The organism is Vibrio sp., from assembly GCF_984391705.1.
The window spans coordinates 1-57,671 of record NZ_CFHWOM010000012.1 but is presented as its reverse complement, the minus strand read 5'-3'; the positions used below and the strand labels follow the sequence as shown (position 1 = coordinate 57,671).

Below are 57,671 nucleotides of genomic sequence, written 5' to 3'. Positions count from 1 at the left end.
CTTTGTCGCCAGCGCATGCCATTTCTTCGCCGTTTCGCAATACTCGTACGTAGGCAATATCTTCGATCTGAATGAATTCGTCGACTAAATCATTCAGTGTTGCAAGATCTGTGGACAGTACCGAGTCTTTTGCCGCATGGCTAAACATCGTAGCCGCGCCATTTGCCCGCTGAATAAGCTGCTTCTCGTTTGAGTCAGACATGAAGCTCATTGCACTGAAGGTGAGGATCATCAGCACACTAATCTCAATAAGTGCGATACCTAATATGGTTTTAAATCTTAACGACATAACGTTCACCTATTGCGATAACAGTTGAATTTGTAGACGACGAACATCATCCCAATCTTGGTCTTTGGCATTAACAAAGCCTTTAATGTTCAGATTGGTGAGTAGCTGTTGTGTCTGTGGCGACTCATTCAAAGCGAACAAAGCTTGGCTAACGGCAGCTACGATTTCTCTTGGAACCCTAGGGTGGGCGGCGATTGCATGCGGGGTGTAACCTTCGGTTTGCCAAATTGGAGTAAGCAACTCTTTTGTTTCTTCTGGTAATGAGTTGAATGTTCGCAAAATGCCTCCACCTGCAGGGTAGAAACCTTTTGCAACTGAAAGGTAGACGGAGTCGTGTGAAGAAACATAGGAGGGAGTGAAGCTTACCCCAGATTGATGAAGGTAGTCTCGAGTCAAAATCGAAGCCGCAAAGGCTGCGGGTGATGGGAATGCTAGCGTTTGGTCTTGAAGTTGTTCCACAGAGTTGATGCCACTGTCTTTTCTGACAACGATAATGCCTTTAATCAACTTATCTTTGGCTTTTGCCATTGCTCTATAGCCTGGAGTTTGGCTAAAGACACTGTAATGATAGGGGTTCATATACGAGAAGTCGTATTCCCCCTCACGTAGACGTTGTTCGAACGTCGGGATATCCGACGCGGTACTAAACACGATAGTGTGCCCGGTTTGTTCACTGATTTGCTCAAGAATGGGATCCCATAGTGATGCAAGTCGGCTAGCAGATTGCTGGGGAACAATGCCAAAGGTGAAGACTTGTGCATGGAGTGAAGCACTCAATAGACCTGAAATAATTAGTGTAATCCAAGCTTTCATGGTGACCTCCTAAGCAGAGTGGGCCAATAAATCATTGGCTAGGATTTTTTCGCAAAGACGCTCTCGCCACTTTTTAGGCAAGAAGGTTAATCTATTGAGCTCTCGAGCCATTTCCTGACCTAAGGTAGCTTGATGCTTTAAATTGAGGACAGAGCCCAGTACGTTAATAGATGGAGAGCTGAGTAATTCTGTAGCTTTCGTCAGTTGACCTGATGTGGTTCGCCCACCCATGACAACCATAATGGTATGGTCGCACGCACTTGCTACGACTTGAGCTGGAATGTTGCTGCGATTCATCTGTAGAAGCGGGGAGGTGTCGCAGATCACGCGATCGAAGTCGGATAGCCAAGCTTTAACATTACCCGAGAGCTGAGTGGGATCTCTATGATTAAGCAGCTCGGATTGCTGGTTTGGTACAGGTAGACCGGTGAAGAGCTGGTGAGATTCCTTATGCTCTAGAAGAACCCCGCATTGGTTAGCGGTCGAACTGAGAGAGAGCCCAGCAGACTCAAAGGCAGGATGGAAAGTGTTGAGGTCAACAACCAAGGTTTTCAACCCTGCCAGCAAGTAACGTTCTGCTAATGCAGTTGTTACCGAAGTTACGCCGTCACCTGACTGGCACGCGGTTATACATAACGATCGGCTTTGGCTCATTTCCGCAGCGAGATAAATTTGTTCTATTTCACTATGCGTCGCAGGAATCATCATAATGCTCCTATTAAAACAATAGTGGTTGTCAATCTGAGGATATCTTCTAACCCAACACGTGCTTTCTCTAGAAAACTTTCACCTTTGTCAGGCACGTAGATGGTGTCGCCTGAACGCAGTACAGGGAGTTGATAGATGTTGGCGGTTTTACTGAACTCAATCAGGTCAAACGTACGGGCTTGGCCCTGGCAACATGACATGTTTACGATTGAGATCTTTTCAAGATAAGCTCTCTCTGCTGGACCACCAGCTTCAGCGAGTAGATCCAAAATGGTCATGTTGTCATCAAAAACATAGCGACCAGGCTTGTTTACTGCGCCGAGGACTCGAACCGTAGATTCTTTAGAGCGATCCAGCCAGATTTTGTCTTTTTCGGGGATATAAATGGTATCCCCCATAGTAACGTTTGGCAGTAAGCTTTCATCACCTGTTTCAAAGTAAAGTGACAAATTCAATCGACTGACTTTGGCGTAAGTTTTGTCACGATGCGTAATGCGAATATTATGGATATCGGCGTCTTTGGTTGGACCGTCTGCTGCCGATAAAATATCAAGGAAATGCATATCTTCGGTAAAGCGATAGCGCCCTGGAGCATTGACCTGACCAAAGACATAAATTGAAGCATCTGAGCTTTGGCGTACCCATTGCGATTTATTGTCTGATGGGTCCTGAGGAAGGTCATGAACTCTTACGATTGAGCCTGCGCTTATGTGGGGCAAGTCGGAACTGCGAGCGCCGTTTAAGATAAACTCGTCGAGGTTAAATACCTCCATACGACCAGCCTGTGTTACAACTTCAATTTTTGAAGTATCTGCTCGCAACGTTGGGCCGCCCACATGGGATAATAAGTCGATCAAATTCATTTCATCTGACCACTCGATTCTGCCTGGGCGCACCACTTCACCCATGACGCTGACGGCTCTGTTTGGCGAAATCTTCAACCAGGACTTTTCGTTCATGTCTGTTTTTTCTGGGACAAAAATTGCGTCACCGGCCTCGATCTTCGGTGGCTTATGGCCAGTTAAACCTTCGGTAAATGCGGTCAGGTCGAACTTAACCACTTTCCCGTTAGCCTTGAGTAAGCGGATCTGTCGAGACTCTGCGAACCGCGTTGGGCCACCAGCATTAGCAAGAATGTCCATAAACGAAGCGTTACTTTTCCCCTCGTATGCTCCAGGGTGAGCGACTTCACCCATGATATAGATGACATTGGCACCAGCTTTGATTTCCTCTTCTTGTTTTGGCACAAAGATAGTGGCACCCGGTTTTAAAACAGGCAGTAATGAGACATCACCGCTATCGAGGTATGTTTTCAAGTTAAACAGTTGAGGGCTGTTACTCGTAATTACTCGGATTTGCTCTACCGATGCGTAGCGGGTCACTCCGCCAGCTCTCATTAGGATGTCGACTAGATCCGTATTGCTCTTATAGCTAAATGATCCTGGAGCATTTACCTCGCCAAACACTTTGATTGCAGTTCTGCCATCCGCGCTGTCACCAGCATCAGCGAGCTTACTGGAATCAAACTCTTGTTCGATGTTGCCCACTAAAGGAGAAGTAGGGACGAAGATAGTATCGAGAGATTGCAATTGTGGTAGTTCACTTTCATTACCCGTATCCAAGAAGGATTTGTAATTGAACTTGATCTTATCTTTTCCACGCTTGATCAAAAGGTTGTTAAGCTGCGCGCCTGGGCGAATGCCACCTGCGGCATGAAGAGCCATTTGCACGTCGGCGCTTTTGCTTAGGGTATACTCACCAGGTGAGTTGACATAACCTTGAACGGAGATGAGGATTTGTTGCTCTGAAATAAATATCTTAGCGGATGATAAGTCACGATAAACTTTATCTAGTGCTTCCAAAACAGATTGTTCTAATTGCTGCTCTGTATATCCAGCAACGTACAAAGTACCGACTTCAGGTAGCGTGATTCGGCCTCGCTTGTCGACCTGAAAGCCTTTGTTTAGCGAAGCTTCTCCAGGCAAGTTGACTTGTACAAGATCGCCAACTTGAACTCGAACCGTTTCACTAGCAAAAGTAAGGTTCAATGTGCCGAGCAGAAATAACGCGCTTATGATTAGCTTAGTCCATCGCATGATAACCTCCTTGTAGCGTCATTGCTTTCTCTTGCGTATCGACAACTTCAATGCTGACACGGCGGTTTGTGAGTCTTACACCTTCAGAGTCACCTTCATAAAGAGGTAGAGTATCGCCAACAGATTGAGTGGCGATTCGGCTTGGAGCTAAACCGAATATGGATAAGTAACGTTTAACTTGTTGAGCTCGATCCATAGCCAACTTCTCGTTGTAAGCTACGTCGCCAACGGAGTCTGCGTGGCCGGTGACGTTTAAATTTAGGCTAGGGTGTTCGGCCAAGATATTTGCCGCTTTAGCAAGATGACCCATGTATTTAGGGTTGATTTCAGAAGAGTTAAATGCGAACTGATTATCAACATTAAGCAAGTTAAACAGTTGATCGATCATGGCCAAACGCTGGTGGAATTCACCTTCATTGACTGGCGGTACACATTTAGTTTGAGAGGTAACGTAATCAAGTTGTAGCTCGAGCTCATTGAGACGTTTACGCTGAATAACGATGTCATTTGCCGCATCAAGCAGTAAGCCGCCTTCTAGTTCTCGAGCGATTCTATTCTGCTTCTCTAGGGCTTGAACCACAGCTGCTGGGAAACACCAACGTGCACCTTCTCGGATTAACGAATCCAAATGCAATTTTGCCAGTTGCCAATCAAACCGCAGCCCATGCTCAGGGCCGAGCGGTTCGTCAGGCATCACGGGAGTGAATTTGGATTGAATATAGTTTTCTGCAAGCCCTCCCTGACCGTGCTCTGGATAACTGGTACAACCTAAAACGCTTATTATGGTCGCAGTTAGGGCTATGTATTTGATTAGAGTCACCATGCCAACTTCCTTGATTTATAATTTTAATGAGTATGGGAATTAACCGGAATTGCTTGGTCAATACGTAGTAAGTTCATGATTTCAAGCGGTTGTCCTGAAACGTTTTCGATACGCATAGTGCGATGGCGCTCGATAAGGCGTTTGTACAAATACACGATAGCGCCAACGCCTGATGAATCGAGAAATTGCACTTGGCTAAAATCAATCTCAATTTCCCTTTCGGATTGGTCTGCAATGATTTCATCGATGTGGGGTTGAGCACTTCGGCTACCAGCGGCGTCCAAATTACCATTGATGACTAGGGTAAGAATTGTTTCACTTGCTTCGATTTTACGTAATTCCATGATGCACTCTCCTTGACTAGTTGTTGATACAGGAGCAGATAGCATGCCAATAATTTAATGTCTAAATATCAATAAGATAACTTGATTTGGTTGTAATTTTTCAAAATGAGAAACGCTGTTTTCTCATTTTGACATTCGATAAGAGGACGTACTAAGCAGATGTTAAGTGGGTCTATTGTATGCGTCGATTGTAATTGATAGTCATGACAATAAGGTCCTATCTAGATATTGCTCGTATTCGTGCGGTTAATGCGTTGAGTGCGGGCTTACGTAATCGCAAAATGGAGATGTTTCATTTAATAGGTGTTTAGAATGCAGTATCGACTCTCTATTTTGGCCGTTTCCATTGTGATTGCACTTTCAGTCCAAGCGCAAACAGCCGAACAGGTGCGTCCTTCTATATCTGTGCCACTTGCACACAGCTACCATGAAAAAATCGTTGTAGAAGAGTATTGGAAAAGCGAGAAGTTAGATGGTATTCGGGCAATTTGGACAGGAAGCAAACTCGTTACTCGCAAGGGAAATGAAATACATGCCCCCGACTGGTTTTTAGAGCCATTACCTTCGTATCCTCTGGAAGGGGAACTCTGGGCCGGAAGAGGAAACTTCCATTTAGTCCAACAAACTGTGCTGGATAAAACACCCAACTCTAAAGCATGGCGTCAAATTGACTTTATGTTGTTTGATATGCCCAACTCTGCCGGAGATTATCAAAAGCGCTATTACAATGTTGTTTACTTCACTCGGGCAAGTCAGCGAGACCACATCAAATATATTGAACATACTCCGATAAAAGATGAGAAGGAATTGTTTGGTTACTTAGACGGTATTGAAAATATCAATGGGGAAGGGGTGATGCTACGTAAGATCACCAGTCGTTATCAGGCAGGACGAAGTAACGATTTACTGAAGCTTAAAAAATACCAAGACGCTGAAGCTACAGTCATAGGCTATAAGGTTGGGAAAGGAAAGTACCATGGCATGATGGGCGCGATTCTGGTTAGAGTGGAGTCTGGGATTCAATTCTATATTGGGAGTGGGTTTACCGACTTTCAACGTCGAGAACCACCAGAACTAGGTTCTGTGATCACCTTTCGTTATAACGGTTATACGCAAAACGGTGTCCCTAAGTTTGCTCGATTTGTTCGGGAGAGGGTCGAATAGCGCGGGTCAGTTGCGCGTCGGTGACGCGTTACAGCGCTTGAACAGCTTTTGCCAATAACCGACGTGATTGGCAATGGACTTTCGAAACCTTTCGTGTAGTTCAAGAATAGGGTGACTATATTCAAGGTGGCTGCTTTGAGTAAATTCCAGATATGGTTCTACCTGAAGGAATAGCCCGTCGATATTCGCCAAGTACGGCTGAAGTTGGTCAATATAGTAAACACTAAATACATTTCTAAGAGTTCGGAAGCGAGTTAGATCGCGTTGTGGACCGCATATCACTTTAGAATCAAACTTCATTAGTTGGTGTGTCACCTGATCCAATTTGATACTGGCATTAAGCATCGAATAGCTAAGTGCGCCAATGGTCGACTGTTTCTCAAGAGTTTCTTGAAAAGGGGTGAGAGCGGTATGTTGAGTCGTTGGGTTGAGTTGGCGAGAGAATGCGAAGTTAGTGTTTAGATTATCAAGCGCCTGCTTAATAGGTGAATGAACAACTTTCAGTTCTGTATCGATCCATTCATAACCACTGAATTGTGCACGCATTGCATCACTAGTAAATACAAGGTTGCTAAAGTGCAGATGAAGCTGCGCTTGCTTAACTTCGAGTAGTCCACGCAATCGGGATTTTAACTCGGTAGAGATAGCGTCGTTAACGATGCATTTTTTTAAGCCAATGACTAATTCCGTTTGATAATCATAATTACGAAACGGGTCTTGAACTTTTCCTAAAATCGAGTTCTTCTCGGCAATCAAATGAAATAAGTCACATTTGCGCAGCTCATAGCTGTCAAGCAGTCCGATTGATACAGATGGAATGTTCGTTATCAGTTTACGCTGATCTGGCAGCACAATGTTTTCGTTGGCTGACAGTTTTGCCGCTGACTCTTCCTGTGTGTAGGCGATGCGTTGCAAATAAGTCGAAAACCCAGCGTCTACCGGATTTGAACTCCAATCACATCCCGCTATCCATAACACGGGTAACATCAGATAATATCGTTGCATAAAAGGATATCTTTTAGAAGAATTCTAAATGATGATACGTGACTATCTAGAAAAAAGGCCAGCGTAATGCTGACCTCAAAGGTAGATTATTTCGCGGCAAGTTCGAGCTGAATGTCGTCTGATTGCTTGTGCATCCAATGGAGACGCAACCCGAGCATAATTGCCGCTGACGACAGACCGATAATAAAGCCATACCAGAAGCCGTGAGCACCCATCGGCTCAACTATCCAATCAGTCATGCCTAGCACATACCCAATAGGCAAACCAAGAATCCAATACGCAATAAAGGTACGATTAAATATCGCAGCCATATCTTTGTAGCCGCGCAATGCACCAGCCGCTACCACTTGTACAGCGTCAGCGACTTGATAAACCGCAGCGAGTAACAGCAGTTGTAACGCAATTTCGATAACGGCGCGGTTGTCGGTATATAGTAGTGCCACTTGTTCGCGAAATAGCACCGTGAGAAGTGCAGTGAATAGGGCTAGGGTAACCGCGACGATGAGACCAACTCGCGAAGCAATGGTTGCACCTTCTACGTTACTTTCACCTAAGCGATGGCCAACACGAATACTTGTGGCTGCACCGATACTCATTGGCAACATAAACACCAGCGATGAGAAGTTAATCGCGACTTGGTGAGCGGCAACAACTAATGGACCAAGAGGTGCGACTAATAGTGCGACGACAGCGAACAATGTGACTTCAAAAAACATCGCAGCGGCTACTGGAAAGCCAAGCTTGAACAATCGAATTAAAGGTTTCAGCTGCGGACGGTGAAACTCGCCGAATATGTTAATGTGTGCAACACGATTTGAGGTCACTACATACAGAAGGAGCATGAAAAACATGATCCAGTAAACGATTGCTGTTGCGACGCCACAACCAACACCGCCAAGAGCTGGAGCTCCAAACTTACCGTACACAAAAATCCAGTTGAGTGGGATGTTAAGCATTAAACCAATGAACCCAATAAACATGGCAGGTTTAGTGAGCGACATACCATCGGTAAAGCTTCTTAAGGTTTGAAACAACAAGAAAGCGGGTACGGCAAAAATTACCGCGTCCATATATCCGTTGGTTTTTTCCGCCATAAGAGGCTCTACATCCATGAGGCCAAGAATGGATTGAGTTTGGAAAAGTACACCGATGATAGGAATAGAAATCAGCAAAGCCATTGCAATGCCTTGTTGAATTTCAAAAGGGATTTTTACTTGTCGTCCTGAGCCGTTCAATTGCGCGACAACAGGAACCAATGCCATTAACAATCCTACCCCAAAAAGTATTGATGGAAGCCAGATACTCGCTGCTATAGAAACCGCGGCCATATCGGTTGCGCTAACGCCACCGGCCATAACGGTGTCAACAAACCCCATGCCTGTTTGTGCCACTGAGGCGATTAATACTGGGGTAGCCAATTTGATTAAAGTGTTGGCTTCAGATTTATAACGATGCACGTGCGTGATACTCCAAAATGGAAAGCTCTCTCTTAGCGAATGTTTTCGGCTTTAATGAAAGAAAGAGAAGAGATAATTTAAGCTTGCGCTATTGTGTCGAATGATAAAGAAATGTCACACTAACCTCCAACAAAAACTCACGGATCTGACTATGTTTACTGGAATTGTACAAGGAATGGCAGAAGTCGTTGCCATCGAAAAGAAACAAGACTTCCAAACTCACAAAGTTAAATTGATTGGCGAAATGAATCGAGGTTTAACTATTGGTGCTTCCGTTGCTCACAATGGTTGTTGTTTGACCGTAACCGAAATCGACGGAGAGTGCGTTTCATTTGATTTAATGCAAGCGACTCTTAAATTGACTAACTTAGGGCTGCTGGAAGTCGGTCACTCAGTCAACATCGAACGAGCTGCAAAATTTGGTGACGAAATTGGTGGTCATAGTATGTCAGGCCACATTTCGTTAGTTGGAGAAATTGTCGAAGTCATCGATTCACCGAACAACAGAACAATTTGGTTTGAGTTACCTAATGACATGATGAAGTATGTCCTCGCTAAAGGCTACATAGGGCTGGATGGTTGCTCGCTAACAATAGGAGAAGTACTGGATAACCGTTTTTCAGTGCACCTAATACCAGAAACCCTAGAGCGAACTTTGTTTGGTAAGCGTTGTGTTGGCGATAAGATTAATGTCGAGTTTGATCCTCAAACCCAAGCGATTGTCGATACCGTAGAACGAGTATTAGCTGCTAAGCAATTGGGATAATGTAGGCTAGACTCCGGTTGGTATGATGCCAACCGGAATACAATCTCGCTAATATCCATATCAGCGGTCTTAGGCTTTAGAATATCTGTTCATCATCGGCGTCAATGAAAAGTTCAATGGAGTCCATTTGCTCGTTCACCATCATATTGAGATGGATTGCGTGACAGCAAGCTGGACAGTCATCATAAAAATTTTGATTGCCGTTTGAAGCGTCTAATGTGATTGAGATGGAATGTCCGCAATGGGGGCAAGATACAACTTTCTCTGTGTAGTTTCGCATAACTCTCTTCCTTACTTCTTGATGAGATAACTGACTATTCAGGGTGTAACGTCCTTGTAGACAATTTAATCTTAAGACGAGAAGTTAGTATTAGTTGTGAATTAAGTACAAACTTTGAGTTAGCTAATAAATTTCTAACCGACGGTCTACCTGTATCTACACTTCTAATCATATTGATTGACAAAGCTGCCCATTAATACTTGTAACTATTTGTTAAGTAACAGGTTTGACCGAACAATTAGTAAGAAAGAATCTGCTTTATTAGTTTTTGCGACTGCTCTAAGTAGTGACCACCAAACTGATTGTAATGATTCAGTAAATGATAGAGGTTATAAATATCTTTTCGCTCAGCATATTTATAGTCGAGGGGTAAGATGCTCTCATAGCCTTGGTAGAATTCTGGCTGAAATCCTTCGAACAACTCACTCATCGCAATATCACATTCGTGATCACCCCAGTAGCAAGCGGGGTCGTAGCATATCGGACCAAATACGGAGTTGGCCACGTTTCCGTGCCAAAGGTCGCCATGAAGAAGAGATGGGGTAGGTTGGTGTGATGCAAGGCGGTCATGAATGACGCCAATGAACTCATTAATATCGACTAGGTTAACGCCCTTTTCTCTAACTAATTGTAGTTGCCAACCAATTCGTTGCTCAGAGAAAAAACGCGCCCATTTTCTGTCCCATTTGTTCGGCTGTAAAGTAGAGCCGATATAATTGTCCTGATCGAAGCCGTACTCTTTCTGCTCTCCCCATTGGTGCAGTTTGGCAAGCTGCTGGCCAAATAAATAACTGTTCTTACTATCATCTAATTGTTTAGTCGGTAGATAGTTTAAGACGATAAAAGAGTTGTGTTTTGATTTACCAGTTAGAATAACTTCTGGTACAAAAACGGTACTGCTTTCACGCATTATGCGAATATTCTCAGCCTCTATTTCAAACTTTGTTAGGAACTCACGAGAATTAACTTTTACAAAGTAGCGCTGCTCTCCGTCAGATATCATGTAACATTCACTAATATCTCCCCCATGAACACGGTTCTTTTCTTCTATGTTAAATGAAAACATAAGAGTTTCAGAAAGCTGCTGAGAAATGGCTTGCCACATACATGTTCTCCGACGGATGAGTTATACAGTTATTGTAGAAGATGCTTAATTAGGAAACTGGTGAGGAGTGCAAAAAATTCAATCATTTAGCACTTTTTCACACACTAATGAATAAAGTGTGACCTGAATCGCTATTATATGTGACGAGTTTGATGATTAAACACATTAAATTTAATGGAACGAAATTTTGACGGCGGTTCAATATATTGGCGAAATCAGCAAACAGTTAGCGCTAGTGCACACAATTATTTTCTTGTTGCGGTTTTTATCGGCAACCGATCCTAGATGAGTTGTGTAAACTCAACGATATGGCGTAGTATTAATAGGTACTGTGTTGTCACAATGATATATGGAGATGTGCTGTGGTTGTTGAAACCGATGGTTACTTGGCTTTAATCGAGCACTTAGCTTTTAACTTAGATGTATTTGCGTCTGATGATGGGGATACAGGTAGTGAAAGTGTCGAAGATGTTGTTACTGATATGGTAGCGAGTAACATTATGGCAATTTTCGAACAAAACCCAGAACTACATTCAAGCGTTCGCTTCCAACTTCTAAAAGAGGCCGACTCAGTGGTTGAAGACCTCGGTGAAGTGTTGGCTGGGGCTTGGTCTAAGCCCGCGACAAATGGTCAGATTGAGTTTTTAGATGAGTACATTGCATTAGTGAAAAACTTGTTTGATTCTGCAGTAGCAAAATACGACTAACGACTTTCAATTGTTTCGGGTGAGCTTATCACTCGCCTGAAATGCCAGAATTTTGATGCCCAATACGGATTGTCTAATCGAGAGATGATCACTCCCTTTGATGTTGATGCATGCATAAACTGCTTGTTTCCAACGTAGATCCCCACATGCCTGACATTTGGCGATGTTTTGAAAAACGCCAAATCTCCAATTTGCGCTTGGCTATAATCGAGCTTACTTCCTACTTTGACTTGCTGTTTCGTTGTACGCGGTAACGAAAAATTCATAGCATCATTAAACGCCACTTGAACAAACGCTGAGCAGTCGATGCCATTGAATGAAGTGCCTCCCAATCGATAAGGTACCCCTTGCCAAACTTTATAAACGTCGAGAAAAGATGCTTTTAATTCAGCGTGATATGGCGTTGTTTGTTCATTGCTAACAAGTTCATTGGTGCCTCCTGATGGGGAAGGGCTTGAACATCCACTAATTGATAAAATTAACAGAATTGTTAAGTAACTCGAATTTATTTTCATGCAATATTAATGACTTATTTGTGAAATATTATTGTAACAGCCGCTAAATAGTATCCGCGATATAAACTTACGTACTAACTTAGGTCAGGCTCCACATGGCTCAGTCACAAGGCAAGCGATCGCTATCACTTATTCAGTCACTTAGCGCAATCTTTATTACCATCACTTTACTTGTCGTTACGCTTTCTGTCACCACTGTCAAAGGTATAGAGCGAATCAGCGCTCAATTTGACGCACTTTCTGACAATGCACTTCCGCTTTCTATGACGAATGCAAAGCTCACTCAAACCATTCTAGAGCATGTAAAGCAGTTAAGTTACAGTCGGCAAGTTGAGTCATTAGCGGAACTTGAGCAAATCGAGCAACAAACCGATTACCTTGTCCAAGTAAGCAAACAATTGGTTCAAACGGTCGTGGAGAATTCTTCAACGTTTTCGCAAGCGGTCTCTTCTCAAGAACTTGACGCTTTAAGGGCGAATATTGATGCGCTCAGCCATAACACAGACAACATACTCGAAACTCAAAAACAGCTCTTGTTAATGCAGGAAAAAATAGACAGTGAAGTTGCAGGTTTTCGTTATGGTTTAAGCTCCATAGGACCAGAAATGAATCGGATTAGCTCCTTCTTGACCAATGACAACCCTGAATCTGCGGACGCAGCAAACCGCTTTATCGCAAGTGCGAGTTCAATGGAGAGTACATTTCTCGTTCTTATGATGCAGACCGACCTCAATAAAGCACAAACCGAGTTTAAGGAGATGCGTAATCGTATTGCTGGTATACAACTGGCGTTTGACGACTTCGAAGCATGGCATCCAGATGTAAAAGAATTTGCGAGCCTTATCGCCCCGTACGAAATGGTAAACGCGGGTTTCAAACCACAGGGCGTATTGCAGCAGATCTTAACAAAACTAGAGCTTATTCAGGTACAGAGGCAACTGAACAATGAAGTGGTTACGTCGGCCAACAGCACAGTAGAGATGCTCAATTCAATCTCGGCAAGCGCTGAAGGCATTGTTCTTACAAGCCAACAAGAAGTTTCAAACACAATCAGTAGCATTGGGTTGGTTGCGTTAGTCAGTGGTGGTGTATTAGTAGCGTTAATTGTCTGCTCTTGGTTAATACTCCGAGTATGGGTAAACCGAGGCCTCAAAAATGTACTTTTAAACCTAGAGCGCCTTACGGAGTATGACCTAACGAGTCAGGCAGTACTTAAAGGTCCATTCGAGATGAAGGAGGTCGCGCGACAATTGAATAAGGTGGTCGAATCAACCAACGAGTCTATTACCGGCGTTACGCGAAATTGTGAAACCTTGTATCAAACCGCTGAAATTAGTCATGGGGCGGCTGAGTCTTCGAATCAAAGTCTTATGATTCAAAATCAGTCTTTAGCGATGATGGTTGAAACGCTGGTTGAACTAGAGCAGTCCATTAATGAGATTTCGACGGTGACCAACGAATCTTATTCTGAATCCAAATTGGCGGCTAAGCATTCAAGTCATGGCGTAAAAGCCATTGAGCAAAACCAGCAGCGCTTGCAGTCTTTGGAAGAGTCGCTAAACCTCAATGATACCTCGATGGAGGAACTTGATAATAAGGTGAAACAAATTCGGGAAATGGTTGATATGATTGCAGGCATTGCTGAAAGCACCAATTTACTTGCTCTCAACGCAGCGATTGAGGCGGCAAGAGCGGGAGAGCAGGGAAGAGGCTTTGCCGTAGTTGCCGATGAGGTAAGAAAACTTGCAAGTGATACCTCTCAACAAACATCGAATATTCGCGATCGGATGAACGAACTTGTAGCGGCTGCGGATCATTCTCGCACCGCCGTTAATAACTCGCGGATTGAAATGGCCCATGCACTGGAGTCTAGCGATTTAGTGAAAGCTGCGTTTAATGATATTGATTCCGCGGTTAATCAGATCCGAGAGCGCGTGGAAAAGGTATCAATTGCGACGCAAGAGCAGCAAAGAGCAACGGCAGAAGTGAGTGATGCAGTGGCAAAAGTATCCGATCAAGGTGTGAAAACCAAAATGCAACTTGAGTCTATGGTAGAGAGCGCTCAGCAGGTTTCAAACATTGCCGGCCATCAACAAACGCAATTACATAAGTATCTACTGATTTAATAGCGTTTATTTGCTTCTGAAAGGCTGGGTAAGCATCTTATCTAGCCTTTGTTCCTTTTGGGATTGGAACATTGGAATACCGATTTTTACGTCTTCATGTCCTAGTGCTGGCTGAGCTCGATAAGTGCCAAACCAATGATCCCAAATCGATAAGAAGAAACCAAAATTTGAGTGCGTTTCTTTAACAATCACAGAATGATGAACTCGATGCATATCTGGTGTGACGATCAGCTTTCTCATTCTTCGGTCCGCGTTTAGCGGCAGTTTGGCATTGCTGTGATTAAACATCGCACTGGCATTTAGGATGATTTCGAACACGACAATCGCAATAGGAGAAACTCCGAGGAGAAAAATGAAACCGATTTTAATCCACATAGACAAGATGATTTCAATGGGGTGAAAACGCGTTCCTGTCGTAACGTCGATATCTTGATCGGCATGATGCATTCTGTGTAAACGCCAGAGCCAAGGAACATGATGAAAAACGAGATGTTGAAGATAGATGGCTAAGTCTAACAAAATCACGCTTGCAACGAGTGCTATAGGCCAAGGAAGATCAAGCCAGTGAAATACGCCAAACTGTAAGTTGCTAGCTCTAATAGCGGCTTCAACGGCGAGTAGTGGCATGAATAAACTTAGGCAAAGGGAGTTAAACGCTATGAGTCCAAGGTTATTTGCCCATCGATAGAGCTTATTTTGAGTCAGCTTTTTTCTTGGGGTCAGCCATTCCCACAGAGCGCATGCGCCAAGTACTGATAGAAAAATGCTTAAGCGAATCAATTCAGGGTTTTGCATAGGAGGCTTTCCGTACTTTAGCTTGCAACTCTCAGTTTGCAGGGTACACTTTGCACCCTTTGTCATTATCACTGAAATTCTATGAGAGTCCACGCTTTTCATCATCTCTACCAACGCCGATTGGCTCAATCGACCAAACCGTTTAATGCGCGTGGCTGCAAGGTTCAGCGCTGCCAGTATTGCCAAGTTTCGCGGCAATATTGCATCTGCCAATACCAACCAGATATTGACTCAAGTGTCGCTGTGATGCTGCTACTTTCTGATAATGAAGTGTTTAAACCTAGCAATACAGGCCGATTGATATTAGATACGATTAAAGAGGGCTACGCATACCAATGGAGCCGAACCGAACCAGAACCTGATATGCTCGCACTATTGGACAACGAGGCCTATCAACCTATTGTCGTTTTTCCAGATGAGTATGTAGAGGATAAGTCGCGGCTGATCACAACCAATACACGCGAATTTTGCGCTGGCAAAAGGCCACTATTGATCTTCCTCGATGGTAGTTGGCGGGAGGCTAGACGTATCTTTCGTAAATCGCCTTGTCTTAATCGACTGCCAGTCCTTTCTATTCAGCCTGATGCTGTATCTCAATACATGATGCGTCGTTCTGACAATGAACAGCACCTCGCAACCGCAGAAGTCGCTGCACTTGTGCTCAATGAGGTTGACGAACGTAAAGCAGGTCAAACCTTATCAATATGGTTTGATGCATTCAAAGAGAGCTATCTAATGAGCAAGACGCGTTTAAAGGTAGACAAACAGCGTCCGGCGCTGAAACATTTCATCTCTGAAGTCGAAAACGAGAAATCTGTCTAAAAGTTGAGGGATTGTTGGCGATAGTCTGCGCATTTAATACGAGGCGGCAATTAAATCAGTTATAGGTCACGGATTGTAGGCGTAGCTATATGGATAATGAATCAGTTTTTGATTTTATGAATTGGTATTAATGGGAGAGAGCCAATGTATTACGGCTTTGACGTTGGTGGCACTAAGATTGAGTTTGGTGCGTTTAATGACAAACTTGAACGAGTAGCAACAGAGCGTGTACCAACGCCGACGGATGATTATGCTCTATTGATCGAGACGATCGCAGGGCTAGTGGCAAAGTATGACCAAGAGTTTAGCTGTGAAGGTAAAATCGGTTTGGGTTTGCCTGGTATGGAAGACGCGGATGATGCGACCGTACTAACAGTAAATGTTCCTGCTGCGAAAGGTAAAACGTTACGTGCAGATCTGGAAGCTAAAATTGGCCGTACCGTTAAAATTGAAAATGATGCAAACTGTTTCGCGCTTTCTGAAGCATGGGACGAAGAGCTGCAAGATGCGCCATCAGTGATGGGGCTTATTCTTGGTACTGGCTTTGGTGGCGGCTTGATCTATGAAGGCAAAGTATTCTCTGGCCGCAATAACGTTGCCGGTGAGCTTGGCCATATGCGTCTTCCTATCGATGCATGGTTTCACTTGGGAGAGAATGCGCCTCTGCTAGGTTGTGGTTGTGGCAAAAAAGGATGTTTAGATAGCTACCTTTCTGGCCGTGGTTTCGAGTTGATTTACGAACACTACTTCGGTGAGAAGAAAAAAGCGGTTGAGATCATTAAAGCGCATGCGGAAGGAGAAACGAAAGCCGTTGAGCATGTCGAACGTTTTATGGAGCTACTCGCGATTTGTTTTGCTAACATCTTCACAGGCAATGACCCTCATGTTGTTGCATTAGGTGGTGGCTTATCTAACTTTGACCTTATCTACGAAGAGATGCCTAAACGCATTCCTAAGTACCTTCTATCTGTTGCGAAATGTCCTAAGATCGTTAAAGCCAAACATGGTGATTCAGGTGGCGTCCGTGGTGCCGCATTCCTAAATATCAAATAGTCTTGATTTGATTGGAAAAATTTGAGAGCTTGCCTAGGCAAGCTCTTTTTTATTGCAGTAAGGAAACCGCAATGGTGTTAAAACCGTTTTTGACTCAAGACTTCCCTCAATTAATTCAGTGGATTGATTCCGCCGAGCTCAATTACTTGTGGGGTGGGCCGGCATTTGATTACCCACTCACGAGTAAACAGCTTTCAACGCATTTAGCTCAATCTCAAGTAAGCGCGTATTTGTTTAAAGATGCGGAAGAAGCCGTTGGATACGTTGAGCTGTTCGAACAAAGCTTCTTTTGCGCGCGGGTTTGTCGAGTCTTTGTGGCGAAAAGCCATCGTGGTAAAGGGGTTGCCCAGTCAATGATGCAGGCATTGTTTACTATTGGGAAAGATCGTGGTTATACACAACTCAATTTATGTGTGTTTGCCAATAACCATTCAGCGCTCACATGCAATCAACTACTTGGTTTCAATGAAGATAGTCGGGAGCTAGGTACGCGTCAGTTTGAAGGAAAAAACTGGGAGCTTGTCTATATGAGTAAAGAGCTATAAGTCATTTTGAGATAACCATTTGGAGACCAGCATGATACGAGAGTTTGATCCATCAGAGGCGCATGATCTCTGGCTGCTTTATTTCAATACGATAAGAACAGTAAACATTCGCGACTATACCCAAGAGCAGGTTGAAGTATGGGCTAAAGATGACTTATCTCCACAGGTATGGGCTGAAAAAATGAACGCGATATCACCGTTTGTTTGTATCAGAGAGGGAGTTATTACGGGGTATTCCGATCTACAGCCTGATGGGCTTATTGATCATTTCTTTTGTCATCATGAATATCAAGGTCAAGGTGTGGGCAAAGAGATGATGGAGAAAATTCATGCTCTAGCACATGAGCAGGGCATTAGACTGCTTTATTCAAATGTCAGTATTACTGCGAGGCCTTTTTATGAGCGTTTTGGCTTTGTTGCTGTGAAAGAACAACACAATGAAAAAGATGGTGAAATATTGATTAATTACCGAATGGAGAAATCGTTGTAAAGCAGAGCCACCGGGCTCTGCTTTCGAGAAGAAATAGGTCTTATTTGTTTTTCTTACCAACACCTAAATTTTCTTTTTGTTGCAATGTCAGCTTTTCAAAGCCCAACTTTCTAAAGTGGTTATCACGGTAGTTACGCACCGCTTTTGTGTCTGATACCGCTTCAATTTGTTGTTCCATTTTCAGGTACTGAGAAATATCGATACCTTCCGCTTCCGCGACCGCTTCATGAATATTGCGGTGCTTTTCGTAGGAAAAGGTAAGGGTCTTGTCTTCACCTTTGTAGGTGTAAAGGATGGTACGAGCCATAAAGATCTCTCAAATAGTGGTAAAAAAATTTAAGGCCGACAAAGCGGCCTTAAGTTTATGGGCTAGATTCTGCCTTGAAGCGGGATAATTGTCACGCTTTCACCGGCTTTTACTGTGTCGACAGAGGGAGAAATCTCAATTAAACAATTGGCTTCACTCATGGAGCGTAGTATTCCAGAACCTTGTTTGCCTGTGGTTCTTACCGTAAGTTGTCCGTTGGTATCCAGTTCATACACGCCACGACTAAATTCGGTACGTCCCTGACGAGAACGAAGATTTTCAGTTGCTATTGCGTTTACCTTAAGAGGTTGCCAGTTTTGTTCGCCTTGCATTTTTCTTAGCGCAGGCTCAACAAAATTAATAAAAGACACCATGACTGCAACTGGGTTGCCAGGTAAACCAAAGAAAGGCTTTTGATTAATTTGGCCAAAGGCAAGAGGTCGGCCTGGGCGCATGTTTATACGCCAGAAGTCAATTTGTCCTAACTTATCCAGCGCTAATTTGATGTAATCCGCGTCTCCAACAGAAACACCGCCAGAAGTTATCACGACATCAGCTTCCTGAGAGGCTTTCTCTAGTGCTTCAATCATCAGATTTTCATTGTCTTCAAGAATTCCAAAGTCGATGATTTCGCAACCTAGCTTCTCAAGCATTCCCATTATGGTGAAACGATTTGAGTCATAGATGGAATTGGCTTTTTGCTCACTGCCTGGTGCTTGAACTTCGTCGCCTGTAGAAAACACAGCAACTTTGAGTTTACGATATACAGAGCATGCACCAAAGCCGAGCGATGCCATCATCCCCATTTCAGGAGAGGAGATACGTTGACCTTGATTGAATACATCACTGCCTAGTTTCAAATCTTCACCAGCTTGACGAACGTTCTGACCAGCTTTAATCGTTGCTTCACCAAAGGTGACATTGTCACCATCTTGTATCGCTTGCTCGCGCATGACCACAGTGTCACCTAACATTGGAGTCGGTGCGCCAGTCATGATCTTAACAGCTTGGCCTTTTTCTAAAGGTAGTTCGCAGGCGTGTCCTGCGAGAACCTCAGCAACAACCTTATAGCTATCTCTATCTAAGTCATCACTGCGAACGGCGTAACCATCCATAGCTGAGTTGGTGTATTGAGGGACATTGACTGGGGAGCAAATATCATCGGCCAAAACTCGACCATAGCTGTTCTCGATAGCACATGCTTCGATGGTAGAAACACTATCTACCAAGGACAAAATTTTTTCTTGTCCTTGAGTAACAGATAGAAATGCAGGAGATAGGGTGTCGCAGCATGCTTGTTGTGGAGAACTTGTACTAGGTTTCGTCGCTTGGTGAACGTAATCGACGACGAACCGAGCGATGGCATCAAGATCGTTGATGTTCATTTGCGGTAATGCGGTATCCGATACGTCTTCATCAGCGGCAATTGCGACAATGTTGTCGTCGTTTGGGTATAGCCAAGGCTTTCCAACTTCTTCCCTATGCAGTTCTATTTTTGGGAAGGCGATGTTCTTGCATCCTTCGACTAGGATAACGTCGAGCTTATCGGCATCGAAACGACCAAGAAGATACTCGAATTCAGATTCAGAATCAGGCGTCTCAGTCATCAAAGCATAGCGGTTACGAGAAGAAATAAGCATCTGAGAGGCACCTGCTTTTCGTAATCGGTAACTGTCTTTGCCTTCTTTATCTACATCAAAGTTATGATGAGCATGCTTTAACATACCAATACGCAGACCAGCTTTAGTCAACTTAGGCAATAGAGCTTCTAACAGAGTGGTTTTGCCTGTACCGGAGTAGGCTGCAAATCCAAGAATAGGGATAGAAAGGGAATGTATCATGCGGATAAAGTTCCAAATTGTGCCAGCTCTTCTGGAGTGTTTAAGTTTACGAAACAATCCGGAGAGTCGCTAAAGTCTACGTATGCGGTATTGCACTCTTTATAGAGCAGGATTATTTTGCGATCGCCTCGTTCTAGAAACGCGGTCAGCTTGGGAAGTACTCGCTTGTGATAAAGAGTAAATACAGGCTGTTTATATTCACCGTCATGAGCTACGAGGATATCAGTATCATCTGTTACCGATTGGCAGAAGCGCTGAACCAAATCGGTGTTAATTTGTGGACTGTCACATGGAACAAACCCGACCCAGTCAGTATCAGCGTTTACTAATCCAGCGTGTATGCCGCCCATTGGACCAGGAAAGTGAGCAAATTGATCGCTAAACACTTGGCCAAATTGCGCGTAAGCGTCGTGGTTACGGTTCGCGTTGATTAATATATTTGGTGTTTGAGGAGAAAGTCGTTCAATAACATGTTTTATAAGCGGCTTTTGGTTCAGTTCTATCAGACCTTTATCTTTACCGCCCATACGGCTGGCTTGCCCACCAGCCAAAATAACCCAACTAGTTTGCGTTGGAAGAAGCATAGCTGTTCTCTTGTTTTGCATCAGTGATAACTTGTAACAGCGGAGACTCTATCAAAGTTGTGTCTTTTATCCACCACTGCTTACGACATAATTCGGTTAATGCGTTTTTCTGGTGGCTCGTAATGACAATGCTGGAACCGCGTTCGAGAAGATCTTTCGCCATAATGACTAAACGGTCTATCGACTCTTGATCTAACGAAGCGCTTGGTTCGTCCATCAAAAGTATTGATGGTTTTAAAATCCAGGCTCTTGCCATTGCAACTCGTTGCTTTTCTCCGCCGGACAATACGGAAATATGTTCATCGGCTAATGTTTCTAAGCCTACCATTCGCAAAGCGGTAATGACTTGAGCTCGCTTATCTTTTGGTGAATCTTTTTGAAAACGGATGCCATAAGCAACGTTCTGGTACACGCTTCCATCAAACAGGTAAGGGGATTGGTGCAGATAGATGACGTCTCTTCTTCCTGTACGACTAAAAATACGGTTAATCCAATTGTCGTTAGGTGCGATGATGTCACCAGTTGTCGGCTTAATTAATCCAGATAAGATCTTAAGAAGTGTGGTTTTCCCAACGCCATTGTCGCCTTTTAAATAGATTGCATCGTTAGGGCCAATGGTAAGGTTAGGAATATGAAAAAGTACACGCTCTTTATATCGCATGGACAATTGCTGCGCGCTTATTTTTATCGTCATACAGCGTCCCTATGTTCTTAAGTAGCCTTTACCACGCATCGAGGTAAGGGCAAAGTTGAGTGCTAAAGCCAAAGCAAGTAATACCATGCCAAGGGCGACACCTTGAGCAAACGCACCTTTATGGCTCTCCATTGCAATAGCAGTGGGAATGTTGCGTGTTAGCCCCATGATATTCCCACCGACCATAGTGGAGCAGCCCACCTCGGTCACAATTCTCGAAAAAGCCGCGATGGTAGCTGCCATAAGTGGAAAACGCGTTTCCCAAATCATGGTAGCGGCAATGCGAGTTGGAGATGCTCCAAGTGTAATTGAGGTTTCAATCGCACGACGATCACTTGATTGAAGTGCGCCGTGCATCATTGAAACTAATACGGGAAACCCAATAAGCATCTGACCGACGATCATCGCTTTTTGAGTAAAGAGCATTTGCCAATCGCCCATAGGACCTGCACGTGAAAGGAGCATGTAGAGCAGCAAGCCAATAACGACGGTTGGGATCGCTTGGAGTGTGTTCACAAGCGATAGAAACAACCATTTCCCTCGAAACTCGGTATAAGCAAGAATGAAGGAAAACAGGATTGCTGGCAGCAATACCAAAGATATCGCTGTTAGAGAGACGCTAAAGGAGACCGCAACGATCTCCCATAGTTCTTTGTCCAAGCTCACCAACAAGGCGAGGGCATCAAGGGTGGTTTGCCAAAGGCTCATAGAAGGTTATTTCTCGTTTGCGTTTGCGACAAACAATTGCTTACCGCTCAGCTTAAAGTCGTTAATTAATTGCTGACCCTTCGGGTTAACTAACCAATCACTAAACACTTTTGCGCCTTGGTAGTTGATGGTCGGATAACGTTCAGGATTAACCAAAATTACTTGGTAAGGGTTGAAGAGCTTCTTGTCACCTTGGAACAAGATTTCTAGATCGAGCTTATTGTTGTACGCAAGCCAAGTACCACGGTCAGTCATGGTGTAACCTTGCATCTCATTCGCCATATTTAGCGTTGGGCCCATACCCTGGCCTACGCTACGGTAGCCGCCAAAGTTAGGTTCAATTTTACTTTGCTCCCAAATACCTTTTTCTTTTTTGTGAGTTCCGGAATCGTCACCACGGGAAACAAATGTGACGTTCATGTTGGCAATTTTTTTAAACACTTGCGCGACGTCGTTTGATTGCGAGATCTTCGCGGGATCTTTATGTGGACCAACGATCACAAAGTCGTTGTACATCAGTTTACGAGGCAATACGCCATAGCCTTTCTCCACAAAATTTGCTTCTGCTTTTGGAGCGTGAGTCATTACCAAATCGACATCGCCATTTTCGCCCATTTTTAGAGACTTGCCGGTGCCAGCCGCAATCACATCAACTTTATACCCAGTGTCTTTCTCAAATTGAGGTAGAAGGTAATCAAGTAAACCTGAGTGATATGTACTGGTGGTAGTAGCTAAACGTATGTGAGGTTGCTCGTCTGCAGATGATGCAGAGTAACTAACTAAGGCCAAAGACGCTGTTGCAAGAGTTAAAGTCATTGTTTTCATTATTTTATCATTCCATGTGATGGTACTGACTTGTTTACCTGCTTAGTAAAAAAGCAAGTAATCAAGCTACTATATAGATCGACACGCATATAAAGCAATCTTAGTGCCAATAATATAACCGCTGTAAATCACTAAATATCAATGATTTAGATAACTAAACTTTGATGTGGGACAAAATGTCGCAGATTAGTTTATTTCATTTCTCTAAACCTTGGTACACTCTGTCCCAATTGAAACACAATTAGCCGAGTCATTATGTCCCCAACATTCGATCCCAACAAAGCGTCACAATATCAGGCATTTTCCGTCTTAGTCGTCGATGATGAAGTCGGTATGCAGACCATACTAAACAAAGCGTTAAGTAAGTGGTTTTCTCGCGTCGATACAGCAGGTTCAATCGAAGATGCGGAAACTCTGCGCGTAACGAATCATTACGACTTGATCATTTTGGATATCAATTTACCGGGTCGTTCGGGGATCGATTGGGAAGAAGCATTTACCGATGAAGACCGTAAAGCCGATGTCATCTTTATGACAGGTTACGCTGATCTAGAGACGGCAATTTCAGCGTTAAAGTTGGGGGCGTCTGATTTTATATTAAAACCGTTTAACCTAGAGCAGATGTTGCAGGCGGTTCAGCGCTGTATGGATAAGCGTCTTGCTGAACGCCATCAATATGCATTGAGTCACGACTTTAAGCGTCATATTAAGACTGAAATTGTCGGTGGTTCAGAGAAAACCAAACAGCTTAAACAACTGATCACTCAGTTCGCACCTTCGCGTGCTTCTGTATTGATAGAGGGTGAATCGGGCACTGGTAAAGAGCTGGTGGCGCGTGGAGTACATGAAGCTAGCCAACGGACTGGGCCGTTCGTTCCCATTAACTGCGGTGCTATTGCTCCCGAGTTGTTGGAAAGTGAGCTTTTTGGTCATACATCTGGCGCGTTTACTGGTGCTAAGAAGAATCGTGAAGGCATGTTCCGTGTGGCCAATGGCGGCACTCTATTCTTGGATGAAATTGGCGAGATGCCACTTTCGATGCAATCTGCGCTATTGCGTGTTTTGGAACAAAGAACGATTCGCCCAGTAGGCAGTGAGAAAGAGATCACTATCGATGTACGCATCGTGGCTGCTACCAACCGTAATTTGCAAGAAGAAGTGAACAAAGGCAATTTTCGGCAGGATCTTTTCTACCGGTTGAACGTGTTAAAAATTGACGTTGCGCCACTGCGAGAACGCAAAGCTGACCTTATTGAGTTAGTGCCGTTTTTTACGCGAATGCTGGCAGCCGAACTGGGTATTAGCGATCCAAAGTGGGCGCACGAAGATATTATCGCCATGAATGATTATGATTGGCCAGGCAACATTCGTGAGCTCAAAAACCTGATTGAACGTTGCATCTTGCTTGCTAAGCCTCCTGCGCATTACTGGCGTGAAATAAATGGTGTACCACCTCAACAAAATGTATCCGTAACGGTATCGAGTGGCTGTGAAGTTATCGATTTGCCACAGGGGCGAGATGGTCAAGGCTATCCGAATAGTTGGACGCTTAAAGAAGTTGAAAAAGCGCATATTCAACAGTTGGTCGATTATCATGACGGCAACAAATCAGCAGCAGCACGCGAATTGGGCGTGGCGAGAAAAACGTTAGAGCGCAAATACAAAGAGTGGGATGCAGAGGAGTCGGACTATGCCGAATAGCCGCAGTTTGTGGGGAAAGTGGCGCTACCGGTTTAAAACTATGGTGCGTTATCGACTCATGATCCTAACTTCGGCACCAATATTTCTGACGTTAATGGCGCTAATTGGGATCACCATATACTGGTCTATCCATTATACGTGGCAGAGTGCGTTGCTGGATGTATCTGAACGGTTAGGCGTAGCGGAAAACAGTATTGAACTGATTCAAGAGAAGCAAGCAAACCATGTAAAAGCTTTCTCGGAATCATTTGATTTTGTCTATGGAATCAACCACCTTAATGATTTTGACGACTTTGCTGGCTGGGTGTCTGAACAAAAGCAACGCTATAACTTAGACTTTCTCCGTTTTCATCGGGTAGATACCATTGAGCAAAAGTTTCGCTATCTTGACCTCACGCGAAAAGAGTCATTCTTTGATGTTTTGGATGAAGAAGAGCTCGATGAACTCGACCAAGACCTTGTTAAACGAGCGCAAATACCAATTCTCAACAGCAAAAGGTTAGAAAGTCGTGGGCTAGTAAGCCGCACAGTTGTCACAATTTACAACCAACAAAACGACATCATAGGCTTTCTTGATGGTGGGTTGTTACTTAACAACAGTACAGTGTTGGTGGATCAAATCCGTGATTTGATCTATCCATCCAAAGAGGACAGCTTAAGACCAGTAGGCACGTTAACGGTATTTTTGGATGACCTGCGAGTTAGCACCAATGTACCGTTGGACAGTGGTGACAGAGTTGGACGAGCCATCGGAACACGTGTGTCTGCCGAAGTGAACAGAGCAGTACTTCACGAAGGTAAGGAGTGGGTCAATCGCGCGTTTGTTTATGATGCTTGGTACATCACTGCGTATCAGCCGATACGAGACCAATACGATAACGTCATCGGTATGCTTTACACCGGCTATTTGCTCTGGCCGTTTGTTAAAGCCTATATGACAAATATTGCAGAAATATCAGTCACCACGCTCATGCTGCTCCTTATATCCGGTCTAATGGTCTATCGAGGCTCTCGAGATCTGTTTAACCCAATTGAACACATTCACCGAGTGGTCAAAATGATTCAGATTGGCAAGGAGACCCGTATCGGCCCACTTGGGTTGGACGAAAATCATGAACTAGCCCAACTTGCTAGGCAGTTCGACAATATGCTGGATCTACTGAAACAGCGTAAGAATGAGCTAAAGGATGCCGCGATTGAGCTTGAAGGAAAAGTCGAAGAGCGTACGGCGAGTTTAATGGAGAAAACTGAAGAGCTAGAGCTACATATTCAGTTGCTGAATCAAACACGCGATAAGTTGGTCGTGAACGAGAAATTGGCTGCATTGGGTGAGCTTACCGCTGGAATTGCCCATGAGATTAATAACCCGACAGCCGTTATTCTTGGCAATGTGGAATTGATTCAATTTGAATTGGGTGGCGAAGCGGAACGTGTTAAGGAAGAGATCGAAGCCATTCATGCACAAATCGATCGGATTAGGAATATCACTCGCAGCTTACTTCAATACAGCCGACAAGGTGGTGTTCAAGACGAAATCACATGGCAGCACGTCAACCCTGTCGTGGAAGAAAGTATCACCTTGGTTAAAACCGGAAGTAAAAAGCGAGATATTCAGTTTGAAACTGCGCTTGGTGCAAAAACGTCCGTCGAAGTAAACCGTCACCAGCTATTGCAAATATTGGTTAATCTTCAAATGAACGGCATTCATGCAATGGAAGGCAAGGGTAAATTAACGATTACCACAGAGGATTGGTTAAAAGACGGAAATTGTGTCGGAGCGATCATTCATGTCAAAGATCAGGGATGTGGTATTAAAGAAGAGAATTTAAAACGTATCTTCTCACCTTTTTATACGACTAAGCGTGAAGGTACGGGGTTGGGGTTATCTGTTTCTCAAAGTATTCTCAGTCAAACGGGCGGAGAATTGAAAGTTGAATCGCAGTGGGGCGAGGGCGCGACGTTTAGTATATACCTGCCACAGCGCGCAGAGACAGACTTCAAAATCACTAACCTGTAATTATCGTCTGATAAAATCAAGGCGGAGCCAACAAGCTCCGCCTTTTTGTATTCTACCCAGCGTTTACAACAATCTTGGGTGGGCGAATACCATGTTTTTTGAACTCTTTCATCACGCGAAGGGTAATGTCGGTTTCAAACAGCTTCTCGTACGCAGTATCAACGACATAGGCTTTACAGGTTAACTGAATCGCCAAGTAGTTATCAGTAATCGTCTGCTTTACTAAAACTGTGACAGGCTTTGGTAGGTGAATATAACGGCTCGAAGAAGCGGCTTCCTGAATCAGATCCCTTGCGAGGGTAATATCTTCATCAAGTCCGACATAAAAGGGGATAACGACTTGCATATCGAGCGCGCCGTAGTTACCACTTACGGTGACTTCGTTTAAGAACTTGTTGTTTGGAATCGTAATGATGTCATCATTTAGAGTACGCATACGAACAGAACGCAGACCAATGGCGATGATGTCACCATAGTTGCCCTCAAACGTGACGCGGTCACCCACCTGGAAAGGTCTATCCACCATCACAGTCATACCAGCGATGAATGATGCAGCCAGATCCTTTAATGCAAAGCCGACAGACACAGCTAACGTACCACCTATCAAAGCAAGTATCTGATCATTGATACGAAAACTCATCATGAAGACCAAGATACCTGCGCTCATATAGATGAAGAACTGCATAAACGACTGCAGTTTTTGCAATAGCATACGGTACTGAGCGAACTGACTACCGATGCTTTCCACCATAGAGTTAATGAACTTGAGCAATAGCCAAGTTGCAGCAATGACCAGCAGCGAGAAAAACACGCCGCTCCAACGAATCAAGCTTGCGATTTGACCTATGTTCTCAACACTTGCCATCTCCTCTGTTGCTAGAGCAGGAAACGCAGCGGCAAGGCCAATTAAAATAGACAGAATTCTTTTCATTTTACTTCACCAATAAATGCTGACGGTCGAGAACGTTTGTGATGTGACGGAACCAGTGATCAGATACCCGCGCCTTATCTTCAACCCATTCGATATAGCCACGGCTTTGGAAATAGCGCAGCGTGCCAGTAATTTCAGCAATACTGACCTGAGTGCAGTCAGAGAGTACTTCAGGTGAAGCAATTTCGAGTTGAACAATAGAGCGTAAAACAGCAAGCATAGGCTTGGGCATTTTCTCCAACTCTTGAGACTCAGGTGCTCGGAATAGACGAATGTAGACTTGCTCCGAACTCTTATCGCGATTCAAAGATAAACGGAAAAACCTTAGCGCAACGGTTGGGTTGCCGTCCGAATAATGCCATAGGATACGGTAGAAACCTTGCTTAGCTCGCTCTTCTTCTGTGACTTCTTCTTGGTCCCACTGTTTTGGCACAACCAGTCCTTCAAAGGATACTTGTTTTTGCTCAGGTTGGTTTATGCGCGTATCAAGTAGTTGATTAACCTGTTTTTCGGTCCAACGCGGTAGGAAGCAAACCAAATCGAACAAGAGTCTTTCGCCACGAGCGCGGTCGACAAACCGCCAACTTGCTTTTTCGATGGCAATCACTACGCGATGATTCTTTTTAGATCGACGCAGTAGATTCGTAAGGCGAATAAGATCAGATAGCCCGCCCACCATAGGTTTTACGAGGCGTTGAGCATTATCTACAGCAATTAAATAGGTTGTTTCGCTTTTACGCAAATGCGCGAGAATTTGAATTTCTGTCGCATCCTCGTCTAGCCCTAAGCTTACGGCCAAATGAGTGAGTAGTTCTGCGTAACCTGAATAGGGACAGCTTAAGTAAATTGGCTCAGCGTTTTTGACTTTATTGAGTAGTGAACGCAGCAATGTGGTTGTACCAACCCCTCGTTCACCGGATACAACACAAATTGCCGGGCTGTCTGTCATCAAGTATTTGGAAAGCTGCTGAACTTCGTCGCCAGCATAGTCAATCAGAGTACTGTTGAAGTTACCAGGACGAACATAGTCAAAGGTTTCATCGCCTTTCACTCTCACCAAGTTAGCTTGGCCATTATTGTTACCAGTCTGTTTTGCGACTTCGATTCTAAACAAGTAAGCCAGTGCTTGGCTAAAGAAGCTGTAGTTTGACAGGGCGGCAACAACACGATGCTTAAAGTTGTGTATTGTCAACCAAACCATTGCGATAGCGGTCGCTGGGATGTTTAAGAGAAACGATTCTTTACGACTTACAGCCCAGTTAACCCACACAGGTCGGTCAGAAAGAGGCTCAACTGTCTGGAATACTTTATTGCGCCACAAGCGAAGTACTGACACCGTGACTAACACAAACCAAGCGTAAAGCGCGCTGTATATCCAGTAGTAAATAGTGCCTTTACCTAGAGTACGCATCGAGATTTGTAGTATCACACCCGCTACAATAGCGCTCCATACATAGCGACGAATTGTAGATAAACGTAGTGCTATGACTTCTTGGCTTGAACTACGACTGTTGCGATAAGCAAACTCTAGGATAAAGCTAATAGCGATAGAGCCACCTAAAATCCACCAAGTGAAGATCTCTAGAATGATCAAATGTTGAAGGCTAGGGATTTGTGACAGAACTCTAAGTGATAACGTAATCGCAATGAGCCAAGCAATGGCGCGATGAGCGCGGCTTACATACCAAATTAAACGAACCCATAGCGGCGGCTTAGGATTATTCTCAAGCTGAGTCTGTTTGAATAAACTAATTAGGCGCTTGCTATTGGCGAGCCACCATACTAAGCCAAAGTAGATAAATAGCACCTTCAAACCTGCCCATATTACTGGGATCGGTGAAATGAGCACTTCGCTTAATAGCGATTTAAAACTGCGCAATTGGAAATAGGCGAGATACTCGATATTTAAACGTGTCTGTAGCCATTCTTGTTTAAACTGAGTTACCCCATAAGGGCCAAATCCTGTCAATTTGTCACGATGTACAGGATCGGTCAGGGTTAACAATTGTTCTTTGCTTCGTCCTAGGCTAGTCAGCGTTAGGTAGCTTGATTCAGTGTCGAACCAAGTATCGTCTCCCCCTTTATGGCGGTACTGACTTAAGTGATCTTTAAACAAAGTAATTTGCTTCTTTTGCTCCGCTGTAACTGCATTCAAAAGCTGGTTGACCTTGCGTCGGTCTTTCTCTGTCATAAACAACGGTTCAGGAAGCTGTGAAATCTCCAGCTCAATATCTGAACTGACGGCATCAACTTCCGGCAAAGCTTGAAAATCGTATTGCCAGTTAGCAAATGCTGGAGCAATATTCATTAAGCTAACAACACACAAAAAGCGTAGGAAAAAACGCATAAAAATCTCTTATAACTTATGAGGTTAGAGTTAGTTTAGCCTGTTTCAATATGAAATCGAGTGAATCCCCGGCTAATTTTAGGCGGACGACTATATTCTTAACTTTGCGTCGAGTGTCATATTGATGTCATTAATTCAACATGCAGCAAAGTTAAAACAAGACTTGAAGTTATTCGCGGTAAACAGTAGTGTGGCGCGGTTTTTCATCATTTAAAGGTAAACACATTGATTTCCACTAATAACATTACGCAGCAATTTGGTGCTAAGCCGCTGTTTGAAAATATTTCGGTAAAATTCGGTGAAGGTAACCGCTACGGTCTTATTGGTGCAAATGGTTGTGGCAAATCAACCTTTATGAAGATCCTAAGTGGTGAGCTAGAGCCAACGGGTGGTAACGTAAGTTATGATCCTAACGAGCGTGTTGCTAAGCTTAACCAGGACCAATTCGCGTACGAAGAGTTCACGGTAATCGATACGGTTATTATGGGCTACAAAGAGCTTTGGGAAGTAAAGAAAGAGCGTGACCGCATTTATTCTCTGCCAGAAATGACAGAAGAAGAAGGCATGCTTGTTGCTGATCTTGAAGTTCAGTTCGCTGAAATGGATGGCTACATGGCGGATGCAAAGGCTGGTGAGCTTCTACTTGCGGTAGGTATCCCAGAAGAGCAGCATTACGGCTTAATGAGCGAAGTAGCACCAGGTTGGAAACTGCGTGTTCTTCTTGCACAGGTTCTTTTCGCTGACCCGCACATCATGCTGCTTGACGAACCGACCAACAACTTGGATATGGACACCATTCGCTGGCTGGAAGAAACACTTAACCAGCGTAACTGTACAATGATCATCATCTCGCACGACCGTCACTTCTTAAACTCTGTATGTACGCATATGGCAGATTTAGACTATGGTGAGTTGCGTGTTTACCACGGTAACTACGATGAGTACATGACAGCAGCGACGCAAGCTCGTGAACGTCTGCTGTCAGATAACGCGAAGAAGAAAGCACAAATTGCTGAGCTACAAACGTTCGTTGCGCGTTTCTCTGCAAACGCGTCAAAAGCGAAGCAAGCAACGTCTCGTGCAAAACAGATCGATAAGATCCAGCTTGATGAAGTAAAAGCATCAAGCCGTCAAAACCCGTTCATCCGTTTTGAGCAGTCTAAAGAGCTGTTCCGTAACGCGCTGATCGTTGAGAACTTAAGCCAAGGCTTTGAAGACGACCTGTTCAATAACTTTGATGCGATTTTCGAAGTGGGTGAGCGCGTTGCTATTATTGGCGAGAACGGTGTGGGCAAAACAACCTTACTCAACACACTAGCGGGCGTACTTAAACCACGTACAGGTGAGTACAAATGGTCAGAAAACTCAAACATTGGTTACTACGCTCAAGACCATGCACATGACTTCGAAGAAGACATGAACCTGATGGATTGGATGGGCCAATGGCGCCAAGAGGGCGATGACGAGCAAGTACTACGTAGTTTCCTTGGTCGTATGCTGTTCTCACAGGATGACATCAAAAAGTCTGTGAAGGTGCTTTCTGGTGGTGAGCAAGGCCGCATGTTACTTGGTAAGCTTCAAATGCATAAACCAAATATGCTGCTGATGGACGAACCAACTAACCACATGGACATGGAATCAATTGAATCGTTGAATACTGCTCTTGAGCAATACAAGGGAACGCTTTTCTTCGTATCGCACGACCGTGTATTCGTTGACTCGCTAGCAACACGTATTCTTGAGATTAAAGATGGCAAGATTCACGATTTCCGCGGTACTTACGCAGAATTCTTAAAAGCGCGCGGTATTGACGGTTAATTAAGACCGTAAATTTGATTTGATAAAAGAGCCTCACTATTGAGGCTCTTTTTCTATCTAGGGTTACACTATCTAATATTTAAACTGAGCGACAATCCCTTCTAGCTTATGACTCACTCCCGACACCTGCTCACTACACTTCACTGAACCAGAAACAATTTCATAGGTGTTTCCCGCTAGGTGGGCTATTTCGGTAATGTTGCGATCTATCTCTGATGAAACCGCGGATTGCTCTTCCGAAGCGGTCGCTATCTGCGTGTTCATATCGAACATTTCACTAATTTGCTCACTGATACCTTCAATTGCTTGTACAACCTCGTGGGTATGCGTGTTCGTTGTCCTTGCTTGCTCGGCGCTGGATGCCATTTTAGCCACAGTTTGAGAGATGCCGCTTGTAAGGCCTTGAATGGTTGATTCGATTTGGTGGGTGGAATCGTTTGTCATCAAAGAGAGTTGACGCACTTCATCGGCGACTACCGCAAAGCCTCTACCGCTTTCTCCCGCGCGAGCTGCTTCGATAGCTGCATTTAGGGCGAGTAAATTAGTTTGCTCTGCAATACTTTGAATAGTCGAAATAACCTGGTTGATCTCTCTACTTTGTTCTTCAAGCGCCATGATATGAGCTTGAGATTCTTCGATGCTTTCGGCTAAATTATCAATACGATCGCCAGTCTTGTGGGTCATGTTGAGAGCATTCTGCGCTTCACTTTTTACTCGCTCCGCGTTTTGTGCGGCTGATTCGATATTGGCTGTGATCTCGTTAGTTGTCATCACTAGCTCATTAACTGCCGTCGCAACGGATTCAGATTCCAGCTTTTGTTGCTCGGCATTTTTCATACTTTGTATTGCTGCGTTTTCAGAACTGCATGAACTGTCACTCAGGACGTTCATAACGGATGCTAGATCTTTGATATGTCCATGAAGGCTAGCAATGAACAAGTCAAACGAGTTAGCCAAGCTTGCAAGCTCATCATTGCCTTTGGCGTTCATCCTTACCGTTAAATCACCGTTACCACTGGCAATTTGTTTCATTAACGCATTAATGGCTTTAATTCGACCAAGGATGCTGCGTCCAATCAAAAACAGTAAGCTAGACAATGTTATTACTATTCCAGCTCCAATGGCATGCAGCTGGTTTTTAATATCGCTGCTGGCTTGCACAATTGCGGCGTTTATTTCCGATTGCAGTCCGGCAATGGCTTCTTCCGTTTTGTGCACGTTTTCTCTTAGGCTTCCACGTAACCCTTCATTTGCGCTAAGACCTAGCTCAGTCGTTACGGAAATATGCTGCTCCAGTTGCTCTCTGTATCGATTAAACGCAACTAGTACATCCGAAGGGAGCCCAGAAAACTGTTCAAACTGCAGTATTGATTGGCTAAGAGCTTCTATGCTTTGTTGGTTGGGGGTTGCAAGGTATGTGAGATCAGCTTCAACCAACTCTAATAGAGCGACCTTGAGGAGAAAGTTTTCGTGACTGGAGGCAATACTCTTTAGCAGCTCTCTTTCCCGTGCAACAAGAGCGTTTAAACTGGGCTCAACGCCTCTAGCGTGAAGTAGATTCAGCTTCTCCGCTAGTTGATGGAACTGTACTTGATATTGATTGAGGGTAGAAACGATCTGACTACCTTGTCGAGTCAGGTTGAGCTGATGTTGATTAAGGGTATTTTGTAAGTCTTTTATTCGCTTAGACAGTTCAACAAATGTCGTATCAAAACGAGCGACATATTTGCTGTCTTTGCGAGCGAGGAAATCTTTTTCATGACGACGCAACATAAGCAAGTCGACGGAGCTACTTAAGTTTTCGCTTGCAGCATGTTCTAGAGAGGAGAGTGTGGCTAAACTTTTTTGTTCGTAGAAGGCGTAAATACCAACACCAACGAGTAGAGTAAGATTAATCAAGATCAGCTTCATTCTGATCGACAAAGATAGCGAAAAACGCTGTTGTTCGGGTGCTCCAGCCATGGACACCTCCCATTGTTAAGCCTGTTGACGTTGTAGAACCACTGATTGATATGATTTATGACAATTTTATTTCAGCGGTTATACAACTAATAGCTTATGGAAGGGGGTTTGCAAGTAGTGGTTAGCTTTCGCTGCCGCCTTTCACGTCAAATTCAATCTTCTCTGCGCCGGTAAACACTTGGAATCTCAGACCTTTAGCGCGCGCAATGGTGGTAATACCAAATTTTTTCGCCAGATCCAATCCCATTTGAGTTACCCCTGAACGTGACAGCAATACTGGAATCCCCATCTGAGCGACCTTAATCACCATTTCAGACGTTAGTCGACCAGTGGTATAAAAGATTTTATCTTCGCCACTTTCTTCGTTAATCCACATTTCACCCGCTAGCGTATCAACGGCGTTATGACGACCGACGTCTTCAACAAACGAGAGCACTTCATCTGATTTGCATACCGCACAGCCATGGACAGCGCCGGCTTTCTTGTACGTGTCATTGTAATGAGTGAGTACTTCGAGTGCAGAATAGATGTCTGACTGTTTGATTTTAACCTGAGGAACTTGGTAGTTTTCGAGTTGCTTCATGACGTTTCCGTACATGGTGCCTTGCCCACACCCAGACGTGACGGTCTTTTTCTTCAGCGCGCCTTCAACTTGCTTAGTATCCTCATTGGTAATTACCGCGGCTGTGTGAGTTTCCCAGTCAATAATGACGGATTCCAACGCGTTAGGATCAGAGATGAAACTTTGGTTTCTTAAGTATCCTAATACGAGAGACTCAGGTCGAGAGCCTAAAGTCATGAGCGTAACGACTTCTTTCCAGTTAAGCATCACGGTGAGAGGTCGTTCACAAGCGATTTGCTTGGTCAACTTTTCTCCGTATTCGTCAAACACTTCAACTTCGATGGTTTGTAAAGGATTTTCACTGGTTTTGATTATGTTTGGTTTAACCACAGAGAGGTCCTATTGATAAAGTCAGTTATTGTTTTTGGAACAGTTGGCTTGCAAATACCATTCCCAAGTTTGGATAGCTCAAACTTTCATACATGAACATTACATTATCTAAGGTTAGCCAGCTACATTCTTTTCTGTACAGGTATAAATATTGCTTATGACAAAATGAACAACAAATTTAGGCTGGTAAAAATGACTGAACAACAATCTACTAAAGGTGTTTTGGAAAAGACGGAAGAGCTGTGGTCGATGGATTGCGAGCTAGTATCTCATGAAATCTCAACCGGGATTTGGGTGACGACTCAATGGCAATTGGCAGGATTTGATCTATCGCCAAGCGAGAGCAGTCAATATGTATCTACATTACAACTGCACCGGGATGAGAGAACCGATTATCGCTTTAACTTAAGTTCACAACAGCCAAAGTTGTTCTTAGTTCTTGATTCAGTTGACGGTGATGAGCTACCTAACATCGTGACGCTTACCGCTTCGCAAAGTGTTGCTGGACAATATATGGATGGCGACTACTTGGTTCTGTCTAATGACATGCCTTTACCCGTTCAAGCTTGGATGGAAGCCTATATTGGCAGACACGGTGAGCTGATAGAGCAAAGAAGGAAAAAGCGTAAGGGAGCAGGGCGCGCAAGTGGCAACTAATTTTTTAAGCCGGTGGTCTAAGCGTAAGCTTGAAGGCGATCAAGAAGACCAGATGAATTCGTCTTTGAGCCGCCGTCATGTTGAAGACGAGGATCTTGACGCGAGTGAAGTTCAGCAAAATGAACAGCAAGATACTGATGTTTCAGAGCATGCAGATGAAACGAGCGTAGCCTCGCTGCTTGTATCTGAAGTCGATAAAAGTGTTAAGAAAGCTGCACTTCGTAAGCTGTTTTTATCAGGCGAGTTTAGTGAAGTCGATAGGCTCAATGATTATGACCATGACTATCAATCAGTTAAGTCTCTATCCAGCGAAGTTGCAGGAAAACTAAGGGATTGGATGAACAGTGACACCGAAGATCAAATACCTCAAGCAGAAGAGCCAAACGATGAGCAGGTGTTGTTAGACAATGACGGTAACAAGCAAACCGAAGAAATATTTAGCCAATCAGAAGAATCTGAGCTTCAAGGTAGTAATCAGGAAGATATGGGACAAAATATACCACACAAACAATAGGTACATTTTGACTGTATATTGATAATAGCGGGTGGGACATTTTGTCTCTCCCGCTTTTTGTTTTCGTTTAAACCGAGTCGTTTCTTCATAAGTTATTGATAATAAGATATAAAAAAGTTGGTACAGCATTTGCTATTACTTAGCAGAGTGAATATTCATGTTCTTATCAAGAGAGAACTGGAACTGAGCAATGCTTAAACAACTACTACAAGAATCAACGTCTACCAACGGAAAAGCGCGTTTGTTCGCGTTTGAGAATACTGTTGAACTGACAAACCTCATTCCACCGACCGTCAGTTATGAAAGTGGTGGTAATACTCTTATTGTGGGTCCTACCGCAATCATAGAAAGCGCCGCTGAACAGCTATCACAAATGAATAGCTTAACGCTACTGTCTACCGACGGTGAATTAGGTAGTCACCGTCACCTATATTATGCCAATAGCGTTCAGGTATCGGGCTTCTTAGGGACATTTAGCGTCATTATTGAAAGCAAGGGCACTTCTAATAATCTTGCGAAAATCGCTATCAATCACGACTGCTTTGATGTGGTACTCGACCTCTGTCTTGAGAGTTGCATGAAAGAAGAGGTACCTGTCCCTGGTTACTATCCTGTAGGACGTGGTTACCCAAAACTTGCTGAAGCGCTTGAAGAAATCCCAACATTGATGGGCACTTTTGATAAGCCGAAATATTTCCGATTAGATACTGATTTGTGCGCCCATAGCTCTCGTGGAGTCAAAGGCTGTGAGCGTTGTGTCGATGCATGTCCTGCTGGCGCTCTATCTAGCGAAGGTACAGATCGTACGGGTCATAGAATTGAGATAAATCCATATCTTTGTCAAGGCGTAGGTACCTGTGCGACCGCTTGTCCGACGGAAGCAATTCATTACGCGTTACCAAACCCTCAAGATACGCAGAAGTTCATAGAGCGTACGCTTGCAAACTATGAGCAAGCAGGCGGTGTCGATCCTATCGTTTTGATCTGTAGCTCTCGCCACGAACAATATAATGTTATGGCGCTTAAAGCCTTGCCTGACAATGTTGTCCCTGTTGTTGTTGAGGAGCTACCGTCGGTTGGTATCGATAGTTGGCTTGCTGCTCTCGTTAATGGCGCGACCCAAGTGTTATTCGCGGCTAGTCGCTTTATGCCGCAAACCATCATTCGCGTTTTAAACAATGAAGTGTCTATTGCTCAGGAGCTTCTAGGGCAACTAGGTATCGCTAAAGAAACCATTGATATCCTGTACTTAGAGTCTCTTCGAGAAGGGCAGCCTACGTTATGTACCGATTCGTTTGACCTAGCTTTAGGTGATCTCGAAGGGACAAAACGTGAGCGTCTTTTCACAGCTCTCGATGCACTTGCTAAGTCCCGCATTCCTGTAGAGAACATTGTTGATCTTCCCGCAAATGCACCATTTGGTTCGGTTTCATGCCAAAGCAAAGACTGCACTTTGTGTATGAGCTGTGTAGCTGTGTGTCCGACCAGAGCACTGCACACTGATGGAGAATCGCCATCACTTAAGTTTGTCGAACAAGACTGTGTTCAATGCGGTTTATGTGAAAAAGCCTGTCCGGAGAACGCTCTGAGTCTGTCTCCTCGTATGAACTGGGACCACCAAACTCGCCAGCAAGCTGTGGTTTTGCATGAAGAGAAAGCCGCAGAGTGCATTCGTTGCCATAAACCTTTCGCACCACAGTCGATGATCGATATGCTACAGAATAAGTTACGCGGTCACTCTCACTTTTCTGATCAAGCTGCAATCAACCGCATTGCAATGTGTGAAGACTGCCGTGTGGTGGATATGTTTGAAGCGATGGCAGAAGACCCAACACAACAGTTGAAGTATTAGGAGCGGAACGTGGAAAACGAACAACAAACACTGCGTACTGAGATCTATCTATTGATGTCTGCACTTTTTCGTCAGTCACCTTCTGGTGAAATGGTGGCTTTTTTATCTCAACTCGAGACAGAAACAGAACAAAGCGAAATGCAAAAAGCTTGGCAAACTATTGCTCAAGCTGCAGCGAACGTGAATCTGGACGACCTGGCTGATGAATATCAGGAGTTATTCATTGGTATCGGACGCGGGGAAGTCGTGCCGTTTGCCTCATGGCACCGCACGGGATCTCTTATGGAAAAGCCACTTGCAGAGATCCGCGATGATCTTGATGTTATGGGCTTTGAACGGGAAGAGGCGGTTAAAGAGCCAGAGGACCATATTGCTGCATTGTGTGAAGTGATGGCGATGATATCTCACGAAGAAGAAGGTCTACAGCAAGCCTTTTTTAACAAGCATATCGCTCCTTGGTTTAAGTCATTGGTTAATCAAGTTCAAAGTGCGCAGAGCGCTAACTTCTACACCGCAGTTGCGAGTTTGCTTGATGCTTTCTTAACGCTTGAGCAAGTGCGTTTTAGCGAAAATATGCAAAGTAGCAAAACCAAATTAAAGATTGATGTGAAAAATGTCACTGAGTACGACCAAGCTCAGCAGTAACGAGTTCGCGTCGATAAGAGAGACGTTTAGTCTCCAAGTACCGTAATGGTAAGGAAGCAAAATGAAAGATAATAAAGAAATAAACACGAGCCGTAGGGATCTTCTCAAAGGTTTATCAACTGCTGCAGTGGCGGGGGCTGTTGTTGCTGGTACAACTCAAGTAGCAAACGCTTCAGAAACGGTTGTTGTTGAAAAAGACGTGAAGAAGACAGGGTATCGCGAAACGCAACATATTCGCGATTACTACGAAACCCTTTAGGAGCTGAGCAATGAAACTAGTTAAACGCTCTGATAGTGTGAGCAAAGAACAAAATCAATTGGGTATTTCACGCCGCGCATTCATGAAAAACAGCTCCCTAGCTGCTGGTGGTGCGGTTGCGGGTGCTTGTCTCTTTACACCTGGCATGATCAAAAAGGCAGAAGCAAAATCTGTTGATCCTAGTGCTAAAACGGACGTTAAACGTACCATATGTTCTCACTGCTCAGTGGGCTGCGGTATTTATGCGGAAGTACAAAATGGTGTGTGGACTGGGCAAGAGCCTGCATTTGATCATCCATTTAACGCTGGTGGTCACTGTGCTAAAGGTGCAGCACTGCGTGAACATGGTCATGGTGAGCGTCGCCTGAAATACCCAATGAAGCTGGAAAACGGCAAGTGGAAGAAGCTTTCTTGGGAAGATGCGATCGAGCAAATAGGTAATAAGGTTCTGGATATCCGTAAAGAGTCAGGTCCAGATTCTGTTTACTGGTTAGGTAGTGCAAAGCACAATAATGAGCAAGCGTACATGTTCCGCAAGATGGCATCGTTATGGGGCACCAACAACGTTGACCACCAAGCGCGTATCTGTCACTCAACGACGGTAGCTGGTGTTGCAAACACTTGGGGCTATGGCGCAATGACCAACTCTTTCAATGACATGCATAATTGTAAGTCAATGCTGTTCATTGGCTCTAACCCTGCAGAAGCACACCCGGTTGCTATGCAACACATTTTGATCGCGAAAGAGAAGAACAACTGTAAGATTGTTGTTGCTGACCCACGTCGCACTCGTACTGCCGCTAAATCTGATCACTATGTTTCTCTTCGTCCAGGCTCAGACGTTGCCTTCATCTGGGGTATTTTGTGGCATGTGTTTGCTAACCAGTGGGAAGATAAAGAGTTCATCCGTCAGCGTGTGTTTGGTATGGATGAGATTCGCGAAGAGGTTGCGAAGTGGACTCCTGCTGAAGTTGAGCGCGTAACAGGCGTTTCTGAAGCAGATGTTTACCAAACCGCGAAGCTACTTTCTGAAAACCGTCCGGGCTGTGTTGTTTGGTGTATGGGCGGTACGCAACATACGACGGGTAACAACAATACTCGCGCTTACTGTGTACTTGAACTTGCACTGGGTAACATGGGTAAATCGGGTGGTGGTGCAAACATTTTCCGTGGCCACGATAACGTGCAAGGTGCCACTGACCTTGGCGTTCTATCTCACACTCTTCCAGGCTACTACGGCCTATCTGATGGTGCTTGGAAACATTGGTCAAAAGTGTGGAACCTGGAACACGAGTGGGTCCAAAATCGCTTCGACCAAAATGAATATCGTGGCAAAAAGCCAATGAATAACATGGGTATTCCAGTTTCTCGTTGGATTGATGGTGTTTTAGAAAACAAAGACAACATCGAGCAAAACGACAACATTCGAGCAATGTTTTACTGGGGCCACGCAGTTAACTCGCAGACGCGCGGTGTAGAAATGCGTAAGGCGATGAAAAAGCTGGATATGATGGTTATCGTTGACCCGTACCCAACCGTTGCTGCGGTAATGAACGACCGTACAGATGGTGTTTTCCTGCTACCGGCGACGACTCAGTTTGAAACATACGGCAGTGTGACAGCATCTAACCGTTCTATTCAATGGCGTGACAAAGTAGTTGAGCCACTGTTTGACTCAAAGCCTGACCACGAAATCATGTACTTGCTAACTAAGAAACTTGGTTTTGCTGATCAGTTATTCAAGAACGTAAAAGTTGAAAACAATCAACCGGTCATTGAAGACATTACTCGCGAGTTTAACCGCGGAATGTGGACGATTGGTTATACAGGTCAAAGCCCAGAACGCCTGAAAGATCACCAGCAAAACTGGCACACTTTCCACAAAACGACGTTAGAAGCAGAAGGAGGCCCAGCCCATGGCGAAACCTATGGCCTTCCATGGCCGTGTTGGGGAACGCCTGAAATGAAGCACCCGGGTACACACATCCTTTACGATACGTCGAAACCTGTTGCACAAGGTGGTGGTAACTTCCGTGCTCGCTTTGGTGTGGAATATGAAGGCAAAAACCTATTGGCGGAAGATAGCTACTCTAAAGGCTGTGAACTCGAAGATGGTTTCCCGGAATTTAACGATAAGCTACTTAAGCACCTGGGTTGGTGGAATGACCTAACAGAAGCGGAGAAAGCGGCTGCAGAAGGTAAAAACTGGAAGACAGACCTTTCAGGTGGTATCCAGCGTGTGGCTATCAAGCATGGTTGTATCCCTTACGGTAACGCGAAAGCACGTGCCGTGGTTTGGACTTTCCCTGATCGCGTGCCGCTGCACCGTGAACCGCTTTACACGCCTCGTCGCGATCTAGTGGCGGATTACCCAACGTGGGACGACAGTGAGTCTATCTACCGCTTACCGACGATGTATAAGTCGATTCAAGACAAAGACGTTTCGGGTGAATACCCAATCATCTTAACGTCTGGCCGTTTGGTTGAGTATGAAGGTGGTGGTGAAGAAACTCGCTCTAACCCTTGGCTGGCTGAACTTCAGCAAGAGATGTTTGTCGAGGTTAACCCGAAAGATGCTAATGATCTTGGCTTCAAAGATGGTGAAATGGTCTGGGTTGAAGGTGCCGAGAAAGGCCGTATCCACGTGAAAGCGATGGTGACTCGTCGTGTCAAACCAGGCATGGCGTTCATTCCATTCCACTTCGGTGGTAAGTTCCAAGGTGAAGATCTTCGTGACAAGTATCCTGAAGGTACGGACCCATACGTGATTGGCGAATCTGCAAACATCGCGACGACATACGGCTATGACCCTGTCACGCAAATGCAGGAAACCAAAGTCACCCTATGTAACATTCGCAAAGCGTAAGGAGTCCACTGATGGCTAGAATGAAATTCCTTTGTGACACTAAACGCTGTATTGAATGTAACGGCTGTGTCACTGCATGTAAAAACGAAAACGACGATGCGCTAGAGTGGGGTATTCAACGCCGCCGCGTTGTGACTCTAAATGATGGCGAGCCGGGTGAGAACTCGATTTCAGTCGCTTGTATGCACTGTACAGATGCACCTTGTAAGGCAGTGTGTCCGGCAGACTGTTTTGAGCATACGGAAGACGGCATTGTGCTGCACAATAAAGATTTGTGTATCGGCTGTGGCTACTGCTTATTTGCCTGTCCATTTGGTGCGCCTCAGTTCCCTAAACAAGCTTCATTTGGTGAGCGTGGCAAGATGGACAAGTGTACTTTCTGTGCTGGCGGCCCTGAAACGGAACCTGGTTCTGTAGAAGAGCGTCAAAAGTACGGTGCAAACCGTATTGCTGAAGGCAAACTGCCTATGTGTGCTTCACTGTGTTCAACCAAAGCACTGTTGGCTGGTGATGCTGAGAAAGTCTCGGACATTTTCCGTCAACGTGTCGTTGAACGTGGCGCAAAAGGCGCAGGTTGGACAGATGGCAATGATCTGTCTTACGACGCAACAAAAAGTTGATAACGGAGAGATTCATGTTTGCTATTTATAAACGTGCATCTCTCGTGATGCTGTCATTCTTGGCAGCATTGCTGTTTGCTTTGTCGTTGCCTGCGCATGCTGAGCAAAAAGAGTCTGAAGTTGCACAACGTGAAATGACCCAATTGGCAGGAGCCGATTTTTGGCGTCAAGTTCGTCAAGGCGAAGAGGGCTACACGACGTCTCAGTTCCCAGAGCACGGAATGCTGATCAGTACCCCGGGTCAAACCTGGTACATTTTGAAAGAAAAATGGATGTCTCCAGCGGGAGCTGTAGCGATTTTCGGTAGTATCGCCTTTGTTACCTTAATGTACATTGTGATTGGTCCGCTGATGTTAAGCGCACCAAGAACAGGTAAGAAGATCAAACGCTGGTCGCGACTCGATCGTGCACTCCACTGGAGTATGGCGTTTACCTTCTTAACTTTGGCCTTTAGTGGCCTAATGCTCGTTTATGGTAAACACTTCCTCAAGCCATACATCCCAACCGAGCTGTGGGGTTTCATCATTATGTTGGCGAAACAGTACCACAACTACATAGGCCCAATTTTCTACGTATTACTGCTTTGCGTATTGATTAAGTGGTGGCGTAAGTCGATCTTTAAGAAAGTCGACATTGCTTGGTTTATGAAACTGGGCGGTATGGTTGGGAAACATAAAGGTTCGCACCCGTCTGCTGAGTTTTCAAACGCTGGTGAAAAAGCGCTGTTTTGGTTATTAATCGTCGTAGGTACGGTGGTTGCGTTTAGTGGATTAGTTCTAGATTTTCCGATTTTCGGCCAAACGCGTCGTGACATGGAATTATCTAACTTGGTTCACATGTTAGCGGCACTTATCCTGATCTGTGGCTTTGTTTTCCATATCTACATCGGCTTGTTTGGTATGGAAGGGGCTCTTGAAGGTATGGTGACTGGTGAAGTCGATGAGACTTGGGCTAAAGAGCATCACGACCTTTGGTACGAAGAGATGATGGCTAAAGAACGCGAAGAGCAAAACACGGCTGAAAACAGCGATGGTAAAACAGAAACAAAAGGAGTGCAGACAAATGAACAAGCCTCATAACGGTATTTGGGCTGCGTATATCCTGAGTTTCTTAACACCTTTCACATGTTTAATCTCTGGCGTTATTGCGATCGTTTATGCCGGTTATCGACTAGACAAAGGGGAAGATGGGGAAATTATTGACTCTCATTATTATGGGTTAATTCGAACTTTCTTCCTTAATTTGACCTACTTTGTTGTGTTGATCATTACTGTTGCGACTTCAAATGGTGTACTGGTCGGTTTAAACGACTACTGGTACAAGAGTCATATTATCGATGAAATCGCATACTACATTCCTTACGTTGGTATGTTGTTTGGCCTTGCGGCGATTGCCATTTGGTTTGTACGTATGTTCCAAGGTATGAAAAAGCTCAAAGCTAATGAACGTTTTAGCATGAGTAAAGGTCCAAACCTCTGATTAAAAAGCCCTGTTATTCAGGGCTTTTCTTTTGTTTCCTGCTCTCCATTGGTGCAATATCACCATTAAAGTGCATTTTTATGCACCAATAATATCCGACATTCTTTTCGGGTCATTAAGCAATATGTGATTTATTTTATATAATTCATGCACTTACCTTTAGTTTATAAAACTATCCATTAATGGCATGCTCATTGCTCTAGCTCTGTATCAGTATTTTATTCACCAAATTAGTGAAACGCATAGGCCTTCATAGTGCAGAAGGTCAATAGGAGACAGATTACGATGAGCGTAGATGCCAGTCAGGTACACGGAGCGGTACAAACCCTGACCCAAAGTTCAGATACATTGTTTTTATTACTGGGTGCCATAATGGTGTTCTTGATGCATGCTGGTTTTGCGTTTTTAGAAGTAGGGACAGTACGCCACAAAAACCAAGTGAATGCGCTAGTAAAAATATTAGCCGACTTTGGTATATCAGCCATCGCATACTTCTTCATTGGTTACTGGGTTGCCTATGGAGCCAACTTTTTCGCTGATGCTGAAACGCTGTCTCAAGGGAACGGCTATGAGTTAGTGAAATTTTTCTTCCTGCTTACTTTCGCGGCTGCAATACCAGCGATTGTCTCTGGTGGTATTGCGGAACGAGCCCGGTTTTATCCCGTGTTAATCGCAACGTTTTTTACCGTTGGTTTAGTTTACCCGTTGTTTGAAGGAATGATCTGGAATGGTAACTACGGACTACAAGCATGGTTCGAAAGCCAATTTGGCGTGGGCTTTCATGATTTTGCTGGCTCAGTTGTCGTACATGGAGTTGGTGGCTGGATAGCATTAGTAGCAGTTATTTTTCTAGGAATGCGCAAAGGCCGCGTTAGAGCAGGTAAACACACAAACTTTGCACCGTCTAACATTCCATTTCTTGCATTAGGCGCGTGGATACTCTGTGTCGGCTGGTTTGGTTTTAATGTGATGTCGGCACAAACGTTAAATGGTATTAGTGGCCTTGTGGCTATGAACTCACTAATGGCGATGGTTGGTGGTATTGTCGCCGCCCTTATTGCAGGTAAGAATGACCCAGGTTTTATTCACAATGGTCCTTTGGCTGGGCTAGTCGCGGTTTGTGCAGGTTCGGATCTAATGCATCCAATTGGTGCACTCATTACAGGAGCTATTGCTGGCGCTTTGTTCGTCTACCTCTTTACCTATCTACAAAATAAAACCAAGATAGATGATGTTCTGGGAGTTTGGCCACTACATGGTGTTTGTGGTGCTTGGGGAGGGATTGCTGCGGGTATTTTTGGGCAGTCGGCTCTAGGAGGGTTAGGAGGCGTTAGTTTAACGGTGCAACTTCTAGGTACTGTTATAGGTATCTCTGTGGCATTGGTCGGAGCCTTGGTGGTTTATGGCGTTATTAACCAGCTAACAGGTTTACGCTTGTCTGAGGAAGATGAGTTTAACGGTGCGGATTTAGCAATTCATAAGATTTCAGCAACCAGCGACGATTAAAGGTCACGGCGAATATGTTTGAGCAGCTTCGGCTGCTCTTTTTCGTTTTGAGTCACATTATGCTGTTTAAATCTGCCGCTTTCGACTATGGTCTAATCCTCATAACTTCTGATGTTATAAGCGAAGTGCTAAGCTACAGCTAAAGGATAAATATAAGGATGTGGTATGAAGTTTCCGTATCGTAATGTCGTTGTTCTGACTGGCGCTGGCATCTCTGCAGAATCAGGAATTCAGACTTTTCGGGCTCAGGATGGTTTATGGGAAGATCATCGAATTGAAGATGTTGCGACGCCGGAGGGTTTTGCGCGCGACCCAGATCTTGTTCAGGATTTCTATAATCAACGCCGCATTAAGCTGCAAGATACCAACATTGAACCCAATGCTGCACATATTGCGCTAGGGCAACTGGAGTCACAGCTAGAAGGCACTGTTACGATCATTACCCAAAACATAGATAACTTGCATGAGCGTGGTGGTAGCAATAATGTGATTCACATGCATGGTGAATTGCTAAAAGCGCGCTGTAGCGAGTCTAATCAGGTAATTGAAGAACTTGGGGAGATAAAGACTGGTGATTTATGTCACTGCTGCCAAATACCTTCTCAAATGCGCCCTCATGTCGTTTGGTTTGGCGAAATGCCGCTTCGTATGGGAGATATCTACCAGTCACTAGAAGACGCCGATCTATTTGTTTCGATTGGTACTTCAGGCGTTGTTTATCCTGCTGCAGGTTTTGTGCATGATGCAAAAATGCATGGCGCGCACACAATTGAAATCAACTTAGAACCAAGTGCTGTGGAAAGTGAATTTGAAGAGAAGCGCTATGGAAAAGCAAGCATTGAGGTTCCAAAGTTAGTGGAAGAAATTTTGTCTTTGCAGAGCTCTAATGTAAAACAAGCCTAATTGTACTTCGTCTCGGTGCTCAGCGTTTTGTACGCTGGGCATTTTTCATTTCATACATCGCTTGATCAGTTTTAACGAGAGCTTCTCGAAATTGTGTTCGCGTGGTTGATTCAATGCCATAGCTAAATTGGATGTTTTCACCTTTAAGTACCGAGTCAACTTTTGAAATAAATGCGGTGCCAGAGTTGGGCTCAACAACAACCACAAACTCATCACCTCCTATTCGAAATGCCTGTTCTGATTCAGAAAGACACTCAGATAAAGCTTGGGAAAAACGTATTAGCATTAAATCTCCAACTGCGTGGCCTTTAGTGTCGTTAATCAGCTTAAGGCCATCTAGGTCAAAATAGATAAGATCGAACTTTTCTAATGCAATTGAACTGAGTTTTTTTCGGTTGTAGAGGCCGGTTAGCTCATCCGTAGCTGCACTTTCCTGAACCTTTCTGGCCATTTCTGTAAGGCCTAGAGCGATTAAAAGAAAAGATATCTGCAAGAAGCCGTCTTCTAACAAGGTGTCAAAAAATTCGTAGCTATCAGCGAGGTTATCGAAGAACTGAATCTCGGTTACGACATCGTAGCACTTGTTTAATATTAATACCCAGACACCATATTTTAACTTGTTGTTGCTGAGAATGGTTTTTCGGCCGACAACGTAGATATAAAGAACGAGAAATAACGTGTTGCTCTCAAACAGGAGATCATAGTTTGATTCAATCTCAGTTATATGAGGCAAAGCTATTACGGAGATAGACAATACGAATAGAATCAAGATAACTATCAAGATTGCACGATTTTGAAGTGTGAGAAGATACTTTACATATGCCATACCATTTAAAATACGTCATTGTTAGTTAAAAATAAAGCGGCTAATGCCGCTTTATAAGTGTAAACCAGTTTATTTAGTTATCTACTTTAAGTTTCTGGAAGTATTCGTCATAAAGGACGCTTGCTTCACCTACTTCGTCTTGCCATGTTCCACTCTCCATCACTTCTTGAGGAGGGAAAATGCTTGGGTCATTAGCGAACTCTTTTGGTAGTAGATCGTGTGCAGTTGCAACTGGAGTAGGGTAGCCAATCTCAAGAGCAATCTTAGCCGCGTTTTCTGGGCGAAGTAGGAAGTCGATCATCTTATGTGCCGCTTCTACATTTTTTGCCCCTTCTGGAATAGCTAAGCTGTCCATCCAAAAGATAGCGCCTTTTTCTGGCCAAATAATATCGATAGATGCACCTTCTTGACGCGCCATGTAAGCAGAGCCATTCCAAAGCATACCTAAAGATACTTCACCAGCTAAGTATGGGTTCGCAGGGAAATCTGAGTTAAACACCAATACGTTTGGCATCAGTTTCTTCAGCTCTTCATAAGCTGCTTTGATTTCATCTGGATCGGTGGTGTTTGGCGAGTAGCCAAGTTTAGTAAGAGCAATGTGGAAGACTTCACGTGAGTCGTCCATAAGCATTAGCTGACCTTCCCATTTGCTGTCCCAGAAATCATCCCATTTAGTCACGGATGAATTGTCTAGCATATCTGAGTTAATGCCGATACCAGTCGCGCCCCAGATATAAGGGATAGAGTAACTGTTGTTTGGGTCGAACGGTTTGTTTAGGAAGTTTGTATCTAGATCAGAAAAATGAGAAAGCTTCTCTTTGTCAATTTTCTGTAGCATGCCTTCTTTACGCATCTTAGATACAAAGTAAGTAGACGGTACTACTAGATCGTAACCAGAACCTTGAGTCTTCAACTTGGCGTACATGCTTTCATTAGACTCGTAAGTTGAGTAAATAACTTTAATTCCAGTTTCTTTTGTAAAGTCTTCAAGAACTTCATTTGGAATGTACTCAGACCAATTGTAGAAGTAGAGTTCTTGATCAGCAGCCATTGCAGGGGAAGCGATTAATGTCGCCGCGCAAAGTGCGCTTGCATAGAATTTACTTTTCATTATTTTTCCGTTTTTCCTGTGCATAGTCAGCATAAGGTGTCTCCAACCATATACTCTGAATAAGCAGTGAGTTAACTTGCTTGTTGAACAACAAGCCGTACAAACGGAAATTATATCAGCCAATAACGAAAATAGGCAGCCAAGGCTGCCTATTTTAATGTTTTTCGTGTTGTTATTGACCGGCTTTCAGTTTAAGGAAGTAATCTTCGTACTTAACGGTCATATCACCAACTGAATCTTGCCACTCAACGCGGTCCAGATCGTCCTGAGAAGGGAACAGTGGAGCAACATCTTTAAACTTGGCGTTAGATTCTGCTACAGCAGTCAGATAACCAGTATCACGAGAGATCTGCTCAGCAATCTCAGGACGTAGCAGGAAGTCGATCATCTTATGCGCCGCATCTACGTTCTTAGCACCAGATGAAATTGCAAAGTTGTCTACCCAGCCGATACCGCCTTCTTTAGGGAATACCAGTTTAAGGTTCATACCTTCGTTTTGAGCAGCTGCAGCACTGCCGTTCCAAAGCATACCAACGCCAACTTCACCCGACATGTATGGTGCGCCTGGGTTGTCAGAGTTGAATACCAATACGTTTGGCATTAGCTTCTGCAGTTCCGCGTACGCTTCGTCAATCTGCTTAGGATCTGTTGAGTTACCAGAGTAACCTAGTTTACGCAAAGCGATGTGGAACACTTCACGAGTATCATCCATTAGCATCAGTTGCCCTTCAAGTTCTGGGTTCCATAGGTCAGCCCAACTAGTGAAGTCATTCGGATCGTACATATCAGCGTTAACTGCAAGGCCAGTAATCGCAACAACGTGAGGGATAGAGTAGTCGTTGTTTGGATCGTAAGGCTTATCTAAGTAGTTCTTATCTAGGTTAGAGAAGTTGCTTAGTTTTGATTTATCGATCTTCTGTAACATGCCTTCGTCGCGCATTTTAGCTACGAAGTAGGTAGAAGGTACGACAAGATCATAACCTTGGTTATGAGTTTTTAGCTTTGCATACAGAGTTTCGTTTGACTCATAAGTCGAGTAGATAACTTTGATGCCAGTTTCTTTTGTAAATTGCTCTAGGATATTACTGTTGATGTAAGGTCCCCAGTTCATAAATACAAGTTCTTTGTTTTCGTCCGCTGCTACTGAACCTGAGAACAGAGAAAGCGCACATGCACTACCAGCTAATAAAGTAGCCCATTTTTTCATTGACGTTAGCTCCAAACCAAACGTATCTCCACAATGGAGATTGGATAGAAAAACAGAATGGCGACATGCCATTCTGTTTCGTGATTTTGAACGCGGATTCTACTTCACTTTTTCTCTTGCAAGCAACTGAGAAGTTACGACCAAGATAAGTGAAACAATCAGCATCACGGTTGCGAGGGCATTCACTTCAGGTGAAATACCGACTTTCACCATCGAATAGATCTTCAATGGTAAGATTTCATATGTTGGACCAGTCACGAACGAACTGATAATCACGTCGTCCAATGATAGGGTAAAGCTCAGCAGCCAACCTGCTGCTACTGCTGGTTTAGCAAGAGGCAAAATGATTTGCTTCAAAATAACCCATTCGCTTGCACCCAAATCTTTTGCTGCTTCGAGCATCTTGACGTCAAAGCCATTTAAACGGCTGTACACACTGACGACAACAAACGGCAAGCAGAAAGTAATATGTGCAACTAACAAGGTTAAGAAACCAAGTTGAGCCCCCATTACTAGGAACAGAGCGAGCAATGAAATCGCCATTACGATATCCGGAGACATCATGACCACAAACAGCATTCCATTTACTACGCCTTTACCTTTAAAGGAATAACGGAAGAGGGCAACTGCCGTAAGGCTACCTATGATTGTCGCTGCTGTTGCTGAGAATACCGCTACATTCAAAGAGTGCCATGCTGCTTGCATTAAGCTATCGTTACTTACTAGGGTTTCGTACCACTTAGTGGTAAAGCCGCCCCATTTCATACCAAATTTATTGGCGTTAAACGAGTTCACGATCAGTACGATAATTGGCAGATACAAAAATGCATAAACCAATGTCATAAAGCTAAATCTAACTGTACGTCCCATCAGTCTAGCTCCACTTTCTTATTCAATAACTTACCCGCTCTGTAGTAGGCGTAAAGCATGATTGCCATTGCAATCGTTAGCGCAATACTGGTTGCTGCACCAAACGGCCAGTCTCGTGCATTGAGCACTTGGCTCTTGATGACGTTACCGATCAATAGATTCTTCGCTCCGCCCAGTAGATCAGAGATGTAGAACATACCTAGTGCTGGCAGTAGAACCAACAAACAGCCGCCAATAATACCCGGCATAGTCAGTGGTAAAGTTACCTTGGTGAAAATCTGGAATTTATTCGCTCCCAAGTCTTTCGCTGCTTCAGTGTAGGTATGGTCCAGTTTCTCGATTGCTGAATACAAAGGAAGAATCATGAACGGTAATAAGATGTACACTAGACCGATCATAACCGCAGTTTCTGTGTACATAAGACGAATAGGCTTGTCGATGATTTCCATCGCCATCAGAGATTTGTTTAAAATCCCTTGGGTGCCTAGCACAATCTTCAGGCCGTATGTACGAATTAGTGAGTTAGTCCAAAATGGCACAATCACCAAAAACAACATGATTGGTCGCCATTTTTCCGGCATTTTCGCTACGATATAAGCAAATGGGTAACCAATCACAAGACAGATTAGTGTTGCAACAATTGCCATGTAGAAGGAGTGCCACAATACTTTCGCGTACAGCGGATCCATCAAACGGAAGTAGTTGTCCAACGTGAAGGTCATCTCGATAAGATTAGCTTCATCACGTGTAAGGAAACTGGTACCGATGATCATTACGTTGGGAATCAACACAAAGAGTGTTAACCAACCAACGATGAGGGCAATGATTGCGTTTTGGAGATTAAACTTCTTGCTTATCATTTAGTACCACCTCCCAGCTTTCAACCCAAGTGATAGCGACTTTTTGACCCAAAGAGTGATCCACATCAGGATCGTCTTCGTTAAAGAACTCGCTAACCATCACGCGCATGCCAGATTCAAGCTCAATTACAGAATCTAACGTCATACCTTTATAAGTACGCTCTGTTACGTGACCTACAATGCCTCTTTGTTCAGATTCTTTGATCTCTTCAATACGCAGATCTTCTGGACGTAGTAGAACTTGTAGTTTTTCGCCGGTTTGTGCTTCTTGATCGTAGTAAACAATCGATTCAACACCTTCAATTTCAGCTCGGATGCGTTTGTCATCCAAGCGTTCAATCATGGTTGCATTGAATACGTTAATTTCACCGATGAATCGAGCCACAAACAGGTTCTTAGGCTCTTCGTAAATCTCACGCGGAGAGCCATCTTGTTCAATGACACCGTCTCGCATCACAATAATGCGGTCGGACATAGACAGAGCTTCTTCCTGATCATGCGTAACGAAGATGAAAGTAATACCAAGTTGGCGCTGAAGCTGTTTCAGTTCGATCTGCATTTGTTTACGTAGTTTGTAATCTAGGGCAGAAAGAGATTCATCCAGCAATAGTACTTTAGGTTTGTTCACAACTGCGCGCGCGATAGCGATACGTTGTTGCTGACCACCAGATAGCTGATGGGGTTTACGCTGTGCCATTTTCTCTAGGCGAACCATGCGTAAAGCTTCCATTACACGAGGCTCAATATCTGCAGCTGGTGTTTTCTGCATACGTAGACCGAAAGCAACATTCTCAAACACAGTCATGTGTGGGAATAATGCATAACTTTGGAATACAGTGTTGACGTGCCTTTGTTCAGCAGGAACCGATGTCACTGTCTGGTTATCCAGAATAATGTCACCTTGGTCAGCGGTTTCGAAACCAGCAATCATTCTAAGAACGGTTGTCTTACCACAACCTGATGGACCAAGGATGGTTAAGAATTCACCGTGGTTTACATCTAAATTCAGATTACCGATGATTTCCTTACCATCGAAACTTTTACTGATACCAGTTAGACGAATAACTGGCTGTCCTGCTTTTTGTTTAGCGTTCAACGTCTGTTTTTCTCCCACATTGGTCATTATTTCGCTTATTTTAGCGGTGACCCGTAGTTACACAAAATAGAGGCGCGCATCATAATCACCAAAAGTGTGAAATCAAAGCATTTTCTTACCATGAAACAGAAATATTTTTGCAGGTAAAAGTAAACTTTTCTTACCATACTCTCTCTATACCTTTTACATGCTTTAAAGTAGGGTATTTTTCTCTCTGAATCAGGAATCTACGCTTTGCAAATGCGTTTAGTGGTCAATTATTAATCATAAAGGCCAGAAAGCAAGTAATTGATAAGGATCTGATTTTAGAGTTTGAGACGTTTAAGTATAATGTCTCCTAATTGCAACAAAGCATTCATCAACAAGTATGCCTAGCTTCAGTGTTAGGCCCGGATTCAATAATGAATAACGACATAGAGAAAGACTTTAATTTAGGCGGAAGTATTGAGCGTGCACTCTCTGGCGACTACGAACTAAAAGCTGGTGAGGTACTTAAAGAAGCTTGGAATCATACGGTAAAGAATTTTTTATCTTTTTCACCCGCCATAATGGTGTTAATCGCGATTCAAGTGTCGATTTTTGTTATCGCTTTAAAACTGCAACTTGGCGATCCATCCATTATTTTTGACGCAGTTTTGGACCCTGAAGCGTTCGATCCAAGTATCTTTAGTGCCATCATGGTCGCAAACTTTAGTTTCGAAGTGATCAGCGCGCCTATTTATGCGGGAATTAGTTTAATGGCGATGAGTCATGCTGCTGGACTTGCAACTAAGTCTCGTCACATAGGCAAGGGGCTCCAATACACAGTTCCGGTAATTATTGCGACTTTGGCTAGTCTGATTCTTCAAGGCGTTGCAGGGACAATCTTACCTTTCTTGTCGCTGTATTTTTCTCTCGCGTTCAGTAACTCTGTACTACTAATTTGTGAGAAACAAGTACCACCAATGCAATCACTGCTTCTTTCTTTGCGTGCAGTAAATAAGAAAATTTTTCCGTTACTGAGCATCTACTTTTTTATCGTAATCATGTTTATGGTCGGGGTGATGCTTTACGGAATTGGACTAATCTTTGTATTGCCGTTCTTCTTCCACGTAAAAGGCATTATTTATCGCAACATGTTTGGAATTAAGCTGAAGATTATTGCTTCAGATCGACCAAAAGATGAGGATGACAACGACAATGATTCACAAGTCTTCAATGCGTAAAGGTGAGTTCATTGCCATTGCTACAGCTGGCCTAATTGCCAGCTGTAGTTTTTATAGCTACGAACAAAATCTCACGGAAGAGCGGGAACGCCGAAAATCTGCGTCAAGTTTAGAGCAAGCCTCCAACGATTTAGCCCAATCGGTTGGCTCGTCCCCAGACTTTTCAGCTATTCAAAATACAACTGAGAAAAAGCAGGCATTTTTCGACTATTTAACACCAGGCATTGCGCTGGAAAACCAGCGGGTAAGAAAAGAGCGAGAGAGGCTTGAGCTGATAGAGCAGTCCTACAAATCACACTCGCTAACCGCAAGTGATGAAAGCTATGCTAAACGTTTAGGGCGCTTGTACAACGTTACACTGACAGAGGAAGGCATTACTCAATCTTGGCTAGACAATATGCTACATAGAGTTGATGTACTACCTGAAGGGTTAGTCTTAGTGCAAGCAGCAAATGAGTCTGCATGGGGGACGTCACGTTTTGCAACTCAAGCCAACAACTACTTTGGTCAGTGGTGTTATAGCCAAGGTTGTGGTCTTGTTCCGCTTAAGCGAGCTGAAGGAATGACTCATGAAGTGGCAAAGTTCTCGTCTGTGCAGCAGTCCATTCATGGCTATTTTATGAATGTGAATCGCAACAAAGCATACTTTGAACTTCGAGAGATTAGATATCAGCGCCATTTGCAAGGCAAAAGTCTTGTGGATACCGAGGCAGCACTGGCATTAACTGACGGATTGCTGAAATACTCTGAACGCGGTGAGGCATACGTCAACGATTTGCAAAGTATGATTCGACATAATAAGAAGTTCTGGGAACACTCTTCTCAATCCAGTACAAGTCGTTAAACGTGGTAATGCGTTTAATCGATTCCAAAGACAAATAACAAGACTATAAAATCAATGAAGAAACTATCGTTAGCTCTTTTGACCGCTGCAGTAGGCTTTACCGCAGCAATACCTAGTTACGCCCAAGAATATATGTTCACCTATTCAAAACTCTATTCCCACATGAAGCAGAATGCTAAAGAAGGGCATGATGACGTCAAAGTTGGTTTCTTCTTCTTAAATGCGGATACAAAGCAACTATGTAAGATAGAGAAAGCTTGGATGGAAAAAGAGGAACATTATGAAGAATTGAATGTTTCTCCGTACAATGAAGTGATTGTTCCCCTTGATAACAACTTACGTTCGGCGAACCCATTGGTATTTGTGCACACACCGATGGACATGCGCTGCGACTTTTCGATGGTTGTGATGACCAAAGAACCAATGAATGGTGAAGTCAGTTACGATGAAGTGAAAGTTTTGCTACCACAAATGCAAGTTATTTTAGAGCAGCTAGGTGGTATGTTCGCAAGCTGGTTTACGCCTGATGTTGAAGGTGTGACTCTGGAGTTCCCAAACAAGCTTAACTCAACGATTCAATTTTCAAATGGTAATACGAAGCAGATTGTCGATGGTAAGGCGCAAGTCTCATTAGATGAAATTGGAGAAGGTGGAAGCATGATACTCCCAGCAGAAACCGCTAGAGTATTACCTTATTTGCCAAAAGCTAACTAATTTAGAGGCCGTAACTGCGGCCTTTTTTGACTCTGTTGCATTATTTTTCTCGTTGGTCATGGGGTTCCTCATCCAGTTGAAACGAATTTTACCTACCTATTTAACAGCAGACATTTAATCCTTGTCAAAAAGCTCGTATAATCCTCGCCCCAAATAAAACACGTTAGGATGTCCTAATGTCGGCCTAGCCGGCAATGTGAGAGCTCGCAATGACACAATTAGATACAAGAAAAGAAACTTTAGAATTCAACAAGCTTCAAAAACGTCTGAGAAGAAATGTTGGAAATGCCATCACCGATTACAACATGATCGAAGAAGGTGATGTAGTGATGGCATGTATCAGTGGTGGTAAAGATTCATTTGCGATGCTGGATATCCTGTTGAACTTACAAAAGGCTGCTCCAATCAAATTTGAAGTTGTTGCTGTTAACCTAGACCAGAAACAACCAGGTTTCCCAGAGCATATTCTTCCGGATTACTTTGAAACTCTCAATATCCCTTACTACATCGTCGATAAAGATACGTATTCCGTTGTAAAAGAGAAAGTACCGGAAGGAAAGACAACCTGTGGTTTATGTTCACGTTTGCGTCGTGGCACACTTTACTCGTTTGCTGAAAAAATTGGTGCAACGAAACTAGCGCTTGGTCACCACATGGATGACATCGTTGAAACTATGTTTTTAAACATGTTCCATGGCTCACGCCTTAAAGCCATGCCGCCTAAACTACGCTCAGATGATGGCCGTAATGTGGTCATTCGTCCACTTACATACTGCCGAGAGAAAGATTTAATCAAATACGCAGAACATAAGCAGTTTCCAATCATTCCATGTAACTTATGTGGCTCACAAGAGAACTTGCAGCGCCAAGCGATCAAAGCAATGTTGATTGACTGGGATAAGAAAACACCAGGTCGTGTTGATGCTATTTTTAAGTCGATTCAAAACGTGAGTCCAAGCCAGTTAGCTGATAAAAATCTATTCGACTTTGAGAACCTACCGCTAGATCGCGAAGGGGATCGTGACGAATATGAGTTTACTGAAGCAATTGTCTCATCGACGAACATTGATGAGTCAATGTTTATTGATGTCACCAACATCTAAAAGCTTTAGGTAAAGAAAAAGGAAGATAATCATTATCTTCCTTTTTTTTTGTCTGAGCGAACCGTTAGATTGCAGTTCTCGGGTCGAGAGGGCTAATGTAGCCTTGCGGCTTTAAGGCCAGAACATCACAGTTAATTTTATCAATAACATGTTCTGCGGTATTACCAATGAACACAGCAGATAGACCAGTTCGACCTGTTGTACCGATTATCACCATTGCAGCATTTAAGCGCTCAGCGACTTCCGGAATTATATCTTCTGGTAAACCTTGTTCTACTATCGTTTGTTCATCATCGTAACCATGTTTCTGACGCAGCGCCTTCATCGCTGTTAAATGATGACCGCGTACCGCATCGGTATATGTAGCCGGATCAAACTCAGGTAACTCAATAGTAATGTTTGCAGGTGTAACAGGGTAAGCATTAACAAGGTAAGGGCTCGCTCCCAGGCGTTCTGTTAAGCTATTAAGTTGCTCGACCATACTGTCATTAAGACCTAAGTGAGTGTCGTTCTCTGAGCCTACATGAACTGAAGCAATAATACTTGCATCATCAGGCCAATCTGAATTCTTAACGAGTAAGACAGGGCACGGACATTTGCGTAACAAGTGCCAATCTGTTGGGGTGAATATAACCGACTCAAGCACATCATGTTTTCGAGTGCCCTTAATAACAATGTCATGTTCTCCACCAAACACTTCTGCAATGATGGCCTCGTATGGGCGATTATGCCATACCACACGAACATCAAACTCCACGCCCTCGATAAGATAATCTTTAGCGATTTTGCTCATCCATTGTTCGCGTTGACCAATGACACCACGGCGCATTGCATCACGCTCATCAATAGATAACATTGAAGTCATGTCATAGGAGAAATCGTAGATAGAGAGAAAGAAAGTCACCTTACTGGGTGAGCGACTCTTAGCAGCAAGTTGCATTGCGCGAGCTAATGCAGGTTGTTCGTCATTATTTATGTCAGCGACAACGAGTATTTTGTTATAGATGCTCATATAGACTCCTGTAACATGAGGAGGAACATATGATCACTGTAGCTTAGTTAGGGGAAGAGTTTTAGGAAAAAGTGCAGGATGTTGAGAGAAGTATGATGTAGCTCAATTTCATAATGAAATGCGAGCTACATCATTGATGTTGTTATGATTCTTTAGAAACGCCGGCTAATTCCATTAATGCGTCATGGTCAAGAATAGTGATGTACTTACCCTTAACGCTTAAAATCTCAGATTTCTGGAAGCGACCTAAAAGGCGAGAGATAGTCTCTACCGTTAGTCCTAGATAGTTACCGATATCGCCACGAGTCATGGTTAGACGGAACTCTCGTGGGCTAAAACCGCGTTGTGAGAAACGAGTTGAAAGGTTATATAGGAATGCCGCAAGGCGCTCTTCTGCATTTTTCTTAGAAAGCAGCAGGATCATTTCTTGATCGCCTTTAATTTCGTTGCTCATTAAACGCATAATCTGCTGGCGAAGCTTTGGCATTTTACCTGACAAGTCATCCAGAGTTTCGTATGGAATTTCGCAAACCATAGATGTCTCTAGAGCTTGAGCAAAACTAGGGTGCGCATCACCAGTGATAGCATCAAAACCGACTAAATCGCCAGCTAGGTGGAATGCTGTGATCTGCTCATCACCTTGCTCTGTGATAGTGTAGCTTTTGATGGTGCCAGAGCGAATAGCATAAAGCGATTTCAGTTCATCACCCGCTTTAAACAGTTCTTGTCCTTTCTGGATTGGCTTTTTACGCTCGATAATTTGATCAAGCTGATCAAGCTCAGATTCATTCAGAGTAAACGGAATACAAAGCTGGCTGATACTGCAGTCTTGACAGTGGATAGCACAACCACCCGACTGAACACGCTTTGTTGCAGGCTTTTCAGAAATCATAACAACCTTTCACTATTTGATATACATCAATATTTTAGCA

General features: G+C 43.9%; 56 protein-coding genes (1 of these 56 running past the window's edge). 26 read left to right on the top strand and 30 right to left on the bottom strand.

Annotation, left to right across the window (positions count from 1 at the left end):
• The 6 genes in view from AC4MRV_RS09935 to AC4MRV_RS09910 are tightly spaced (at most 23 nt apart) and all read right to left on the bottom strand, a layout consistent with a single transcriptional unit that may run on beyond the window.
• Window positions 1-289 carry the start of an ATP-binding protein gene (locus tag AC4MRV_RS09935; protein ID WP_491187192.1) on the bottom strand. 2,027 nt of this gene lie to the left of the window's left edge, so the window shows 289 of its 2,316 coding nt (coding positions 1-289); its start codon is at window positions 287-289; its stop codon lies beyond the left edge, outside the window.
• 9 nt (window positions 290-298) lie between these two features.
• On the bottom strand, window positions 299-1,102 hold the full coding sequence (locus tag AC4MRV_RS09930; RefSeq protein WP_491187191.1) for a phosphate/phosphite/phosphonate ABC transporter substrate-binding protein: 804 nt from the start codon (window positions 1,100-1,102) through the stop codon (window positions 299-301).
• A gap of 9 nt (window positions 1,103-1,111) precedes the next feature.
• Entirely contained in the window at window positions 1,112-1,810 is a 699-nt protein-coding gene (locus tag AC4MRV_RS09925) for a P-loop NTPase family protein (RefSeq protein ID WP_491187190.1), read from the bottom strand.
• Entirely contained in the window at window positions 1,807-3,906 is a 2,100-nt protein-coding gene (locus AC4MRV_RS09920) for an SLBB domain-containing protein (RefSeq protein WP_491187189.1), read from the bottom strand. The genes AC4MRV_RS09925 and AC4MRV_RS09920 overlap by 4 nt, the downstream gene beginning before the upstream one ends.
• A complete protein-coding gene (locus tag AC4MRV_RS09915; RefSeq protein WP_491187188.1) occupies window positions 3,893-4,729 on the bottom strand; it encodes an OmpA family protein in 837 nt (278 codons plus the stop codon). Before AC4MRV_RS09915 ends, AC4MRV_RS09920 begins: the two co-directional genes overlap by 14 nt.
• A gap of 23 nt (window positions 4,730-4,752) precedes the next feature.
• Entirely contained in the window at window positions 4,753-5,073 is a 321-nt protein-coding gene (locus AC4MRV_RS09910) for an STAS domain-containing protein (RefSeq protein ID WP_491187187.1), read from the bottom strand.
• Window positions 5,074-5,385: 312 nt separating this feature from the next.
• Here AC4MRV_RS09910 and AC4MRV_RS09905 point away from each other — a divergent pair, with 312 nt between their 5' ends.
• Entirely contained in the window at window positions 5,386-6,237 is an 852-nt protein-coding gene (locus AC4MRV_RS09905; RefSeq protein ID WP_491187186.1) for a DNA ligase, read from the top strand.
• Window positions 6,238-6,243: 6 nt separating this feature from the next.
• On the opposite strand, the gene AC4MRV_RS09900 is transcribed toward AC4MRV_RS09905, so the two are convergent.
• Together AC4MRV_RS09900 and AC4MRV_RS09895 are read right to left on the bottom strand one after the other, a co-directional pair.
• On the bottom strand, window positions 6,244-7,242 hold the full coding sequence (locus AC4MRV_RS09900; RefSeq protein WP_491187185.1) for a DUF3080 family protein: 999 nt from the start codon (window positions 7,240-7,242) through the stop codon (window positions 6,244-6,246).
• An 86-nt stretch (window positions 7,243-7,328) separates the two neighbouring features.
• Window positions 7,329-8,699 (bottom strand): MATE family efflux transporter, encoded by a 1,371-nt coding sequence (locus AC4MRV_RS09895; RefSeq protein ID WP_491187184.1) that lies wholly within the window; start codon window positions 8,697-8,699, stop codon window positions 7,329-7,331.
• Window positions 8,700-8,850: 151 nt separating this feature from the next.
• On the opposite strand from AC4MRV_RS09895, the gene AC4MRV_RS09890 reads away from it, so the two are divergent.
• Window positions 8,851-9,465 carry a riboflavin synthase subunit alpha gene (locus AC4MRV_RS09890; RefSeq protein ID WP_491187183.1) on the top strand — a complete coding sequence of 205 codons (615 nt, stop codon included), beginning with the start codon at window positions 8,851-8,853 and terminating at the stop codon, window positions 9,463-9,465.
• Between the two features lie 76 nt (window positions 9,466-9,541).
• Here AC4MRV_RS09890 and AC4MRV_RS09885 read toward each other — a convergent pair whose 3' ends face one another.
• Window positions 9,542-9,745: a CPXCG motif-containing cysteine-rich protein gene (locus AC4MRV_RS09885; RefSeq protein WP_491187182.1), complete on the bottom strand. Its 204-nt coding sequence runs from the start codon at window positions 9,743-9,745 to the stop codon at window positions 9,542-9,544.
• Window positions 9,746-9,983: 238 nt separating this feature from the next.
• Entirely contained in the window at window positions 9,984-10,850 is an 867-nt protein-coding gene (locus AC4MRV_RS09880) for a fructosamine kinase family protein (protein ID WP_491187181.1), read from the bottom strand.
• Between the two features lie 362 nt (window positions 10,851-11,212).
• On the opposite strand from AC4MRV_RS09880, the gene AC4MRV_RS09875 reads away from it, so the two are divergent.
• Entirely contained in the window at window positions 11,213-11,557 is a 345-nt protein-coding gene (locus AC4MRV_RS09875) for a DUF3802 family protein (protein ID WP_491187180.1), read from the top strand.
• On the opposite strand, the gene AC4MRV_RS09870 is transcribed toward AC4MRV_RS09875, so the two are convergent.
• Window positions 11,554-12,072 carry a C40 family peptidase gene (locus tag AC4MRV_RS09870; RefSeq protein WP_491187179.1) on the bottom strand — a complete coding sequence of 173 codons (519 nt, stop codon included), beginning with the start codon at window positions 12,070-12,072 and terminating at the stop codon, window positions 11,554-11,556. The two genes, AC4MRV_RS09875 and AC4MRV_RS09870, sit on opposite strands and share 4 nt — an antisense overlap.
• Before the next feature lie 95 nt (window positions 12,073-12,167).
• On the opposite strand from AC4MRV_RS09870, the gene AC4MRV_RS09865 reads away from it, so the two are divergent.
• On the top strand, window positions 12,168-14,198 hold the full coding sequence (locus tag AC4MRV_RS09865) for a methyl-accepting chemotaxis protein (protein ID WP_491187178.1): 2,031 nt from the start codon (window positions 12,168-12,170) through the stop codon (window positions 14,196-14,198).
• Window positions 14,199-14,204: 6 nt separating this feature from the next.
• On the opposite strand, the gene AC4MRV_RS09860 is transcribed toward AC4MRV_RS09865, so the two are convergent.
• Complete coding sequence (locus AC4MRV_RS09860) at window positions 14,205-14,993, bottom strand: sterol desaturase family protein (protein ID WP_491187177.1); 789 nt, start codon at window positions 14,991-14,993, stop codon at window positions 14,205-14,207.
• A gap of 81 nt (window positions 14,994-15,074) precedes the next feature.
• Here AC4MRV_RS09860 and AC4MRV_RS09855 point away from each other — a divergent pair, with 81 nt between their 5' ends.
• The 4 genes from AC4MRV_RS09855 to AC4MRV_RS09840 all read left to right on the top strand — a co-directional run bounded on the left by AC4MRV_RS09855 (window position 15,075) and on the right by AC4MRV_RS09840 (window position 17,903).
• The gene (locus AC4MRV_RS09855) at window positions 15,075-15,815 is read left to right on the top strand and encodes a tRNA-uridine aminocarboxypropyltransferase (RefSeq protein ID WP_491187176.1); all 741 of its coding nucleotides are present in this window, start codon (window positions 15,075-15,077) and stop codon (window positions 15,813-15,815) included.
• 144 nt (window positions 15,816-15,959) lie between these two features.
• Entirely contained in the window at window positions 15,960-16,868 is a 909-nt protein-coding gene (nagK, locus tag AC4MRV_RS09850; protein ID WP_491187175.1) for an N-acetylglucosamine kinase, read from the top strand.
• A 71-nt stretch (window positions 16,869-16,939) separates the two neighbouring features.
• Window positions 16,940-17,413, top strand: coding sequence for a GNAT family N-acetyltransferase (locus AC4MRV_RS09845; RefSeq protein ID WP_491187174.1), 474 nt, complete (start codon window positions 16,940-16,942; stop codon window positions 17,411-17,413).
• Window positions 17,414-17,444: 31 nt separating this feature from the next.
• Window positions 17,445-17,903 carry a GNAT family N-acetyltransferase gene (locus tag AC4MRV_RS09840; RefSeq protein ID WP_491187173.1) on the top strand — a complete coding sequence of 153 codons (459 nt, stop codon included), beginning with the start codon at window positions 17,445-17,447 and terminating at the stop codon, window positions 17,901-17,903.
• A gap of 40 nt (window positions 17,904-17,943) precedes the next feature.
• On the opposite strand, the gene AC4MRV_RS09835 is transcribed toward AC4MRV_RS09840, so the two are convergent.
• The 6 genes from AC4MRV_RS09835 to AC4MRV_RS09810 form a co-directional block, all read right to left on the bottom strand.
• The gene (locus tag AC4MRV_RS09835; RefSeq protein WP_039479445.1) at window positions 17,944-18,210 is read right to left on the bottom strand and encodes a DUF2960 domain-containing protein; all 267 of its coding nucleotides are present in this window, start codon (window positions 18,208-18,210) and stop codon (window positions 17,944-17,946) included.
• A 62-nt stretch (window positions 18,211-18,272) separates the two neighbouring features.
• Entirely contained in the window at window positions 18,273-20,051 is a 1,779-nt protein-coding gene (locus AC4MRV_RS09830) for a bifunctional molybdopterin-guanine dinucleotide biosynthesis adaptor protein MobB/molybdopterin molybdotransferase MoeA (protein WP_491187172.1), read from the bottom strand.
• Window positions 20,048-20,635: a molybdenum cofactor guanylyltransferase MobA gene (gene mobA, locus AC4MRV_RS09825; RefSeq protein WP_491187171.1), complete on the bottom strand. Its 588-nt coding sequence runs from the start codon at window positions 20,633-20,635 to the stop codon at window positions 20,048-20,050. The genes AC4MRV_RS09830 and mobA overlap by 4 nt, the downstream gene beginning before the upstream one ends.
• Window positions 20,613-21,329, bottom strand: coding sequence for an energy-coupling factor ABC transporter ATP-binding protein (locus AC4MRV_RS09820; RefSeq protein WP_491187170.1), 717 nt, complete (start codon window positions 21,327-21,329; stop codon window positions 20,613-20,615). Before AC4MRV_RS09820 ends, mobA begins: the two co-directional genes overlap by 23 nt.
• A 9-nt stretch (window positions 21,330-21,338) precedes the next feature.
• The gene (locus AC4MRV_RS09815; RefSeq protein WP_491187169.1) at window positions 21,339-22,037 is read right to left on the bottom strand and encodes an ABC transporter permease; all 699 of its coding nucleotides are present in this window, start codon (window positions 22,035-22,037) and stop codon (window positions 21,339-21,341) included.
• Between the two features lie 6 nt (window positions 22,038-22,043).
• A complete protein-coding gene (locus AC4MRV_RS09810) occupies window positions 22,044-22,862 on the bottom strand; it encodes an ABC transporter substrate-binding protein (RefSeq protein WP_491187168.1) in 819 nt (272 codons plus the stop codon).
• A gap of 255 nt (window positions 22,863-23,117) precedes the next feature.
• Between AC4MRV_RS09810 and AC4MRV_RS09805 the strand changes: the two genes are divergently transcribed.
• Window positions 23,118-24,563, top strand: a complete 1,446-nt coding sequence (locus AC4MRV_RS09805; protein ID WP_491187167.1) for a sigma-54-dependent transcriptional regulator — start codon at window positions 23,118-23,120, stop codon at window positions 24,561-24,563.
• Window positions 24,553-26,580: a sensor histidine kinase gene (locus AC4MRV_RS09800; RefSeq protein WP_491187166.1), complete on the top strand. Its 2,028-nt coding sequence runs from the start codon at window positions 24,553-24,555 to the stop codon at window positions 26,578-26,580. The genes AC4MRV_RS09805 and AC4MRV_RS09800 overlap by 11 nt, the downstream gene beginning before the upstream one ends.
• 52 nt (window positions 26,581-26,632) lie before the next feature.
• On the opposite strand, the gene AC4MRV_RS09795 is transcribed toward AC4MRV_RS09800, so the two are convergent.
• Window positions 26,633-27,511, bottom strand: a complete 879-nt coding sequence (locus tag AC4MRV_RS09795; protein ID WP_491187165.1) for a mechanosensitive ion channel family protein — start codon at window positions 27,509-27,511, stop codon at window positions 26,633-26,635.
• Window position 27,512: 1 nt separating this feature from the next.
• The gene (locus tag AC4MRV_RS09790) at window positions 27,513-29,858 is read right to left on the bottom strand and encodes an ATP-binding protein (RefSeq protein ID WP_491187164.1); all 2,346 of its coding nucleotides are present in this window, start codon (window positions 29,856-29,858) and stop codon (window positions 27,513-27,515) included.
• Between the two features lie 225 nt (window positions 29,859-30,083).
• Here AC4MRV_RS09790 and AC4MRV_RS09785 point away from each other — a divergent pair, with 225 nt between their 5' ends.
• Window positions 30,084-31,676, top strand: coding sequence for an ABC-F family ATPase (locus AC4MRV_RS09785; RefSeq protein WP_491187163.1), 1,593 nt, complete (start codon window positions 30,084-30,086; stop codon window positions 31,674-31,676).
• A 72-nt stretch (window positions 31,677-31,748) separates the two neighbouring features.
• On the opposite strand, the gene AC4MRV_RS09780 is transcribed toward AC4MRV_RS09785, so the two are convergent.
• Window positions 31,749-33,638, bottom strand: coding sequence for a methyl-accepting chemotaxis protein (locus tag AC4MRV_RS09780; RefSeq protein ID WP_491187162.1), 1,890 nt, complete (start codon window positions 33,636-33,638; stop codon window positions 31,749-31,751).
• Window positions 33,639-33,759: 121 nt separating this feature from the next.
• The gene (gene fdhD / locus AC4MRV_RS09775) at window positions 33,760-34,590 is read right to left on the bottom strand and encodes a formate dehydrogenase accessory sulfurtransferase FdhD (RefSeq protein WP_491187161.1); all 831 of its coding nucleotides are present in this window, start codon (window positions 34,588-34,590) and stop codon (window positions 33,760-33,762) included.
• Between the two features lie 192 nt (window positions 34,591-34,782).
• Between fdhD and AC4MRV_RS09770 the strand changes: the two genes are divergently transcribed.
• The 11 genes from AC4MRV_RS09770 to cobB all read left to right on the top strand — a co-directional run bounded on the left by AC4MRV_RS09770 (window position 34,783) and on the right by cobB (window position 45,891).
• A complete protein-coding gene (locus tag AC4MRV_RS09770) occupies window positions 34,783-35,247 on the top strand; it encodes a DUF3305 domain-containing protein (RefSeq protein WP_491187160.1) in 465 nt (154 codons plus the stop codon).
• The gene (locus AC4MRV_RS09765) at window positions 35,237-35,761 is read left to right on the top strand and encodes a DUF3306 domain-containing protein (protein WP_491187159.1); all 525 of its coding nucleotides are present in this window, start codon (window positions 35,237-35,239) and stop codon (window positions 35,759-35,761) included. The genes AC4MRV_RS09770 and AC4MRV_RS09765 overlap by 11 nt, the downstream gene beginning before the upstream one ends.
• A 190-nt stretch (window positions 35,762-35,951) precedes the next feature.
• Window positions 35,952-37,613, top strand: coding sequence for a 4Fe-4S dicluster domain-containing protein (locus AC4MRV_RS09760; RefSeq protein WP_491187158.1), 1,662 nt, complete (start codon window positions 35,952-35,954; stop codon window positions 37,611-37,613).
• 54 nt (window positions 37,614-37,667) lie between these two features.
• Complete coding sequence (locus AC4MRV_RS09755) at window positions 37,668-38,258, top strand: TorD/DmsD family molecular chaperone (RefSeq protein ID WP_491187209.1); 591 nt, start codon at window positions 37,668-37,670, stop codon at window positions 38,256-38,258.
• 61 nt (window positions 38,259-38,319) lie between these two features.
• Window positions 38,320-38,517 carry a twin-arginine translocation signal domain-containing protein gene (locus AC4MRV_RS09750; RefSeq protein WP_491187157.1) on the top strand — a complete coding sequence of 66 codons (198 nt, stop codon included), beginning with the start codon at window positions 38,320-38,322 and terminating at the stop codon, window positions 38,515-38,517.
• A gap of 10 nt (window positions 38,518-38,527) precedes the next feature.
• Window positions 38,528-41,383: a formate dehydrogenase subunit alpha gene (locus AC4MRV_RS09745; RefSeq protein WP_491187156.1), complete on the top strand. Its 2,856-nt coding sequence runs from the start codon at window positions 38,528-38,530 to the stop codon at window positions 41,381-41,383.
• Window positions 41,384-41,394: 11 nt separating this feature from the next.
• Window positions 41,395-42,003 carry a formate dehydrogenase FDH3 subunit beta gene (fdh3B, locus tag AC4MRV_RS09740; protein WP_006878919.1) on the top strand — a complete coding sequence of 203 codons (609 nt, stop codon included), beginning with the start codon at window positions 41,395-41,397 and terminating at the stop codon, window positions 42,001-42,003.
• 14 nt (window positions 42,004-42,017) lie between these two features.
• Window positions 42,018-43,082, top strand: a complete 1,065-nt coding sequence (locus AC4MRV_RS09735; RefSeq protein ID WP_491187155.1) for a formate dehydrogenase subunit gamma — start codon at window positions 42,018-42,020, stop codon at window positions 43,080-43,082.
• On the top strand, window positions 43,066-43,482 hold the full coding sequence (locus tag AC4MRV_RS09730) for a hypothetical protein (RefSeq protein ID WP_491187154.1): 417 nt from the start codon (window positions 43,066-43,068) through the stop codon (window positions 43,480-43,482). Before AC4MRV_RS09735 ends, AC4MRV_RS09730 begins: the two co-directional genes overlap by 17 nt.
• A gap of 285 nt (window positions 43,483-43,767) precedes the next feature.
• On the top strand, window positions 43,768-44,988 hold the full coding sequence (locus tag AC4MRV_RS09725; protein WP_491187153.1) for an ammonium transporter: 1,221 nt from the start codon (window positions 43,768-43,770) through the stop codon (window positions 44,986-44,988).
• Between the two features lie 165 nt (window positions 44,989-45,153).
• Window positions 45,154-45,891 (top strand): Sir2 family NAD+-dependent deacetylase, encoded by a 738-nt coding sequence (gene cobB, locus AC4MRV_RS09720; RefSeq protein WP_491187152.1) that lies wholly within the window; start codon window positions 45,154-45,156, stop codon window positions 45,889-45,891.
• A gap of 19 nt (window positions 45,892-45,910) precedes the next feature.
• On the opposite strand, the gene AC4MRV_RS09715 is transcribed toward cobB, so the two are convergent.
• The 6 genes from AC4MRV_RS09715 to potA all read right to left on the bottom strand — a co-directional run bounded on the left by AC4MRV_RS09715 (window position 45,911) and on the right by potA (window position 51,879).
• Window positions 45,911-46,624 carry a GGDEF domain-containing protein gene (locus AC4MRV_RS09715; protein WP_491187151.1) on the bottom strand — a complete coding sequence of 238 codons (714 nt, stop codon included), beginning with the start codon at window positions 46,622-46,624 and terminating at the stop codon, window positions 45,911-45,913.
• A gap of 166 nt (window positions 46,625-46,790) precedes the next feature.
• Window positions 46,791-47,828, bottom strand: coding sequence for an extracellular solute-binding protein (locus AC4MRV_RS09710; protein ID WP_491187150.1), 1,038 nt, complete (start codon window positions 47,826-47,828; stop codon window positions 46,791-46,793).
• A gap of 172 nt (window positions 47,829-48,000) precedes the next feature.
• A complete protein-coding gene (locus AC4MRV_RS09705; protein WP_491187149.1) occupies window positions 48,001-49,035 on the bottom strand; it encodes an extracellular solute-binding protein in 1,035 nt (344 codons plus the stop codon).
• Between the two features lie 99 nt (window positions 49,036-49,134).
• The gene (gene potC / locus AC4MRV_RS09700; protein WP_491187148.1) at window positions 49,135-49,905 is read right to left on the bottom strand and encodes a spermidine/putrescine ABC transporter permease PotC; all 771 of its coding nucleotides are present in this window, start codon (window positions 49,903-49,905) and stop codon (window positions 49,135-49,137) included.
• Window positions 49,905-50,765, bottom strand: a complete 861-nt coding sequence (potB, locus tag AC4MRV_RS09695) for a spermidine/putrescine ABC transporter permease PotB (protein WP_491187147.1) — start codon at window positions 50,763-50,765, stop codon at window positions 49,905-49,907. Before potB ends, potC begins: the two co-directional genes overlap by 1 nt.
• A complete protein-coding gene (gene potA / locus AC4MRV_RS09690; RefSeq protein WP_491187208.1) occupies window positions 50,746-51,879 on the bottom strand; it encodes a spermidine/putrescine ABC transporter ATP-binding protein PotA in 1,134 nt (377 codons plus the stop codon). The genes potB and potA overlap by 20 nt, the downstream gene beginning before the upstream one ends.
• 383 nt (window positions 51,880-52,262) lie before the next feature.
• On the opposite strand from potA, the gene AC4MRV_RS09685 reads away from it, so the two are divergent.
• The 4 genes from AC4MRV_RS09685 to ttcA all read left to right on the top strand — a co-directional run bounded on the left by AC4MRV_RS09685 (window position 52,263) and on the right by ttcA (window position 55,727).
• Window positions 52,263-53,066 (top strand): hypothetical protein, encoded by an 804-nt coding sequence (locus AC4MRV_RS09685; protein WP_491187146.1) that lies wholly within the window; start codon window positions 52,263-52,265, stop codon window positions 53,064-53,066.
• Complete coding sequence (locus AC4MRV_RS09680; protein ID WP_491187207.1) at window positions 53,059-53,910, top strand: glucosaminidase domain-containing protein; 852 nt, start codon at window positions 53,059-53,061, stop codon at window positions 53,908-53,910. The genes AC4MRV_RS09685 and AC4MRV_RS09680 overlap by 8 nt, the downstream gene beginning before the upstream one ends.
• 54 nt (window positions 53,911-53,964) lie before the next feature.
• Window positions 53,965-54,624 (top strand): DUF2987 domain-containing protein, encoded by a 660-nt coding sequence (locus AC4MRV_RS09675; RefSeq protein WP_491187145.1) that lies wholly within the window; start codon window positions 53,965-53,967, stop codon window positions 54,622-54,624.
• A 209-nt stretch (window positions 54,625-54,833) separates the two neighbouring features.
• Entirely contained in the window at window positions 54,834-55,727 is an 894-nt protein-coding gene (gene ttcA, locus AC4MRV_RS09670; RefSeq protein ID WP_491187144.1) for a tRNA 2-thiocytidine(32) synthetase TtcA, read from the top strand.
• A 64-nt stretch (window positions 55,728-55,791) separates the two neighbouring features.
• On the opposite strand, the gene uspE is transcribed toward ttcA, so the two are convergent.
• Window positions 55,792-56,739, bottom strand: coding sequence for a universal stress protein UspE (gene uspE / locus AC4MRV_RS09665; RefSeq protein WP_491187143.1), 948 nt, complete (start codon window positions 56,737-56,739; stop codon window positions 55,792-55,794).
• Between the two features lie 142 nt (window positions 56,740-56,881).
• Window positions 56,882-57,631 (bottom strand): fumarate/nitrate reduction transcriptional regulator Fnr, encoded by a 750-nt coding sequence (fnr, locus tag AC4MRV_RS09660; protein WP_491187142.1) that lies wholly within the window; start codon window positions 57,629-57,631, stop codon window positions 56,882-56,884.
• Window positions 57,632-57,671: the final 40 nt, after the last annotated feature.

Coding starts and splice junctions, on each gene's coding strand:
- AC4MRV_RS09800 (WP_491187166.1), top strand. CDS start 24,553: ATGCCGAATAGCCGCAGTTTGTGGGGAAAGTGGCGCTACCGGTTTAAA.
- AC4MRV_RS09920 (WP_491187189.1), bottom strand. CDS start 3,906: ATGCGATGGACTAAGCTAATCATAAGCGCGTTATTTCTGCTCGGCACA.
- mobA (WP_491187171.1), bottom strand. CDS start 20,635: ATGCTTCTTCCAACGCAAACTAGTTGGGTTATTTTGGCTGGTGGGCAA.
- AC4MRV_RS09860 (WP_491187177.1), bottom strand. CDS start 14,993: ATGCAAAACCCTGAATTGATTCGCTTAAGCATTTTTCTATCAGTACTT.
- AC4MRV_RS09755 (WP_491187209.1), top strand. CDS start 37,668: ATGTCTGCACTTTTTCGTCAGTCACCTTCTGGTGAAATGGTGGCTTTT.
- AC4MRV_RS09685 (WP_491187146.1), top strand. CDS start 52,263: ATGAATAACGACATAGAGAAAGACTTTAATTTAGGCGGAAGTATTGAG.
- AC4MRV_RS09750 (WP_491187157.1), top strand. CDS start 38,320: ATGAAAGATAATAAAGAAATAAACACGAGCCGTAGGGATCTTCTCAAA.
- nagK (WP_491187175.1), top strand. CDS start 15,960: ATGTATTACGGCTTTGACGTTGGTGGCACTAAGATTGAGTTTGGTGCG.
- AC4MRV_RS09885 (WP_491187182.1), bottom strand. CDS start 9,745: ATGCGAAACTACACAGAGAAAGTTGTATCTTGCCCCCATTGCGGACAT.
- AC4MRV_RS09810 (WP_491187168.1), bottom strand. CDS start 22,862: ATGAAAACAATGACTTTAACTCTTGCAACAGCGTCTTTGGCCTTAGTT.
- AC4MRV_RS09770 (WP_491187160.1), top strand. CDS start 34,783: ATGACTGAACAACAATCTACTAAAGGTGTTTTGGAAAAGACGGAAGAG.
- AC4MRV_RS09890 (WP_491187183.1), top strand. CDS start 8,851: ATGTTTACTGGAATTGTACAAGGAATGGCAGAAGTCGTTGCCATCGAA.
- uspE (WP_491187143.1), bottom strand. CDS start 56,739: ATGAGCATCTATAACAAAATACTCGTTGTCGCTGACATAAATAATGAC.
- AC4MRV_RS09845 (WP_491187174.1), top strand. CDS start 16,940: ATGGTGTTAAAACCGTTTTTGACTCAAGACTTCCCTCAATTAATTCAG.
- AC4MRV_RS09730 (WP_491187154.1), top strand. CDS start 43,066: ATGAACAAGCCTCATAACGGTATTTGGGCTGCGTATATCCTGAGTTTC.
- AC4MRV_RS09725 (WP_491187153.1), top strand. CDS start 43,768: ATGAGCGTAGATGCCAGTCAGGTACACGGAGCGGTACAAACCCTGACC.
- AC4MRV_RS09910 (WP_491187187.1), bottom strand. CDS start 5,073: ATGGAATTACGTAAAATCGAAGCAAGTGAAACAATTCTTACCCTAGTC.
- AC4MRV_RS09925 (WP_491187190.1), bottom strand. CDS start 1,810: ATGATGATTCCTGCGACGCATAGTGAAATAGAACAAATTTATCTCGCT.
- cobB (WP_491187152.1), top strand. CDS start 45,154: ATGAAGTTTCCGTATCGTAATGTCGTTGTTCTGACTGGCGCTGGCATC.
- AC4MRV_RS09900 (WP_491187185.1), bottom strand. CDS start 7,242: ATGCAACGATATTATCTGATGTTACCCGTGTTATGGATAGCGGGATGT.
- AC4MRV_RS09835 (WP_039479445.1), bottom strand. CDS start 18,210: ATGGCTCGTACCATCCTTTACACCTACAAAGGTGAAGACAAGACCCTT.
- AC4MRV_RS09880 (WP_491187181.1), bottom strand. CDS start 10,850: ATGTGGCAAGCCATTTCTCAGCAGCTTTCTGAAACTCTTATGTTTTCA.
- AC4MRV_RS09680 (WP_491187207.1), top strand. CDS start 53,059: ATGCGTAAAGGTGAGTTCATTGCCATTGCTACAGCTGGCCTAATTGCC.
- AC4MRV_RS09930 (WP_491187191.1), bottom strand. CDS start 1,102: ATGAAAGCTTGGATTACACTAATTATTTCAGGTCTATTGAGTGCTTCA.
- AC4MRV_RS09780 (WP_491187162.1), bottom strand. CDS start 33,638: ATGGCTGGAGCACCCGAACAACAGCGTTTTTCGCTATCTTTGTCGATC.
- AC4MRV_RS09815 (WP_491187169.1), bottom strand. CDS start 22,037: ATGAGCCTTTGGCAAACCACCCTTGATGCCCTCGCCTTGTTGGTGAGC.
- ttcA (WP_491187144.1), top strand. CDS start 54,834: ATGACACAATTAGATACAAGAAAAGAAACTTTAGAATTCAACAAGCTT.
- fnr (WP_491187142.1), bottom strand. CDS start 57,631: ATGATTTCTGAAAAGCCTGCAACAAAGCGTGTTCAGTCGGGTGGTTGT.
- AC4MRV_RS09915 (WP_491187188.1), bottom strand. CDS start 4,729: ATGGTGACTCTAATCAAATACATAGCCCTAACTGCGACCATAATAAGC.
- potC (WP_491187148.1), bottom strand. CDS start 49,905: ATGGGACGTACAGTTAGATTTAGCTTTATGACATTGGTTTATGCATTT.
- AC4MRV_RS09675 (WP_491187145.1), top strand. CDS start 53,965: ATGAAGAAACTATCGTTAGCTCTTTTGACCGCTGCAGTAGGCTTTACC.
- AC4MRV_RS09735 (WP_491187155.1), top strand. CDS start 42,018: ATGTTTGCTATTTATAAACGTGCATCTCTCGTGATGCTGTCATTCTTG.
- AC4MRV_RS09805 (WP_491187167.1), top strand. CDS start 23,118: ATGTCCCCAACATTCGATCCCAACAAAGCGTCACAATATCAGGCATTT.
- AC4MRV_RS09865 (WP_491187178.1), top strand. CDS start 12,168: ATGGCTCAGTCACAAGGCAAGCGATCGCTATCACTTATTCAGTCACTT.
- AC4MRV_RS09705 (WP_491187149.1), bottom strand. CDS start 49,035: ATGAAAAAATGGGCTACTTTATTAGCTGGTAGTGCATGTGCGCTTTCT.
- AC4MRV_RS09795 (WP_491187165.1), bottom strand. CDS start 27,511: ATGAAAAGAATTCTGTCTATTTTAATTGGCCTTGCCGCTGCGTTTCCT.
- AC4MRV_RS09790 (WP_491187164.1), bottom strand. CDS start 29,858: ATGCGTTTTTTCCTACGCTTTTTGTGTGTTGTTAGCTTAATGAATATT.
- AC4MRV_RS09710 (WP_491187150.1), bottom strand. CDS start 47,828: ATGAAAAGTAAATTCTATGCAAGCGCACTTTGCGCGGCGACATTAATC.
- AC4MRV_RS09855 (WP_491187176.1), top strand. CDS start 15,075: ATGAGAGTCCACGCTTTTCATCATCTCTACCAACGCCGATTGGCTCAA.
- AC4MRV_RS09840 (WP_491187173.1), top strand. CDS start 17,445: ATGATACGAGAGTTTGATCCATCAGAGGCGCATGATCTCTGGCTGCTT.
- AC4MRV_RS09820 (WP_491187170.1), bottom strand. CDS start 21,329: ATGACGATAAAAATAAGCGCGCAGCAATTGTCCATGCGATATAAAGAG.
- AC4MRV_RS09830 (WP_491187172.1), bottom strand. CDS start 20,051: ATGATACATTCCCTTTCTATCCCTATTCTTGGATTTGCAGCCTACTCC.
- AC4MRV_RS09905 (WP_491187186.1), top strand. CDS start 5,386: ATGCAGTATCGACTCTCTATTTTGGCCGTTTCCATTGTGATTGCACTT.
- AC4MRV_RS09745 (WP_491187156.1), top strand. CDS start 38,528: ATGAAACTAGTTAAACGCTCTGATAGTGTGAGCAAAGAACAAAATCAA.
- potB (WP_491187147.1), bottom strand. CDS start 50,765: ATGATAAGCAAGAAGTTTAATCTCCAAAACGCAATCATTGCCCTCATC.
- AC4MRV_RS09760 (WP_491187158.1), top strand. CDS start 35,952: ATGCTTAAACAACTACTACAAGAATCAACGTCTACCAACGGAAAAGCG.
- fdh3B (WP_006878919.1), top strand. CDS start 41,395: ATGGCTAGAATGAAATTCCTTTGTGACACTAAACGCTGTATTGAATGT.
- AC4MRV_RS09870 (WP_491187179.1), bottom strand. CDS start 12,072: ATGAAAATAAATTCGAGTTACTTAACAATTCTGTTAATTTTATCAATT.